General features: G+C 67.3%; 55 protein-coding genes (2 of these 55 running past the window's edge). 25 read left to right on the forward strand and 30 right to left on the reverse strand.

Annotated features, from left to right (window positions below; genetic code table 11):
• A protein-coding gene (locus AC5P7I_RS05900; RefSeq protein ID WP_262088369.1) for a GGDEF domain-containing protein crosses the window boundary here: on the forward strand, positions 1-435 show its final stretch. It extends 1,308 nt beyond the left edge of the window; the window shows 435 of its 1,743 coding nt (coding positions 1,309-1,743); its start codon lies beyond the left edge, outside the window; the stop codon is at positions 433-435.
• Positions 436-444: 9 nt separating this feature from the next.
• On the opposite strand, the gene AC5P7I_RS05905 is transcribed toward AC5P7I_RS05900, so the two are convergent.
• The gene (locus AC5P7I_RS05905) at positions 445-951 is read right to left on the reverse strand and encodes a PaaI family thioesterase (protein ID WP_046429424.1); all 507 of its coding nucleotides are present in this window, start codon (positions 949-951) and stop codon (positions 445-447) included.
• 36 nt (positions 952-987) lie between these two features.
• The gene (locus AC5P7I_RS05910; protein ID WP_046429425.1) at positions 988-1,425 is read right to left on the reverse strand and encodes a hypothetical protein; all 438 of its coding nucleotides are present in this window, start codon (positions 1,423-1,425) and stop codon (positions 988-990) included.
• A gap of 285 nt (positions 1,426-1,710) precedes the next feature.
• Between AC5P7I_RS05910 and AC5P7I_RS05915 the strand changes: the two genes are divergently transcribed.
• The gene (locus AC5P7I_RS05915; protein ID WP_262088370.1) at positions 1,711-2,142 is read left to right on the forward strand and encodes a pyridoxamine 5'-phosphate oxidase family protein; all 432 of its coding nucleotides are present in this window, start codon (positions 1,711-1,713) and stop codon (positions 2,140-2,142) included.
• Between the two features lie 38 nt (positions 2,143-2,180).
• Here AC5P7I_RS05915 and AC5P7I_RS05920 read toward each other — a convergent pair whose 3' ends face one another.
• The gene (locus AC5P7I_RS05920) at positions 2,181-3,575 is read right to left on the reverse strand and encodes a DUF2867 domain-containing protein (RefSeq protein WP_111205841.1); all 1,395 of its coding nucleotides are present in this window, start codon (positions 3,573-3,575) and stop codon (positions 2,181-2,183) included.
• Positions 3,576-3,599: 24 nt separating this feature from the next.
• Entirely contained in the window at positions 3,600-3,911 is a 312-nt protein-coding gene (locus AC5P7I_RS05925; protein ID WP_004147836.1) for a metalloregulator ArsR/SmtB family transcription factor, read from the reverse strand.
• A gap of 130 nt (positions 3,912-4,041) precedes the next feature.
• Here AC5P7I_RS05925 and AC5P7I_RS05930 point away from each other — a divergent pair, with 130 nt between their 5' ends.
• The 5 genes from AC5P7I_RS05930 to AC5P7I_RS05950 all read left to right on the forward strand — a co-directional run bounded on the left by AC5P7I_RS05930 (position 4,042) and on the right by AC5P7I_RS05950 (position 8,366).
• The gene (locus AC5P7I_RS05930; RefSeq protein WP_014646315.1) at positions 4,042-4,623 is read left to right on the forward strand and encodes an NMCC_0638 family (lipo)protein; all 582 of its coding nucleotides are present in this window, start codon (positions 4,042-4,044) and stop codon (positions 4,621-4,623) included.
• A 209-nt stretch (positions 4,624-4,832) separates the two neighbouring features.
• Entirely contained in the window at positions 4,833-5,300 is a 468-nt protein-coding gene (locus AC5P7I_RS05935) for a DUF2975 domain-containing protein (RefSeq protein ID WP_041864087.1), read from the forward strand.
• On the forward strand, positions 5,300-5,524 hold the full coding sequence (locus AC5P7I_RS05940) for a helix-turn-helix domain-containing protein (RefSeq protein WP_012479411.1): 225 nt from the start codon (positions 5,300-5,302) through the stop codon (positions 5,522-5,524). The genes AC5P7I_RS05935 and AC5P7I_RS05940 overlap by 1 nt, the downstream gene beginning before the upstream one ends.
• A gap of 43 nt (positions 5,525-5,567) precedes the next feature.
• A complete protein-coding gene (locus tag AC5P7I_RS05945) occupies positions 5,568-7,109 on the forward strand; it encodes a TerC family protein (RefSeq protein ID WP_262088371.1) in 1,542 nt (513 codons plus the stop codon).
• Positions 7,110-7,229: 120 nt separating this feature from the next.
• Complete coding sequence (locus AC5P7I_RS05950; protein WP_049441145.1) at positions 7,230-8,366, forward strand: metallophosphoesterase; 1,137 nt, start codon at positions 7,230-7,232, stop codon at positions 8,364-8,366.
• Between the two features lie 55 nt (positions 8,367-8,421).
• Here AC5P7I_RS05950 and AC5P7I_RS05955 read toward each other — a convergent pair whose 3' ends face one another.
• The 5 genes from AC5P7I_RS05955 to AC5P7I_RS05975 all read right to left on the reverse strand — a co-directional run bounded on the left by AC5P7I_RS05955 (position 8,422) and on the right by AC5P7I_RS05975 (position 11,987).
• Positions 8,422-9,060 carry a ferric reductase-like transmembrane domain-containing protein gene (locus AC5P7I_RS05955; protein WP_014646319.1) on the reverse strand — a complete coding sequence of 213 codons (639 nt, stop codon included), beginning with the start codon at positions 9,058-9,060 and terminating at the stop codon, positions 8,422-8,424.
• 83 nt (positions 9,061-9,143) lie between these two features.
• Positions 9,144-9,878 carry an HvfC family RiPP maturation protein gene (locus AC5P7I_RS05960; protein WP_262088372.1) on the reverse strand — a complete coding sequence of 245 codons (735 nt, stop codon included), beginning with the start codon at positions 9,876-9,878 and terminating at the stop codon, positions 9,144-9,146.
• Complete coding sequence (locus AC5P7I_RS05965) at positions 9,871-10,716, reverse strand: HvfB family MNIO-type RiPP peptide maturase (RefSeq protein WP_262088373.1); 846 nt, start codon at positions 10,714-10,716, stop codon at positions 9,871-9,873. The genes AC5P7I_RS05960 and AC5P7I_RS05965 overlap by 8 nt, the downstream gene beginning before the upstream one ends.
• A gap of 54 nt (positions 10,717-10,770) precedes the next feature.
• Positions 10,771-11,247: an HvfA family oxazolone/thioamide-modified RiPP metallophore gene (locus AC5P7I_RS05970; RefSeq protein ID WP_014646322.1), complete on the reverse strand. Its 477-nt coding sequence runs from the start codon at positions 11,245-11,247 to the stop codon at positions 10,771-10,773.
• 95 nt (positions 11,248-11,342) lie between these two features.
• Positions 11,343-11,987 carry an HvfX family Cu-binding RiPP maturation protein gene (locus tag AC5P7I_RS05975; RefSeq protein WP_262088374.1) on the reverse strand — a complete coding sequence of 215 codons (645 nt, stop codon included), beginning with the start codon at positions 11,985-11,987 and terminating at the stop codon, positions 11,343-11,345.
• Positions 11,988-12,328: 341 nt separating this feature from the next.
• On the opposite strand from AC5P7I_RS05975, the gene AC5P7I_RS05980 reads away from it, so the two are divergent.
• From AC5P7I_RS05980 to AC5P7I_RS06005, 6 genes are all read left to right on the forward strand, one after another.
• Entirely contained in the window at positions 12,329-13,120 is a 792-nt protein-coding gene (locus AC5P7I_RS05980; RefSeq protein WP_014646324.1) for an alpha/beta fold hydrolase, read from the forward strand.
• A 3-nt stretch (positions 13,121-13,123) separates the two neighbouring features.
• A complete protein-coding gene (locus AC5P7I_RS05985; protein ID WP_262088375.1) occupies positions 13,124-13,669 on the forward strand; it encodes a redoxin family protein in 546 nt (181 codons plus the stop codon).
• Positions 13,670-13,726: 57 nt separating this feature from the next.
• Entirely contained in the window at positions 13,727-14,467 is a 741-nt protein-coding gene (locus tag AC5P7I_RS05990) for a response regulator (RefSeq protein WP_032960784.1), read from the forward strand.
• A complete protein-coding gene (locus tag AC5P7I_RS05995) occupies positions 14,464-15,777 on the forward strand; it encodes a sensor histidine kinase (RefSeq protein ID WP_197621325.1) in 1,314 nt (437 codons plus the stop codon). Before AC5P7I_RS05990 ends, AC5P7I_RS05995 begins: the two co-directional genes overlap by 4 nt.
• A 124-nt stretch (positions 15,778-15,901) precedes the next feature.
• Positions 15,902-16,915 carry a hypothetical protein gene (locus tag AC5P7I_RS06000; RefSeq protein WP_197621324.1) on the forward strand — a complete coding sequence of 338 codons (1,014 nt, stop codon included), beginning with the start codon at positions 15,902-15,904 and terminating at the stop codon, positions 16,913-16,915.
• Positions 16,916-16,993: 78 nt separating this feature from the next.
• A complete protein-coding gene (locus tag AC5P7I_RS06005) occupies positions 16,994-18,253 on the forward strand; it encodes an MFS transporter (protein ID WP_262088376.1) in 1,260 nt (419 codons plus the stop codon).
• Between the two features lie 4 nt (positions 18,254-18,257).
• Here AC5P7I_RS06005 and AC5P7I_RS06010 read toward each other — a convergent pair whose 3' ends face one another.
• Positions 18,258-19,205: a nucleoside hydrolase gene (locus tag AC5P7I_RS06010; protein WP_049441242.1), complete on the reverse strand. Its 948-nt coding sequence runs from the start codon at positions 19,203-19,205 to the stop codon at positions 18,258-18,260.
• Between the two features lie 153 nt (positions 19,206-19,358).
• Between AC5P7I_RS06010 and AC5P7I_RS06015 the strand changes: the two genes are divergently transcribed.
• Entirely contained in the window at positions 19,359-19,679 is a 321-nt protein-coding gene (locus AC5P7I_RS06015) for a hypothetical protein (RefSeq protein WP_032960776.1), read from the forward strand.
• 126 nt (positions 19,680-19,805) lie between these two features.
• On the opposite strand, the gene AC5P7I_RS06020 is transcribed toward AC5P7I_RS06015, so the two are convergent.
• From AC5P7I_RS06020 to AC5P7I_RS06035, 4 genes are all read right to left on the reverse strand, one after another.
• Positions 19,806-21,998 carry a TonB-dependent siderophore receptor gene (locus AC5P7I_RS06020; RefSeq protein WP_049406405.1) on the reverse strand — a complete coding sequence of 731 codons (2,193 nt, stop codon included), beginning with the start codon at positions 21,996-21,998 and terminating at the stop codon, positions 19,806-19,808.
• A 326-nt stretch (positions 21,999-22,324) separates the two neighbouring features.
• On the reverse strand, positions 22,325-24,013 hold the full coding sequence (gene mqo, locus AC5P7I_RS06025; protein ID WP_164077052.1) for a malate dehydrogenase (quinone): 1,689 nt from the start codon (positions 24,011-24,013) through the stop codon (positions 22,325-22,327).
• Between the two features lie 191 nt (positions 24,014-24,204).
• A complete protein-coding gene (locus tag AC5P7I_RS06030; protein ID WP_075076126.1) occupies positions 24,205-24,651 on the reverse strand; it encodes a GNAT family N-acetyltransferase in 447 nt (148 codons plus the stop codon).
• A gap of 185 nt (positions 24,652-24,836) precedes the next feature.
• Positions 24,837-25,742: an ArgP/LysG family DNA-binding transcriptional regulator gene (locus AC5P7I_RS06035; RefSeq protein WP_164077053.1), complete on the reverse strand. Its 906-nt coding sequence runs from the start codon at positions 25,740-25,742 to the stop codon at positions 24,837-24,839.
• 137 nt (positions 25,743-25,879) lie between these two features.
• Between AC5P7I_RS06035 and AC5P7I_RS06040 the strand changes: the two genes are divergently transcribed.
• Together AC5P7I_RS06040 and AC5P7I_RS06045 are read left to right on the forward strand one after the other, a co-directional pair.
• Positions 25,880-26,515: a LysE/ArgO family amino acid transporter gene (locus tag AC5P7I_RS06040; RefSeq protein WP_005415673.1), complete on the forward strand. Its 636-nt coding sequence runs from the start codon at positions 25,880-25,882 to the stop codon at positions 26,513-26,515.
• A gap of 163 nt (positions 26,516-26,678) precedes the next feature.
• Positions 26,679-28,667, forward strand: coding sequence for an alpha/beta hydrolase family protein (locus AC5P7I_RS06045; RefSeq protein WP_134966952.1), 1,989 nt, complete (start codon positions 26,679-26,681; stop codon positions 28,665-28,667).
• Between the two features lie 54 nt (positions 28,668-28,721).
• Here AC5P7I_RS06045 and AC5P7I_RS06050 read toward each other — a convergent pair whose 3' ends face one another.
• Both AC5P7I_RS06050 and AC5P7I_RS06055 read right to left on the reverse strand, forming a co-directional pair.
• Positions 28,722-30,476: a peptide MFS transporter gene (locus AC5P7I_RS06050; protein ID WP_014646346.1), complete on the reverse strand. Its 1,755-nt coding sequence runs from the start codon at positions 30,474-30,476 to the stop codon at positions 28,722-28,724.
• Positions 30,477-30,585: 109 nt separating this feature from the next.
• Entirely contained in the window at positions 30,586-31,734 is a 1,149-nt protein-coding gene (locus tag AC5P7I_RS06055; protein ID WP_111205854.1) for an acetyltransferase domain-containing protein, read from the reverse strand.
• 200 nt (positions 31,735-31,934) lie between these two features.
• On the opposite strand from AC5P7I_RS06055, the gene AC5P7I_RS06060 reads away from it, so the two are divergent.
• From AC5P7I_RS06060 to AC5P7I_RS06070, 3 genes are all read left to right on the forward strand, one after another.
• On the forward strand, positions 31,935-33,899 hold the full coding sequence (locus tag AC5P7I_RS06060; RefSeq protein ID WP_014646348.1) for an OPT family oligopeptide transporter: 1,965 nt from the start codon (positions 31,935-31,937) through the stop codon (positions 33,897-33,899).
• 256 nt (positions 33,900-34,155) lie between these two features.
• Complete coding sequence (locus AC5P7I_RS06065) at positions 34,156-36,234, forward strand: prolyl oligopeptidase family serine peptidase (RefSeq protein ID WP_164077054.1); 2,079 nt, start codon at positions 34,156-34,158, stop codon at positions 36,232-36,234.
• A gap of 140 nt (positions 36,235-36,374) precedes the next feature.
• Positions 36,375-37,619 carry a DUF819 family protein gene (locus AC5P7I_RS06070; RefSeq protein ID WP_032961385.1) on the forward strand — a complete coding sequence of 415 codons (1,245 nt, stop codon included), beginning with the start codon at positions 36,375-36,377 and terminating at the stop codon, positions 37,617-37,619.
• 71 nt (positions 37,620-37,690) lie between these two features.
• Here AC5P7I_RS06070 and AC5P7I_RS06075 read toward each other — a convergent pair whose 3' ends face one another.
• Genes AC5P7I_RS06075 through AC5P7I_RS06095 form a run of 5 tightly spaced genes read right to left on the reverse strand, consistent with a single transcriptional unit; the run spans position 37,691 to position 40,714 of the window.
• A complete protein-coding gene (locus AC5P7I_RS06075; RefSeq protein WP_014646351.1) occupies positions 37,691-38,170 on the reverse strand; it encodes a hypothetical protein in 480 nt (159 codons plus the stop codon).
• 46 nt (positions 38,171-38,216) lie between these two features.
• Complete coding sequence (gene minE, locus AC5P7I_RS06080; RefSeq protein ID WP_005408532.1) at positions 38,217-38,477, reverse strand: cell division topological specificity factor MinE; 261 nt, start codon at positions 38,475-38,477, stop codon at positions 38,217-38,219.
• Between the two features lie 2 nt (positions 38,478-38,479).
• A complete protein-coding gene (gene minD, locus AC5P7I_RS06085; protein WP_005415682.1) occupies positions 38,480-39,289 on the reverse strand; it encodes a septum site-determining protein MinD in 810 nt (269 codons plus the stop codon).
• 37 nt (positions 39,290-39,326) lie between these two features.
• On the reverse strand, positions 39,327-40,172 hold the full coding sequence (gene minC, locus AC5P7I_RS06090) for a septum site-determining protein MinC (protein WP_164077055.1): 846 nt from the start codon (positions 40,170-40,172) through the stop codon (positions 39,327-39,329).
• A complete protein-coding gene (locus tag AC5P7I_RS06095) occupies positions 40,118-40,714 on the reverse strand; it encodes a GNAT family N-acetyltransferase (RefSeq protein WP_014036357.1) in 597 nt (198 codons plus the stop codon). The genes minC and AC5P7I_RS06095 overlap by 55 nt, the downstream gene beginning before the upstream one ends.
• Before the next feature lie 150 nt (positions 40,715-40,864).
• Between AC5P7I_RS06095 and AC5P7I_RS06100 the strand changes: the two genes are divergently transcribed.
• From AC5P7I_RS06100 to AC5P7I_RS06115, 4 genes are all read left to right on the forward strand, one after another.
• Positions 40,865-42,061 (forward strand): sensor histidine kinase, encoded by a 1,197-nt coding sequence (locus tag AC5P7I_RS06100; RefSeq protein ID WP_032961359.1) that lies wholly within the window; start codon positions 40,865-40,867, stop codon positions 42,059-42,061.
• Positions 42,061-42,702, forward strand: coding sequence for a response regulator (locus AC5P7I_RS06105; RefSeq protein WP_006424175.1), 642 nt, complete (start codon positions 42,061-42,063; stop codon positions 42,700-42,702). Before AC5P7I_RS06100 ends, AC5P7I_RS06105 begins: the two co-directional genes overlap by 1 nt.
• A gap of 234 nt (positions 42,703-42,936) precedes the next feature.
• On the forward strand, positions 42,937-44,010 hold the full coding sequence (locus AC5P7I_RS06110; RefSeq protein WP_014646355.1) for a polyketide cyclase: 1,074 nt from the start codon (positions 42,937-42,939) through the stop codon (positions 44,008-44,010).
• 104 nt (positions 44,011-44,114) lie between these two features.
• A complete protein-coding gene (locus tag AC5P7I_RS06115; protein ID WP_014646356.1) occupies positions 44,115-44,486 on the forward strand; it encodes a DUF423 domain-containing protein in 372 nt (123 codons plus the stop codon).
• A 154-nt stretch (positions 44,487-44,640) separates the two neighbouring features.
• Here the strand turns inward: AC5P7I_RS06115 and AC5P7I_RS06120 are convergent, their stop codons facing one another.
• From AC5P7I_RS06120 to AC5P7I_RS06140, 5 genes are read right to left on the reverse strand one after another with little or no spacing between them, the layout of a single operon-like run.
• Positions 44,641-45,450: a D-alanyl-D-alanine carboxypeptidase family protein gene (locus tag AC5P7I_RS06120; protein WP_164077056.1), complete on the reverse strand. Its 810-nt coding sequence runs from the start codon at positions 45,448-45,450 to the stop codon at positions 44,641-44,643.
• Between the two features lie 9 nt (positions 45,451-45,459).
• The gene (locus tag AC5P7I_RS06125; RefSeq protein WP_262088378.1) at positions 45,460-46,053 is read right to left on the reverse strand and encodes a PH domain-containing protein; all 594 of its coding nucleotides are present in this window, start codon (positions 46,051-46,053) and stop codon (positions 45,460-45,462) included.
• A 3-nt stretch (positions 46,054-46,056) separates the two neighbouring features.
• Positions 46,057-46,236, reverse strand: coding sequence for a DUF4177 domain-containing protein (locus AC5P7I_RS06130; protein ID WP_014646359.1), 180 nt, complete (start codon positions 46,234-46,236; stop codon positions 46,057-46,059).
• Positions 46,233-46,412 (reverse strand): type II toxin-antitoxin system antitoxin, encoded by a 180-nt coding sequence (locus AC5P7I_RS06135; RefSeq protein WP_014646360.1) that lies wholly within the window; start codon positions 46,410-46,412, stop codon positions 46,233-46,235. The genes AC5P7I_RS06130 and AC5P7I_RS06135 overlap by 4 nt, the downstream gene beginning before the upstream one ends.
• 45 nt (positions 46,413-46,457) lie before the next feature.
• Positions 46,458-47,339, reverse strand: coding sequence for an SPFH domain-containing protein (locus tag AC5P7I_RS06140; protein WP_164077057.1), 882 nt, complete (start codon positions 47,337-47,339; stop codon positions 46,458-46,460).
• Positions 47,340-47,476: 137 nt separating this feature from the next.
• On the opposite strand from AC5P7I_RS06140, the gene purT reads away from it, so the two are divergent.
• Positions 47,477-48,664, forward strand: a complete 1,188-nt coding sequence (gene purT / locus AC5P7I_RS06145) for a formate-dependent phosphoribosylglycinamide formyltransferase (protein ID WP_014646362.1) — start codon at positions 47,477-47,479, stop codon at positions 48,662-48,664.
• Between the two features lie 83 nt (positions 48,665-48,747).
• Here the strand turns inward: purT and AC5P7I_RS06150 are convergent, their stop codons facing one another.
• Both AC5P7I_RS06150 and AC5P7I_RS06155 read right to left on the reverse strand, forming a co-directional pair.
• Positions 48,748-49,962, reverse strand: a complete 1,215-nt coding sequence (locus tag AC5P7I_RS06150; RefSeq protein WP_164077058.1) for an endonuclease/exonuclease/phosphatase family protein — start codon at positions 49,960-49,962, stop codon at positions 48,748-48,750.
• A gap of 38 nt (positions 49,963-50,000) precedes the next feature.
• Positions 50,001-50,756 (reverse strand): arginyltransferase, encoded by a 756-nt coding sequence (locus AC5P7I_RS06155; RefSeq protein WP_032961379.1) that lies wholly within the window; start codon positions 50,754-50,756, stop codon positions 50,001-50,003.
• A gap of 156 nt (positions 50,757-50,912) precedes the next feature.
• Here AC5P7I_RS06155 and AC5P7I_RS06160 point away from each other — a divergent pair, with 156 nt between their 5' ends.
• Positions 50,913-51,473 carry an EF-hand domain-containing protein gene (locus tag AC5P7I_RS06160; protein ID WP_164077059.1) on the forward strand — a complete coding sequence of 187 codons (561 nt, stop codon included), beginning with the start codon at positions 50,913-50,915 and terminating at the stop codon, positions 51,471-51,473.
• A 51-nt stretch (positions 51,474-51,524) separates the two neighbouring features.
• Here AC5P7I_RS06160 and AC5P7I_RS06165 read toward each other — a convergent pair whose 3' ends face one another.
• Together AC5P7I_RS06165 and AC5P7I_RS06170 are read right to left on the reverse strand one after the other, a co-directional pair.
• Positions 51,525-52,742: a sigma-70 family RNA polymerase sigma factor gene (locus AC5P7I_RS06165; RefSeq protein WP_164077060.1), complete on the reverse strand. Its 1,218-nt coding sequence runs from the start codon at positions 52,740-52,742 to the stop codon at positions 51,525-51,527.
• 178 nt (positions 52,743-52,920) lie between these two features.
• Positions 52,921-53,386, reverse strand: partial view of a pathogenicity-like protein gene (locus AC5P7I_RS06170; protein WP_053494920.1) — the 3' portion only. It continues 44 nt past the right edge of the window; the window shows 466 of its 510 coding nt (coding positions 45-510); its start codon lies beyond the right edge, outside the window; its stop codon occupies positions 52,921-52,923.

A 53,386-nucleotide genomic window follows, 5' to 3' on the forward strand; every position in this document is an offset into this window, starting at 1 on the left:
GCCGACGGCGGCAACAGCGCGGTGGTGATCCTGCTGGACGTGGACCGCTTCAAGGCGATCAACGATGGGCACGGGCATGACGCCGGTGACGAGGTGCTGGTGCAGGTGGCGCAGCTGCTGCAGCGCCACCTGCGCCGCAGCGACAGCATTGCCCGCTATGGTGGCGAGGAGTTTCTCGTGTTGCTGGCCGACGGGGATCTGGCCGGTGGCCGCCAGCTGGCCGAGTCGCTGCGGGTGGCGCTGCAGCGGCTGGACATCGCCCTGGTCGGTGGCAAGGTGCTGCGCGTCACCGCCAGCTTCGGTGTGGCCGAGGGCGGCACCGACGCGCTGGGCTGGCGCACCCTGCTGCGTGCCGCCGACGCGGCCATGTACCAGGCCAAGGCGCAGGGCCGCGACCGCGTGCACGTGGCCGGCGGCGGCCGCAACGCACGTTGACGGCACCCATCAGCCGATCTGCGCATGCACGCGCCGCAGCGTGCGCGCAATCATCCGGCGCGCGATGGGACGCGGCACCGAGAGTCCACGCCAGCGCAGCGCACCCACGCGGAAGGTGGCGCTGGCAGTGGCCAGCACCTTGCCGGCCGGGTCGGTCAGCCAGCCGCGGGTGAAGGCGATGCTGCCCTTGCTGTGCTCGACTTCGCCCCAGCCGATGATCCGCCCGGGCCGTGCGGGGCTGACGAAACTGGTCTTGGATTCGACCGTGACCGCGATGCGGTTGGCAGGCAGGGTGGCGTAGATCGCTGGCCCCATGCAGTCGTCCAGCATCGCTGACAGGAAACCGCCCTGCACGTTGCCCATCGGGTTGGTGAGCACCGGCCCGGCCTCGAACTCGACCTGGATGCGGCGCAGTGCATCGTCGTAACCGACGAAGCGCCAGCCGAGCAGGGTGCCGGCCTGGGAGCGTGGAAGATCACCGTTGACCACGCTGTAGAAGATCGATTCGGGATTCATCGTGGAGCCTCGCGGGGGAGAGGGGAGAAAAAGAACTCACTGCGGTAGCGACAACAGGGCCAGCACGAATCCGATGACCGACAGCAGCACCACCGCGGCGCCGGCGGGCACCGGTGTACGCGCACCGGTGCGTCGCCGCACGCCGGAAGCGACCAGGACCGGCGGCAGGGTGGCGACCAGGCAGAACAGCTGGAACGCCAGCAGCTGCGGCAGTGCGAAGTGACCTCCGAAGAAGATCAACCAGGCCAGCATCACGCCGGCACCGGCCAGTGCGATCCAGGCAGCGCCGACCACGCGGATGAGTGCCATCAGCAGCACCTGCATGCGGGGGTCGATCTGTGCCCACGGCCTGTCCACGGCCTGGCCGTGGTAGGGCATGAAGTCGGAGCGTTTCAGATAGGCCGCAGCAAACAGGCAGACAATGAAGAACGCCAACAGGTAGCAGCCGAACGCGAGCCAGGCGGACAGGTCCATGTGGAGGCCATGCGGTTGCGGAGGAAAGGCCGCGTTTGTACCGGCAGCCATGCCGGTCGCGCCACGGGGTTGCGCGATTCTGGGGCAGCACGCCGTTAGGGGCGTGTCGCGGCTTGCAGGGCCGTTCCTCCATCTGCCGTTAACGCCAGTGTGGTGGTGAGGAATGCGTCACGTACGCGCCATGCGCTCTATCTCGTTTCCTGTGAAGAGGCCGCAACTACCCCTCCACGCCCAGGTCACCGCGCTGCGCAGACGCTGGGATTCCATTCCATGAAGGACGACGCCATGACCCAGCTCACCCTGCCCGAACTGGCCAGGAAAATGGCCGGCATTGATTTCAGCCTGCTGCAGACCCACGCCGGTGGAGAGATTGCCGGCCGTCCGATGAGCAACAATGGCGACGTGGACTATGACGGTGACAGCTGGTTCTTCACCACCGAAGACACCGACATGGTGCGCGAGATTGAAGCTGACCCCGCCGTTGCGCTGGGTTTTTCCGGCAGCAAGTCGCTGCTGGGCAAGCCGCCGCTGTTCGTGCACGTGCAGGGCAGGGCTGTGCTGGTGCACGACCGGGCCACGATGAGCCAGCACTGGGTGAAGGACCTGGAGCGCTGGTTCGAACAGGGCGTGGATACACCGGGACTGGTGCTGATTCACGTGCGCGCCAGCCGCATCCACTACTGGGATGGCGAGGACGAGGGCGAAATCGTGATCTGACCGGAACCGCGCAGCGCCCGGCGCATCGCGTTCCACGGTCAGCAGTGCGCAGGGTGTGCTGCCGGATCCTCAAGGTTGGCCAGTTCCGGTGCCAAGGCGTGCTCCACCGCACGCCGCAGCAGTGCCGGTGCGACATAGTGCCGGTGCCCGGCGTCGATCAGGGCCATGTACATGCCGCCGAACGCATTGAGGGTCTGCACGCGTGAGCCCAGGCTGATCTCGACATGTCCATCGCGATGCCGCTGCACGCGCACGCTGCTGCGGAAACGCAGGTGCCGATCGTCGGCGCCGAGCAGGACTTCGGCGTCGTTGTCCTGCGTATCGATGTGCGAATCCAGCACCGGGAATCGACCAGCGAACAACCGGCTGCGATCGGTCGACAGCAATGACGACACCGGGCATCCCAGCGGCGACGTGCGCAACCGCAACGGTGCCACCAGTCGGTTTCGCAGCGCCATCAGCTGGCCTACGCCGCTGGGTGGATTGCGCAGGAAGCCCTCCAGTACGTCGGCCAGCAGCGCCGACGCGGAACGGTGGACCACCTGCGAGGGTTCCAGGCACAGGGTGGTCAGGTCCTGGTAGTGGCTGTGCGGCAGCGCTGTGGTCAGCAGGCCATCGGTGGGCGCGGGCCGCGAATGGATGGGATAGGCCGGTGTGGCACGTTCGACGAACCCGCGCAGCGGCCGCATGGGGATGCGGCGCAGCGGGCCGAGCAGGGCACGGGTACGCGCGCACAGGTGCGCGCACACGCTGGGAGGTGCCGCCTGCAGCGACAGCTGCAACAGCGGTGCCGCCGCAAGCGAGGTGCACGAAGGCCAGTACGATTCCGGAAGCACCTCGGTCAGGCTGGGGATATCGGCGGCATTGCGCTCCACCTGCGCACGGGTCTGCTCGCTCATTCGGCCTGCCAGTTCATCGCTGTGGCAGGACAGCGCAAACAGCGCCGGATGTGCAGGATGGTTCGACGCGAACTGGTGCCAGGTGCCGCCGCCGAAGCGCACGGTAAACAGGCAGTCCGGTGGGATGCGGACGCGCCGAAGCGTGCGCGCGAAGGCACCAGGACCTGCTGCCAGCTGCGCGTCGGAGGCGGTAGCGAAACGCAGCTCGGCTCCCGCGCTGCCGGCGATGGCGGTGAACATGCGCGGGCCTGCATGGCGATGAAACGGGTGGCCACCGGCACCGACGGTGAAGCTGTACAGCGAGGAGGCATCCCCGTGCTGCAGGTGCATGCCACCCAGTCGCGCCGAAGGTTCATCCAACGCATCGATGAAGGCCGGGTGGTGGCGCTGACGCTGGCCGGCGTCACTCACCAGCGCGTCACCCGCACCGATGCCGAGCTGCGCGATCAGGGTGACTTCGGTCGGACTGCCGCCGTCCTGTGCCGGAAGCTGCACTGCTGGAAACGAACGGCGATCGCGGGTCGAACCAGGCATGGTCATGCTCCTTGGCGGGGCGGATCAGCGGGCGGGGGACTTGCGGCGGGCGCGGGCTTCACGCTTGAGCGGGCCGCCGACCGGGCAGACTTCGGCCGCCCACGAGAACAACGTGTTGGCCAAACGGTCGGGTACCTGCCTGAAGTACACGAACTGGCCGCGTTTCTCGCGTTCGATCAGTCCGGCTTCCTCGAGGATGCGCAGGTGGCTGGACAACGCCGGCTTGCTGAAGTCGAAGCGCTCGGCCAGCTCGCCCGCGCTGAGCTCGCCGGCGCTGAGATAGGCCAGGATCTGCCGGCGGGCGGTGGAGGCAAGGGCTTCGAAGATGCGGTCCATTGAGAGCTAGTTAACTAATTCGTTAATTCATGTTGCTCCCGCCGCTTAGGACTGTCAAGCCATGAACCCATTGCGCGGCGCGCCCGGGCTTTGCCATCCTCCCTGCTGTTTTCCGTAGCGTGGAATCCCGATGCGTCCTGCGTTCTGGCTGGCTTTGGCCCTGCTGCCCACCCTGGCGGTGGCGCAACCCGCGCGTACTCCCAAGGCCAAGGCCCCGGCGCAGGATCCCTTCAGCGAGTTGTTCGATACCGCCTGCATGCAGCACATCGGTGCGCCGGCGCGGTTGCAGTCGCTGATGGAATCCAACGGGCTGTCACCGCTGCAGCCTGCCGAAGCGGCAACGTTGCTGCAGGGGCAGTCGGGCGTGGCCTGGATGGTGCCGCTGGCCAGCGGCCGCTATGCGGTCAGCTGGGCCGACGATGGCACCTGCTCGGTGTATGCGGAGAAGGCCGATGCGGCGGTGGTGCAGAAGGGCTTCGCACGGCTGGTGCAGGCGGCACCGAAGCCATTGCAGGCGCGCTCGCTGCCGGGCCGTGGTCCGCTGTCGGCCGACCAGGTGGCGATCCAATACGGCTGGGCCACGCCGGGGCAGGCCAAGCTGCAGGTGCGCTTCCGGCTGGTGACGCGGCAGGCGGCCGAGGCCGGCGTACAGGCGATGGCCTCGGTGACGCCGGGGGACGCGATGCTCGAACCCGCGGCTCCCACCCGATAACGCCTGCCGGGGCCCGCGCCCAGCCGGTGGACCATGCTCGCGATTCAGCCTTTCACGCAGGATGTGGTATATCGTTTATCGATAAATCCACCCTGGGGCGGCGAGGCCACCCCAATGCCGGAGGCCGCTTGACCGCTCGTCCCGCCCGCGCCAGACCCGCGCGAGGCTTGTTCACCCTGGCCCAGGCCGCCGTACAGGCCGTCCGGGCGATGTGCTGGCTGGGCATCCTGGCCGCACTGCTGGCGGTGCCACTGGTCGCCCATGACCGCCGCTGGCTGCTCGACAGCGTGCATGACGCCGAGGCCGCCGCCGCGCATGGCAATGACCTGTTCCTGCACTTCTGCCTGGGCCTGGGCGCGATCGTCGCGCTGCTGGTGCTGTGCCTGCTGTTCCTGCGCCATCTGCTGAGGCTGCTGAAGTCGGCGGCGCGCGAGCGGCCGTTCACCCATGCCAATGCACAGCGCCTGCAGCGCATGGCCTGGCTGATGCTGGCAATGGAACTGCTGTCGATCCTGATCGGTGCCTACGCGGCCTGGATGGGCCCGGATTTCACCTGGATGGAGGTGGGCGGCGGCATGTCGATCACCGGGCTGGTGGCGGTGCTGATGCTGTTCGTGCTCGCACGCGTGTTCGCCGTGGGCGCGGCGATGCGCGATGACCTTGATGGTGTCATCTGATGGCGATCGTCATCACCCTGGACCGCATGCTGCAGGCACGGGGCATGACCCTGTCCGAGCTGGCCGGGCGCATCGACATCACCCTGGCGAACCTGTCGATCCTGAAGACCGGCAAGGCGCGAGCCATCCGCTTTTCCACGCTGGATGCGATCTGCCGCGAACTGCAGTGCACGCCCGGCGACCTGCTTGGGCATGACCCGGCGCAGGCGCAGGATGCCGACTGAGTGGACGCCCTCTTCCCTTACCCACTGACGAAACGGACCTGAAATGGAATGGTTGGCTGACCCCTCGATATGGATGGGCCTTGCAACCCTGGTCGTGCTGGAGATCGTTCTCGGCATCGACAACCTGGTGTTCATTGCGATCCTTGCCGACAAGCTGCCGCCGCACCAGCGCGACCGCGCGCGGGTGATCGGCCTGGCGCTGGCACTGCTGATGCGGCTGGTGCTGCTGGCGGCGCTGGCCTGGATCATGAAGTTGACCGAGCCGCTGGTGACCTTGTTCGACCACAGCTTCTCCGGGCGCGACCTGATCCTGCTGGGCGGTGGCCTGTTCCTGCTGTTCAAGGGCACCATGGAACTGCACGAACGGCTGGAAGGCCGCGAGCATCACGAGGATGGCAAGAAGGTCTATGCCAGCTTCGCGATGGTGGTGGCACAGATCGTGGTGCTCGACGCGGTGTTCTCGCTGGACTCGGTGATCACCGCCGTCGGCATGGTCGACAACCTGGGCGTGATGTATGCGGCCGTGACCATCGCCATGGCGCTGATGCTGCTGGCCAGCAAGCCGCTGACCCGCTTCGTCAACAAGCATCCCACCGTGGTGGTGCTGTGCCTGGGCTTCCTGCTGATGATCGGCTTCAGCCTGGTGGCTGAAGGCCTGGGCTACAAGATCCCGAAGGGCTACCTGTACGCAGCGATCGCTTTCTCGATCCTGGTCGAGGCGTTCAACCAGTGGGTGCGTTTCAACCGTGAGCGCAACGAGCGCCGCCAGCCGTTCCGCCAGCGCACCGCCGATGCCGTGCTGAGGATGCTGGGCGCGCGTCCAGCGAACGGCAACGACGACGAAGGCGTGGACGAGCAGGTGGACGCCGACGAGCGCCTGCAGCCGGCGGAGCACGAAATGATCCGCAGCGTGCTGGGCCTGGCCGATCGTCCGGTGTCGAGCGTGATGACTGTGCGTGCCGACGTGCAATGGATCGACCTGGCGCGTGGTCAGGAGGATGTGGTGGCGCGCCTGGTGGCCTCGCCGCATACGCGCCTGCTGGTCGGCGACGGTGACCTGGACAGCCTGCGTGGCGTGGTGCAGAGCCGGGACGTGCTGGCCGACCTGCTGCAGGGCAAGCCACTGCAGCTGGAGGGCAACCTGCGCGAACCGCAGTACGTTCTGTCCACTGCCAGTGCGCTGCAGGCGCTGGAACTGATCCGCCAGCATCCGGTGCCGCTGGCGGTGGCGGTGGACGAGTACGGCAGCGTGGAGGGCCTGGTGACCGCCAACGACCTGCTGGCTGCGATTGCCGGTGACCTGGTCGATACCCAGGACGAGCGCTATGGCGTGGTGGCGCAGGGCGAGGATCAATGGGAGGCCGATGGTGCGCTGACCCTGGACGACCTGCAGCGTTTGGCGGGCGTGTCGCTGCCCCGCAGTGCCGACTACATGACCATCTCGGGTCTGGTGCTGGAGCAGCTGGGCCGCCTGCCGGACGTCGGCGACGCGGTGGAGGTGGCCGGCGTGCGCATCACCGTGCTGGCAATGGAGAAGCGCCGTATCGCCCGCCTGCGGGTGGAGCGCCTCGACGGAATGGCCTGACCGCCTGTTGTTGTAGAGCCGGGCCCATGCCCGGCTGCGTGTCGAGAAGCCGAGCATGGGCGCGGCTCTACACAACACGACCCGCAGCCGTCACCATGGCGGGCCCGCTTTCTGTCATGGATGGTTGCAGTGCTGAGTACGATCGGTTTGTTGATGGGCCTGTATGTGGCCTGGCGCCTGTTCTGGCCGCTGCGCATGCCCATCGGGTTGAAGGTCGTGCTCTCGCTGCTGGTGGTGGCCATGGCCGTGCAGCTGCGCATCGTGGCCACCTTCTGGGGCACGATGGCATCACCGGAAATCCCGAGGATGGCCATCGCCGTCCTGGCCACCGGCTCCACGGCGGTGCTGCTGCTGGCGTTGCTGATGCTGGTGCTGGATGTGGGCCTGCTGCTTTCGCGCCTGCTGCGTTGGCCGCGCATCGTATCGGCCCTGCGCGCCTCGAAGCTGCGGCCGTTGGCTGGCCTGCTGGCGCTGCTTGTGAGTGGCTATGGCGTCAGCCAGGGCATGGCCGTGCCCCAGCCCAGGCAGATCGACGTGGCGATCAAGGATCTGCCTGCTGCGTTCGACGGCTATCGCGTGCTGCAGCTGACCGACATCCACGCCAGCCGCCTGCTGACCGGCGACTGGGTGCGCAGGGTGGTGGACGAGAGCAACGCGCTGAAGCCGGACCTGATCGTGATCACTGGCGACCTGATCGACGGCAGCGTCGAGGCCCGCCGTGACGACGCGCGCCCGTTGGCCGATCTGCAGGCGCCGGACGGCGTCATTGCCATCACCGGCAACCATGAGTACTACGCGCAGTATCAGCAATGGATGCAGGCGTTCCGCGCGCTGCGCATGCAGGTGCTTGAGAACAGCCACCTGCAGGTGCGGCGCGGCGACGCGGCGCTGACCATCGCCGGTGTCACCGATCCGGTGGCCGCACGCTACGGCCTGCCGCTGCCGGATCTGGACGCTGCACTGGCCGGTGCCGATCCCTCTGCACCGGTGATCCTGCTTGACCACCGCCCGCGCAATGCGCGCGAGGCGGCGGCGCGCGGGGTAAAGCTGCAATTGTCCGGGCATACCCACGGCGGGCAGATCATCGGCATGGACCAGCTGGTGAAGCGGGCCAATGGTGGCTTTGTCTCCGGCCGCTACGACGTGGAGGGGATGACGCTGTACGTGGGCAACGGCGCGGGCCTCTGGGCCGGTTTCCCGGCGCGCATCGGCGTGCCTTCGGAGATCACCCTGATCACGCTGCGCCGCGCGCCTTGACCTGATGTGGGGTCAGATCCCTTTGCCTTTGGCAAAGGGATCTGACCCCGGCCCGTCAGGCCGCCCGCAGCGGCGGCCGCGCATGCGCACTTCGACGCAGGGCCTGCGCCCGCTTGGCGATCCAGCGCACCACGAAGGCGGTGAACAGCAGCGCCGACGGCACCGCATACCAGAAGTTGCCGGGCACGCGCTTGAAGTACGAGTAGGTGAACACCGCCGCGATGATCCACATGCCGGTGACGTGCAAGCGACGCCAGGCGGTGGGTCCCATGCGCCGGGCGAGCCCCCGGTGCGAGGTGATGGCCAGCGCCAGGATGGCGATGTAGCCCACCGTGCCCGGGAGGTTGGCCAGCGCGGAGCGTGCTGGCCAGAACGCCGGGTTGAGGATGCCGAAACTGGTGATGGCGACTGCGTGCAGCAGGTGCGAGAACGCGAAGGACAGACCGATGATGCGCCGTTCACGCAGCAGGAACCGGGTGAACGGGCCGGGCAGCAGGGTGGCGAAGGAGGATGCCGTGAATGCCGCCAGGAACAGCAGGAACGATGTGCGGGCGGTGAGCCGGATCGCCGCGCGGCTGCCTTCGGCTGCATCGGGATACAGGGCGAAGGCGGTCAGTGCGAACGCGATCAGGACCACGGCGATGGCTACGAACAGACGCCAGCCGTGCAGGAAGGAAATGTTGGAAGCAGCCATGATGAGACCTCGAAGTAGGGGGCGGGTAGTGCCGGCCGCTTGCCGGTCAATGAACGGGTAGTGCCGGCCGCTGGCCGGCAACCTCAGAAAGCAGGCAATGCAACCAGCACCCCCGCCGTGCACAGCTCGCCCAGAACGGGCACGCAGGCAGCACGCAATGCGTCCGTTGCCACGTCATGTGTTTCGGACAGCGCCTGCAGTGCCTCATCCACACGCGCGCCGTCGTCACCGAAGACCGAAAGCAGCGCGTAGGCCAGCGGTGACGGTTGCTCGACCTTCAGGCTGAAATCGGCGCGGCGCTGGATCACCAGCAGCGTGGGAGCTGCGCCCAACACCGGTTCCAGCCCCTCGTCCTCATGCACTGGCCACCGGTACCCAAGCACCCGCACCAGCGGCGAAACCGCCAGCACATCACTGTCCTCGGGTAAGCGCTGCAGCAGACACCCAGCGCCACGCGCTTCAATGTGCAGCGACTGCTGCGTGCTCTCGTAGTGCGCCAGTTCCGCCGCCCAGTCCGGCAGTGCCAGCGTGTCCTGCACTGCCAGCCAGGCCGCGAACTCGCCGGCGATCCGTGGGAACAACGGGGTCTGGCAGGCGTGGTGGGCGTAGTAGTGCGCCACGGTGTCGCGCCAGCGCGACGTGCCCAACTGCTGTTGCAGTCGCGGCAGGCTGCCGGCCAGCAGGGTGTCCAGGCTGTCGATGCACAGGCGGCGGTATATCGCCAGCCTGCGCGCCTCCACGCCATCGGGTGCGGTCTTTGCAGGGTCCCGCACATGATCGGCCCAGCGCCGTTGCAGGGTAGCCAGCGACTCAGCCATGGGCCGCCTCCGGCCAACGTGCCTCAGCCTGTGCCTGGCGGATCTGCGCGACCTCGGCCAGCAACCCGGCCAGCGGCGGGAAGTTGAAGTCGCGCTCGAGCAGCGTGGGACGCACGCCCACCCGCATGTAGGCCTCGCGCAACAGCGCCCAGACCACGCCTTTCACCGGCGCACCATGGGTATCGATCTTGAAGCCGTCGTCTTCATCGAAGTGGCCCGCTACGTGCAGCGAGGCGACACGGTGGGACGGCACGTGGGCCAGGAATTCGAAGGCGTCGTAACCGTTGTTGCAGGCATTGACGAAGACGTTGTTGACGTCCAGCAGCAGGTCGCAGTCGGCTTCGGCGAGCACGGCGTTGATGAAGTCGATCTCGCTCATGTCCGCGCCGGCAACGGCGTAGTAGGAAATGTTCTCCACGGCGATGCGCCGGCCCAGCATGTCCTGCACCTGGGCGATACGGCCGGCGACATGGTGAACGGCCTCGGTGGTGAACGGCAGTGGCAGCAGGTCGTAGACATGGCCACCGGCGGCGCAGTAGCTCAGGTGTTCGCTGTACAGCTGCACCTGGTGCAGGTCGAGGAAGGCACGGGTCTGTGCCAGCAGGGTGCGGTCCAGCGGATCAGGACCGCCAAGCGACAGCGACAGGCCGTGGCAGGTCAAGGGGTGGCGCTCGCTGAGTTGGCGCAGCGCGTCGCCGTGTGTACCGCCGACGCCGATCCAGTTGTCGGGGGATACTTCGAGGAAGTCGATGGCACCGGCCGGCATGGCCAGCAGTTCGTCGATCAGGCCACGGCGCAGGCCAAGACCGGCGGCATGGGTGGGCAGGGGCAGGGACATGGCGGATGCTCCACAGAGAGCGCCGCCTTGAAGGCGGCGCCGGGTGAACGTCGATCAATCGGCAACGCGGGAGAACAGGCCCTTCGGCATCGGCTTGCCGTTGGCGGTGTAGACGCTGCGCAGGTAGTCGTGCGCTTCCTGCTCGCTGATGTAACCGTCGTGGTCGGTGTCGATGCGGTCGAACTCGGCGGCACGCTTGGCGGCCACAGCGTTGAATTCGGCACGCGAGACCTTGCCGTCGTGGTCGCGATCAGTGCGGGCAAACGAGGCGTCGCCGCACTTGCCTTCGCCACACTGGCCCTCGGCCACCTTGGCCTTGCCGGCGGGCTTGCCGGTGGTGGCCTTGTTGGCCCCGCACTTGCCTTCACCGCACTTGCCTTCGGCGGCGGCGCTCATGGCCACCGCGCTGATCGCCAGCGGCTGGATCGCCGCGGCCTGGCCGGCCAGCAGCAGGCCACCGGCCAGGGCGATGCCGATGGCACCGATGCGCGGCAGGCGGGAGGAAGAGGTGTTCTTGGTCGAGATGGACATGGTGGTGACTCCTTGGGAAAGCACGCGGGGCGTGCGGGATGGACGCCGCCGAAGAGGCGACGGAAAGCGAAACGCGCGGGAACAGGGGAGTCGGCTCAGGCGGCGCGGCGACGGCGCAGCAGATGGCCCAGCACCAGCACACCGCCGAGCAGGGCACCGCCGAAGCCGATGCCGGGCAACAGCGCGGCAACCGGCAGCAGCAGGGCGATCAGGCTGACGCCCCAACCCAGGCCGTCATTGCGTGCCGTGGTACGGCCGGACCCGGCCAGCAGCCGGTCCACGCTGAGTGCGCCACCGCCGTTGAGGATCAGTGGCAGCAGCATGGCCAGGAACAGCAACGGCAGCTTGAAGTTGCCGTAGCCCTGGTCGGTGATCGCATAGCCCTGCCAGAGTTCACCCAGGCCGTTCCATTGGTCGGGCCAGTGCACGGCGGCGATGGCAACGATGGTGAGTACCCAGAAGACGTAGGCCACCGAGCGCGTGGCCAGGCCGAGCAGCAGCATCACCGCACCCACCAGTTCCAGCCATGTGGCCAGCTGCCAGTTCAGCGACGCGGGCAGTGTGGAGAACGGGAACGGGAAGCGGCCTTCCAGGTCGGCGAACCAGTTCTGGCCGCCCAGCTTCTCGCGGCCGGATTCAAAGAACTCCCAGGCCAGCAGGGTGCGCAGCGCCAACGGCGAGAGCCAGCGGCCGACGGCGTCCAGGCGGGGCGTATACACGGAAGAAGCGGTGCTGATCATGGTGGTGTCCTGCGGGCCAGTGGTCGATGGAAGCCATTCCAGGCGGCGCAGGTATCGGCAACGTGTGCCGTTGCCCGGGGTTTTGTCAGCGACTGTGGCCGCGGCCGGGGTTTCGTACAGTCAGATACAAAGACGATGCGCGGATGCGCATCGGGGCGTTGCGCGCCCGCGTGCGGACAGCGATATCCACCCGAAAGCGCCCGGCCAGGACCGGCGCGCGAATGTATCCCACTGTAGAAACCCGCCTGCGCCCTACAGTCCGGTACAACTCCGCGCTGCGGAGAAACAGCGCCGATACACCGGCAGGCGGAAATGGCCACTCCCAACTCCGGAGTGCCCCCATGATCCGTACCTGCTTGCTGGCCGCCGCTCTCGCCCTTGCCGCCGCCGCCCCTGCCTTCGCTGCCCGGGCCGATACCGCTGCACCGCCCACCGTCATCCTGGTGCACGGCGCGTTCGCTGATGGCTCCAGCTGGAGCAAGGTCATCAGCACCCTGCATGACTGGAAGCTGCCGGCGGTGGCCGTCCAGAATCCGCTCACCTCGTTGGCCGACGACGTCGCCGCCACCCGTCGTGCGATTGCCGCTGCGCCTGGCAAGGTGGTGCTGGTCGGCCACAGCTGGGGTGGCACGGTCATCACCGAAGCGGGCAATGACCCGAAGGTGCAGGCGCTGGTGTATGTGGCGGCGTTCGCACCGGATGCAGGGCAATCATCGGCGCAACAGGGCGAAGGCTTCCCGGTCGGTCCGGGCCTGGCCCGCCTGCAGGAAAGGGACGGCTACCTGACGTTGCCGGCTGACGCTGTCGCCCAGGACTTCGCGCCGGACGTGATGAAGAAGTCGGCCGCACTGCTGTACAGCACGCAGGTCCCGTTGAAGGCCAGCGCGCTGGGCGAAGTAGTGAACGTTGCGGCGTGGCGCAGCAAGCCGAGCTGGTACGTGCTCAGCCGTGACGATCGCATGCTGTCGCCGCAGCTGCAGGCCGCCACCGCAAAGCGCATTGGCGCGCAGCTGCAATCGATCGGCAGCAGCCATGTGTCGCTGCTTTCGCATCCGGCGCAGGTGGCCGACAGTATCCTCGAAGCGGCGGGGGTGAAGCCGGCGGAACTGCCACTGGCCGAGCAGGGGGGCTGAGCGATGGCCGGCCTGCGTGCGTACGTGCTGCCGTTGCTGATGGGCGTGCTGGGTGGGGCTGCGCTGTTGATGGCCTGGCCCAGCCCGGAGGCCGATGCGCAGCCGGCACAGGCCGTTCCCGCCGCCGGGTTCGACGGTGGCGGGCCCTGGCACAACAGCCCGCCGCTCACACTGGAGCAGTTGCGGGGGAAGGTGGTGCTGGTCGAGTTCTGGACCTACACCTGCAGCAACTGCCTCAACGTGGCGCCGTATGTCCACCAGTGGCATGCGCGCTACGCGTCGCAGGGCCTGAGGGTGATCGGCGTGCATACGCCGGAGTTCGCCTATGAAGGGCTGCCTGGCAACGTGCGCAAGGCCACCGCACGGTTGGACATCGCCTGGCCGGTGGTGCAGGACAACCAGTACCGGATCTGGAACGCCTGGGGCAACCGCTTCTGGCCCGCACTGTACCTGCTCGACCGGCAGGGGCGGGTGGTCTACCGCCATTACGGCGAGGGCGACTACGCACGTACCGAAAGCGAGATCCAGCGCCTGCTGGCCAACCCCTGAGCCGCGCTACCATGGCCGCACCGCGCGGCCTTGACCTTCGTCCTCATCGAGAACGCAATGAACCACGTACCGCACATCCTGGTCGTCGACGATGACAGCGAGATCCGCCAGATGCTGGCCGATTACCTGCAACGCAACGGCCTGCGCGTGAGCCAGGCCGACGGTGGCCGGGCCATGCGCGCGCTGATGGATACCCATGCCGTGGATCTGGTCGTGCTGGACGTGATGATGCCGGGCGAGGACGGACTGAGCCTGTGCCGCAACCTGCGCGCCGGCAAGCATCGTGCGGTGCCGGTGGTGCTGCTGACCGCCCGCGACGACGAAACCGACCGCATCATCGGCCTGGAAATGGGTGCTGATGACTACGTGACCAAGCCCTTCTCTTCGCGCGAACTGCTGGCACGCATCAATGCGGTGATCCGCCGCACCCGGATGTTGCCGCCGAACCTGCAGGTGAGCGAAGCCGGTCGCCAGCTGGCCTTCGGCGAGTGGCGCCTGGACACCACCGCACGCCATCTGCTGGATGCACAGGACACCGCGTATCCACTCAGTGGCGCCGAATTCCGCCTGTTGCGCGTATTCCTCGATCACGCCAATCGGGTGCTCAGCCGCGACCAGCTGCTCAGCCTCACGCAGGGCCGCGATGCCGAACTGTTTGACCGCTCGATCGACCTGCTGGTCAGCCGCGTGCGGCAGCGCCTGGGTGACGACGCACGCGAGCCGACCTACATCAAGACCGTGCGCAGCGAAGGCTATGTGTTCAGCGTGCCGGTGCAGTTGCTGGGGCCGGACGAATGAACGCCACCGCACGCCGCCCACGCTGGCCGCGCACGCTGTCGGCGCGGCTGCTGCTGGTGCTGCTGGGCGGACTGGCGCTGGCCCACGCACTGTCCTTCGGCCTGCTGTTCTTCGAACGCTACCAGTCCACCCGCAGCATGATGCTGCGCAACCTGGACGAAGACGTGGCCGTGAGTGTCGCGCTGCTGGAGCACCTGCCCGCGGACCAGCGCGATGCCTGGGTGCCGCGGCTGGAGCGGCGCACCTACCGTTACCTGCTGCGCCCGGCCGCGGCCGGACCGGGGCTGCAGACCGATCGTGCACGCCAGGTCACGGCGATCATCGATGACAGCCTGCAGCACCGCTATCCGTTGCAGGCGCGCCAGGTGGCTCGCCTGCCGGAGCGGTTCGAGGTGGAACTGCGCCTGCACGACGGCACTCCCTTGACCATTGAAGTCACCCCGTCGGGCCTGCCGCTGGCGCGCTGGCTGCCCGCCGTGCTGCTGGTGCAGCTGGCGCTGCTGCTGGTGTGCGCGTGGCTGGCGGTGCGCCTGGCCATGCGCCCGCTGCAGCAGTTGTCGCATGCGGTGGAGCATCTGCAGCCGGGCAAGGACGGGCCTGCACTGCCTGAAGATGGCCCGGCGGAAGTAGGCGGCGCAGCAGCCGCACTCAACGCACTGCAGGCACGCATTCGTGGCCATGTCAGTGAACGCCTGCAGATCCTGGCCGCGATCTCGCATGACCTGCAGACCCCCATCACGCGCATGAAGCTCCGGGTGGAGACCCTGCCTGAAGACAGCACCCAGCAGCGGCTGCTGGCCGACCTCGATCACCTTGGGCAACTGGTGCGCGAGGGTGTGGCCTATGCGCGCAGCAGCCACGTCGCCAGTGGCGCGCCGGTGTCGATGGACCTGGGCGCGTTCCTGGCCAGTGTGGTCGGCGATTACGAGGACATGGGCAAGCCGGTCAGTGGCGGTGCGCCCGCTGGACTGGTCGTGCAGACCTGGCCGCAGCTGCTGCGACGGGTGGTCGGCAATCTGGTCGACAATGCACTCCGCTACGCCGGCGCTGCCGAGATCGAGGCCGGCCGTGACGAGGCCGGAAGGGTATGGATCGGAATTTCCGACCGTGGCCCGGGCATCCCCGAGGACCAGCTGCAGGCAGTGCTGGCGCCGTTCCATCGGCTGGAAAGCTCGCGCAATCGCGATACCGGTGGCACTGGCCTGGGACTGGCCATCGCGGTGCAACTGGCGCAGTCGCTGGGCGGCTCGCTGCGGTTGCGCAACCGCGAGGGTGGCGGGCTGAGGGCTGAGCTGCGGCTGCCGGGGTAACGGGCGGGGTCGGATCCCTTGCGGGAGCGAAGGGCTCTGACCCCGATGTGGGATCTGTGACGTTCCTGCACGGCCTTGGGATCGGCGATCATCTGCAGGGAGTGTCGAAACCAGGAAGCACGCAATGCAGGGAACGCAGCATTCAATCCAGCGCCCGCGCCACGTCGCGCTGCTGGTCGGTCTGCTCGCGCTGGCGGCCTGCCATCGCACACCGGACGCACCGACCGACGCACCCGCAGCGGGCACACCGCCTGCCGCCCCGGCCACCGCAACAGATCTCTCTCCGCTGCTCGACGCCTTGCCGACCTGCGCGCTGGACGGCTGGTACATCGATCAGCAGACCGGGCGCCCGGCCCATCCCTGGTTGGCGGCGAACGCGCCGAAGCCCTGCAAGGAAGACGTGGAGAACGAGATCGCCACGTTCTGCGTGCAGGGGCAGTGGAAGGGGCTGCCGGTGGAAGAGGTGATCCTGCCGACGATGACATTCGTTTCGTTCCGTGGGGCCAGGATCGGCCTGCCGCTGGAGAAGGCACGTCCCATCGTCCGCCAGCGTTTCCGCCAGGACTTCCCGGGTGATGCGGCTTACGACGAGGGCCGCGAGCCGAAGCTGATGGCCGATCCCGAAGATGCGCAGCGTTCGTGGCTGCTGTGCAGCACCCCGGAACTGGGCCACGACGTGGACAGCGAGGGAAACATCAGCTATTCCGGCATGAACCTGCCCTACGACCACGACGGTTGCAGTTACCGCTACAGCCCGGTCGACTTCTGCGATGCGCGGCACCGCGCAGCCATCGAAGATGCCCTCCAGCATCAGAAACCCAATTTCAACCGGCACTACCTGCTGGTACAGGTCGATGATCGTCCGGAGTATTTCCAGCGCACGCTGGTGCTGGTCGATACCCGCACGGGCAGGGCGACGCCACTGCCGTTCGATGCCTTCACCGGGCCGGCGGGAAAGGGCGGTGATGCTACCGGCTACGGGACACTGGAGACGGGCGTGGACCGGCAGCAGTTCTGCCTCGATGGCGCGTTGCTGGTCTACCGCGTGTTCGAGGAAGGGCGCTTCTGCTTCGGTTTTGACGGTGAGCGCTTCACCGGCCATGAAACCCAGTACATGCAGGCAGCGGATGGCCGATGACCGGTATTTCACCCGGGCCATGACATCCTGCCCCGAACCTGCGCAACCGGGACCGAGGCTGTTGAAGGCGAACACGCAATGACCGCGGCGCGGCAGCGCTCGATGTGGGTGGCGGGCCTGTCCACGGTAGTGGAGTGGTACGACTTCACCCTGTACCTGTATTTCGCCACGGTGTTGTCGCGGGTGTTCTTCGGCGGCGGCGAACAGGCGCTGCTGGTCACCCTGGCCGGCTTCGCGGTGTCCTACCTGATGCGCCCGCTGGGCGCGCTGTGCTTCGGCCACCTGGGCGACCGCCTGGGCCGGCGCTGGATGCTGCTGGCTTCGATGGCGTTGATGGCGGCGGCGATGCTGGCCACTGCGTTGCTGCCAACCGCGGCCACCGCAGGTACCACGGCGGGCGTGCTACTGCTGGTATTGCGCTGCGTGATGGCGTTTTCGGTGGGCGGTGAGTACACCGGCGTGGTGGCGTACCTGCTGGAAAGCGCACCGGCGCGGCGGCGTGGCCTGGTGACCTCGCTGGCCTCGGCCGCCAGTGAAGTAGGCGCACTGCTGGCGGTCGCGATCTCGGCGGTCACCGTGGCGCTGCTCGCGCCCGCGCAGCTGGACAGCTGGGGCTGGCGTATTCCGTTCTTCGTCGGCGCTGCGCTGGCACTGGTGATCCTGGTCGCGCGCTCGGGCATGCACGAATCGCCTGAGTTCGAGCGCCAGCGCCGCGAAGGCAGCATTCCTGCCACGCCGCTGCGGCATGTGCTGCAGCACCACCCGCTGGCGGTGGCGCGCACCTTCGCGATCTCGGCCTTGGGATCGATCACCTACTACGTGGGCATCACCTATGTGCCTGCGTTCCTGCACGCGCAGGGCCACGATGAGGGCGATGCACTGTGGCTTTCGACAATTGCGGCGGTCGCAGTGATTGCGATCACGCCGCTGTGTGGCGCATTGTCCGACCGCGTCGGGCGGCGGCCGATGCTGCTGGGCCTGACCCTGCTGGCAGCGTTGTTGCCGCTGTCCCTGTTCGCCTGGATGGCACAGGCGCCGCCGTTGGGCATTGCGCTGGCGGCGGTGCTGCTGGCCTGCGTGGCCGGCGGCGTGAGCGCGGTCGCGGCCCCGGCCACGGCCGAGCAGTTCCCCGGCGAAGGGCGGGTGAGTGGGCTGGCACTGGGGGTGACCATGGCCACGGCCTTCTTCGGCGGGGCAACGCCATGGCTGGCGCAATGGTGGGTGGAGCGCAGCGGCTGGGGAGCAGCGCCAGGCGCGATGATCGCGCTGGTGGCGGTGCTGGTGCTGCCGGTGCTGTGGACCCTGCCCGAGACGGTCCCGGGCAGGGCCAAGCGCTAGCGGGTCAGACCTTGAGGGTCTGCTCGATGTCGGCCAGTACCGCGGCCGCATCCACGCCGATGGCGATCGACTGCACCACGTGGCCGTCCCACACGCTGGGACCGAACGCCAGGCCTTCCGGCTTGGGGATGGTCATGCCGCGGGCAACACCGTCGGTGGCCACGCGCACGCTGGCGCGCTCGAACTGGAACAGCTCCGGACGGGTCAGCGCGATGCAGGCGCAGCAGTCGTGCACGACCATGCCCTTGTGGCCGGCCTGCAGGTAGAAGTCCACGTAATCCTGCGACAGCGCACGCACCAGTTCGGCATCGGCACCGCCGATGGCGGCCAGCTTGTCCAGACCGTCACGGTCCATTTCCACGCGGGTGGTCACGTCCAGGCCGATGGCGGTGACCGGCCAGCTGGCGGTGAACACCACGTCGGCCGCTTCGGCATCGCCCCAGATGTTGGCCTCGGCGGCCGGGGTGATGTTGCCGTTGACGTGGAACGCGCCGCCCATGATCACCACGCCGCGCACCAGGCCGGCGATGTCCGGGGCCTGCTGCAGGGCCAGCGCGAGGTTGGTCATGCGGCCGACCGCGACCAGGGTCACTTCGCCCGGATGGGCGCGGACCAGGTCGATGATCAGCTGGTGAGCGGGGCGCGCGTCGGCGGCCACGTCCAGTTCGGTCGGCACCGGGTGGTTGCCCAGGCCGTTGTGGCCGTGGATGTGCACCGGCCAGGCTTCCGGGGTGGCTTCCGGCTGCAGCGGGCCACCGGCACCGCGCGCGACCGGGGCGGCGAAGCCCCAGGCCTGCTTCAGGTACAGCGCGTTGTGCGTGGTCGACTCCACCGAGGCATTGCCGAAGGTGGTGGTGACGCCGATCAGGTCAATCTGGGCGTGCTTGTGCAGGTACAGCAGGGCCAGGGCGTCGTCGACGCCCGGGTCGGTATCGAAAATGACTTTCAGCATGTTGTTGTTCTTCTTCTTCCGTGTGGTGCGGGGGGCGCCGGCGGCCTGGAAGCAGGCCGGCGCGCCCTGCATTGTCCCATCTTCATGACGGGCAGGGCCATTGCCGGGCTGGCAGGCCCATAATGCCCTCCAGTCCAGGCATGGAGCCGCCGAATGTTGATCGTTGCCCTTCTGCTGGTCCTGCTGGTGCTGGGCCTGAACGTGGCGGCTACCGTGGTGATCGTCAGGCGTGATGGCCTGTCGGCGGGTGGCCGCGCGGTGCAGCTGCTGCTGGTCTGGCTGCTGCCGCTGGTCGGCGCCATCCTGTGCCTGGCAGTGGCCACGGCCGATGGCTCAGGCAGCCGGGGGGATGGCGGTGCAAGCCATGACACCTCCGTTGGCTATTCCGGTGACAGCCACAGCCATCACAGCTACAGCAGCTCCGACTGCAGCAGTGATGGTGGTGGGGGGGACGGCGGCAGCTGCGGCGATTGAGGTCCCTGTAGCGTCGAGCCATGCTCGACTGCCCTTCGTTCCACAGCCGCGACGCCTGATCGAAAAGCAGTCGAGCATGGCTCGACGCTACAAGGTGCCGGGCATAGCCCGGCAACCCCGCCTGCCTCAGAATTTCCAGCGCAGGCTGGCCGACACGAAGCGCGGCTCGCCGAAGTTGTTGTAGTCCAGGTTGGCCCAGTAGGTCTTGTCCAGCGCGTTGCGCACGCTCAGCGTGGCGGTCCAGTTGTCGCTGATGCGGTAGTTGGCGTTGAACTGCACCAGCGAATACGCCGGCTGGTTCACCGTCACCGTGCCGCCGAGCGGGTAGGCGATGTTGTAGCCCTGCACCCGGCTCTGCCACTGCAGACCACCGCCGATGCTCAGTCGCTCCAGTGCGCCACGCAGCTGCAGCTGGGTGTTGAGCTGCAGCAGGTCCTTGGGCGGATTGGCGTACAGCAGGTCGGTGGCGGCGCGGGTCACCTTGACGCGGGTGTAGCCGGCATTGACCGTCCAGCCCGGCAGGATCTCGCCGTTGACGTCCATCTCCCAACCGCGCGCCTTGGTGCCGTTGATGCCGATATAGGCCGAGCTGCCGTCGCTCAGCGTACCTTCCGGCACGCTCATGTCACGCACCGCGTAGTTGTCCTGCTTGGCCTCGAACACCGCCGCATTGGCGGTCAGGCGGCCATCGAACCACTGCGTCTTGATGCCCGCTTCCAGGTTCGAGCCCTGCACCGGTGCCAGCAGGTTCTCGTTGCGGTCCTTGTAGTTTTGCGGATTGAAGATCTCGGTGTAGCTGGCATAGGCCGACACGTTCGGGGTGATCTCGTAGACCAGGCCCACGTACGGAGTGACCTCATCGCTCACCTTGTATGCACCGCTGGTGCCGGTATAGGCGCCGGCAGCGTTGTACGAGCGGCTGAGCGTTTCCCAGCGGCTCAGGCGCGCACCGGCAATCAGCGACAGCGGCTCGGCCAGGCGCAGGCGGGTGGCCAGGTAGACGCCGCTCTGCGTGGTCTTGGCCACGCGGCGTGCACCGGTGCGGGTGTAGGTCACTTCGGAGATGTCGCCGTTCCAGTTGAACACGTTGGGGATGTAGTAGCAGCGCTCACGCCCGCAGGTCGCCCAGTCGCCCGGGAAGTTCAGCGCCACGGTATTGGTGGTGCCTTCCAGGTCCGACCACTGCGCGCCGACGGTGAGGTCGTGGTCGCGGCCGAACAGCGGGAAGCTGCCGGTCAGGTAGGCATCGACATTGCGGCGGGTGTCCTTCGAATCACCGGCGGCCGCGCGCAGGTAGATGCCCGCGCCGGTCACCGGGTCCGGGTTGCCGGTGCCGTACAGGCGCACGTTCTGCACGTTGCCGCGGGTGTAGGCGGTGTTGATCTTCAGCAGCCAGTGGTCGCCGAAACGCTGTTCCAGGTTGGCGAAGGCGGTATTGCTTTCGCGCTTCCAGTAGCTCCACTTCGGCGACAGGTTGGTCGAGCGCGCCAGATGGGCGAAGTTGCCCTGGTTGTCGAAGAACGCCACGGTGCCCCAGGTCGAACCGGTCGGGTTGTTGTCCTGGGTCTGGTAGCCGACGGTAACCGTGGTGCTGTCGGTGACATCGCCTTCCAGCACCGCCATGCCGGCCATCTTGTTTTCCTTGTAGCGGTCGTAATACAGGCCACGATCGGTGTAGGCGGCGACCACGCGGCTGCGGAAGCGGCCGTCGGCGGTCAGCGGCGCGGTTACGTCGGCTTCCATGCGGCGGTAGTCCCAGCTACCGGCGCTGACCGCGAACGACGCGTCGAATTCCTTGCCGGGGCGCTTGCGCAGCAGGTTGACCGTGGCCGACGGCACGCCGGCGCCGCTGAGCAGGCCGTTGGCACCGCGGATCACTTCGATGCGGTCGTAGAAGGCGGTGTCGTACTCCTGGTTGGTCGAGCCGCTGTAGGTGGGAATGCCGTCGACCTGGAAGTCGGTGATGGCGAAGCCGCGCGCGTAGTACAGCGGGCGTTGCGTGTCATAGAAGGACACGCTGACGCCGGTCACGTTGCGCATCACATCGTTGATGCTGAACAGCGATTCGTCCTGCAGGCGCTGCAGGCTGATCGCGGTGGCCGACTGCGGGGTTTCCTGCAGGGTGATCGGCAGGCGCGTGGTACTGGCCGGCGGCGCCGACTGTTCGGCACGCACGCTCACCCGGTCCAGGGTCTTGGCGTCGGCTGCGCCATCAGTGGCGGCGAACGCGCTGGGCGTGGCCAGCAGGGTCAACGACGAGAGCAGGGCGGCCGGCAGCAGCGCGCGGCGGGGCAGGCGGTTATCGAAGGTCAGGCACATGGTGGGCTCGAAGCGTGGAGGCGGGGAGGGGCGGCAACAGTCGTCCAGCACCCGGGGCGGCGGCTTCGGGCACGGTCAGGTCCGTCTGGGGGCGAGGCGCGGTCACTGCGCAGGACGCAAATGTAAATAATTCTTAACAACATTACAATTCGCGTCATTGTGCGCAGGGTTCCCGGCACGGGGCATCGCTTTCTGTAGAGCCGAGCGATGCTCGGCTGCTTTTTGCCGGAGCCGAGCATGGGCTCGGCTCTACAGGCGTAGCCTGCACAAACGCAAACGGCCACCCGAAGGTGGCCGTCCGTCTGCATCGAAAGGAACCTGCGGGCTTACAGCGCCTGCAGTTCCTCGTTGGCGTTGCGCTTTTCCTTGGCCGGCGCCGGAACCGCCGCCGGAGCGGGCGATGCCGCGTTCGCGTCCACCGGCACCTCCAGGTAGGGCAGCTGCAGGGTCTGGCTGGTCAGCGTGCGGATCTCGTTGACCAGCGCGGCGCTGTCGTTGAGCTTGCGCCCGTACGACGGCACGATCTCGCGCAGGCGGGTTTCCCAGCCGGCCTTCATCTGCTCCGGGAAGGCCTTGGCCATCAGGTCAAGCATGATCGGCGGCGAGGTCGACGCGCCCGGCGACGCGCCGAGCAGGGCGGCGAGGGTGTGGTCCTTGTCGGTCACGATCTCGGTACCGAACTGCAGCACCGGGCCCTTCAGCGGATCGCGCTTGATGATCTGCACGCGCTGGCCGGCGGTGACCAGCTTCCAGTCACCCGGCTTGGCATTGGGGAAGTACTTGACCAGTTCGGCCTGGCGGTCGGCATCGTTCAGGCGCGCCTGTCCCATCAGGTACTGCACCAGGTCCAGGTTGTCCTTGCCCACTTCCAGCATCGGGCCGACGTTGTTGTGGTTCACCGACGAGTAAAGGTCCCACCACGAGCCGTGCTTGAGGAACTTGGTGCTGTACAGCGCGAACGGCCCGAACAGGACCACCGGCTTGCCGTCCAGCTTGCGCGCATCCAGGTGCGGCACCGACATCGGCGGCGAGCCGGTCTCAGCCATGCCGTAAGCCTTCACCCCATGGCGCGAGGTCACGTCCTGGCCCTGGAAAGCGAGGAACTGGCCGCCGACCGGGAAGCCGGCGTAGTCCTTCGATTCCGGAATGCCCGACATCTGCAGCAGCTTCAGTGCGGCGCCACCGGCACCGATGAACACGAAGCGGGCGTGGGTGGTGGATTCGGTGCCGGCCTTGAGGTCCTTCACCGTCACGTTCCAGCTCTTGTCGGCGTTCTGCCGCAGCGCGCTCACTTCATGGTTCAGGTGCAGGCTGAAGTTCGGGCTGCGCTGCAGGCCGGCGGTCAGCTGGCGGGTGATCACGCCGAAGTTGACGTCGGTGCCCAGCGGCATCCAGGTTGCGGCAACCTTCTGCTTCGGGTCACGGCCTTCCATCAGCAGCGGGGCCCACTGCTTGATCTGGGCCGGATCCTCGGAGTACTGCATGCCGTAGAACAGCGGGTTCTTGACCAGGGCCTGCTGGCGCTTGTGCAGGTAGGCGATGTTGTCATCGCCCCAGACGAAGCTCATGTGCGGGGTCGGGTTGATGAAGTCGCTGGGCTGGCTCAGCCGGCCCTCCTTCACCTGGTGCGACCAGAACTGGCGCGAGACCTCGAACGATTCGGCGATGCCGACCGCGCGCTTGGTCTCGATGCTGCCGTCGGGCAGTTCCGGGGTGTAGTTCAGTTCGGCGAACGCCGAGTGGCCGGTGCCGGCGTTGTTCCAGCCATCGGAGCTTTCACCGGCGACGCCGTCGAGGCGTTCGTAGACCTGGATGTTCCAGTCCGGCTGCAGTTCCTGCAGGTAGGTGGCCAGGGTGATGCTCATGATGCCGGCGCCGACCAGCACAACATCGACGGGCTTGTCGTTGCTGGCGGCGGGCACCGAGCGCTGGGTCAGCGGCCAGTACAGGAACAGCGCGGCGGCCAGCAACAGCAGCACGAGCAGGGCGAGAAGAGCCTTGCCAAATTTCTTCATGGGGGCGGGATCGTTGGCGGAGGGGAAGAGGTCAGGATGCGCGTGGGGCAGGGAAAGGGCGTGAAGAAACAACGCCTTGCATCATCCACCGGTGATTCTAACCGGATCCGGTCCTTTTTTGATGCAACGCAGCATCCGACGTTTCGCGGTGCTGCCACATGGGCGGCAGGCGATGCCCGGCGACGGTGGGATCAGACCAGCTCAAGGATCTCGTCGCCAGCCTCATCGACCCCGCCGGTCGGGCGCCAGCCCAGGCGGCGGTAGAAGCCGTGCGAGCGCGAACGCGGGTCGGCCGAGCAGGCCAGGAACAGCCGCCGGTGGCCGGCATCGCGGGTCAGGCTGACCACTTCCTGCAGCAGCTGGCGGCCGATGCCGCGGCCCTCGTAGTCCGGCAGCAGGGCCAGCACCAGCACCTCGCCGCTGTCGCGGTCGGCGAAGCAGTAGCCGGCCATGCGCTCGCCCTCCCAGGCGACGCGGCCGATCGAATCGCCTTGGGCGATGCCGGCCGCCCAGCTGTCCACAGTGATGCCCAGCTGGGCCAGCTGCTCGGCGCTGAAGGCGTTCTCGCGGGTGCGCCCACGCAGGTCGACGCAGGCAGCGGCATCCTCGGGGCGGGCATCGCGCAGGTACACGGGCATGCCGGACATCCTTGTAATGGTCGGCCCGCCAGTATCCGCATCGCGCATGGACCCGGTGTGTAGGCTTGATGGAGATCCGATGGAGCCCCGAAAAAGGGGACGGAGGGGATTAAGCCGTATTTGCCTTGGATGTCGTATTGGCCTTAAGCGACTTAATCCCCTCCGTCCCCTTTTTGCGCTGTGCGTCAGCGCTTGCGCCGGATCAATGCCGAGGATGCATCCAGCACGGCGCGGGTCAGCAGGGCCATGGTCTGCACGTCGCCCTTCCAGTGCTGCCAGTACAGCGGCACGTCTTCCCACGCGCGCTGGCGTACGTAGACCAGGCGGCCGGCGTCCAGGTGCCGCTTGACCAGCGGCAGCGGATTCATCGTCCAGCCCATGCCGCCCAGGTTGGCCTGCACAAAGGCGCGGGTGGAGGGAATCCACCAGGTCGGTGCGGTGCTGGGCAGGTCATCGCCGGCCATGCGCCGGGCAAAGCGCGACTGCATGTCGTCCTTGCGGTTGAACACCAGAACCGGTGCCTGCGCCAGTGCCTGCGCGGTCACGCCCTTGGCGAAGTAGCGTTCGCGGAACTCGGGGGTGCAGGTCGCCGCGTAACGGATGCTGCCCAGCGCGTGGATCTGGCAGCCCTGCACCGGCTCGTCCAGCGTGGTCACCGCACCCAGCACCGTGCCCTGGCGCAGCAGTTCGGCGGTGTGGTCCTGGTCCTCCACGCGCAGGTCCAGGGTGGTCCCGGTGCCCTGCGCGAACTGCGCCGCGGCCTGCGGGAACCAGGTTTCCAGGCTGTCGTGGTTCACTGCCACCGGGATGCTGGCCTGGGGCAGGTCCTCATCCGCCAGGCCCATGCGGTGCAGCGCATCGTGTTCCAGCAGGGCGGTCTGCTCGGCCAGCTGCACCAGCAGCTGGCCTTCGGCGGTCGCGGTGGCCGGGGTGCCACGCTTGACCAGCAGGCGGCCGATCCGGTCCTCCAGTGCCTTGACCCGCTGCGAGATGGCCGAGGGCGTGACATTCAGCGATTGCGCGGCGCGGTCGAAGCTGCCTTCGCGGATCACCGCGGCCAGGGCGCGCAGCTGGGCGTGATCGATGCGCATCGAATTAAGCTCCGCTAATGTTGGTTTAGGAAGTTTAGCTCGTCTTTTCCATGTTGCGGCGCGACAATGGCGCCCGTTCCGGTGCTGTCCGCCTTCGCGAGGTACCGTCCCCCAAGCAATACAAGGCAGTGAATCCCATGTTCTCGGTCATCTCCGCCAGCACCGGCCTCGGTGCCTGGTTCTCTGGTGCAGCCACCGGCATCGGCCTGTTCGCCGTGGTCGGGGCCCAGAGCGCCTTCATTCTGCGCCAGGGCATCCTGCGCAAGCACATCGTGCCGGTGGTCGCCACCTGCGCGGCCATCGATGCCATCTTCATCTTTGCCAGCGTGGCCGGCCTGCGCACGCTCACTTCAGCGCTGCCGTGGCTGACCACCGCCGTGCTGTGGACCGGTGTCGCGTTCCTGGCCTGGTATGCGATGAAGTCGGCACGCCGTGCGATCGCCGGCGGCGGTGGCATGGGCGAGGCCGACAGCGACGACGGCAGCCGCCGCGCGGTGCTGATGGCCGCGGTCGGCTTCTCGCTGATCAACCCGCACTTCTGGCTGGACATGATGGTGATCGGCTCCATCGCCGAGAACTTCGGCAACGCCCGCATGGCCTTCGCTGCGGGCGTGGTCACGGCCAGCTGCCTGTGGCTGACCGCGCAGGGCCTCGGTGCACGCCTGCTGGCGCCGCTGTTCACCAAGCCCAGCACCTGGCGCGTGCTCGACGGCACCATCGCCGTGATCCTCAGCATCCTGGCCCTCATGTTGGCGGTGCGCGGAGTCCACTGACCCGGCGCACGCCCCCCGAACCCACGTCCTGACTCTCTCTCCAAGGTAGTGGCAACGACGGCACCGGCAACGGTGCCGTCGTCTTTTCCGGCTCTGGCGGGAAACCCATTGCCCTGCCTAGAATCGGAGACCAGGACAAGGTGTCCACAGGAGCAGGGGAAGGATGCACAGGACGATTCTGGCGGCCGCACTGGCCGTCATCGGGGGCGTTGCCGCAGGCAGCGCGGGGGCGGTGGAGCTGACGCAGTACCTGCGCCGGGAGACCTTCACCGACATCAAGATCTCGCCGGGGGGCGAGTACGTAGCGGCAACGGTGCCGAGGGAGGACAGCACCGCGATCGCGATCCTGCGCCTGAAGGACAAGGAGGTGGTCGGCAGTTTCTGGCCGCCCAGCCGCAACCACGCGCAGGAATTCGATTGGGTCAGCAACGAGCGCCTGTTGATCGGCCTGGCCCAGAAGTGGGGCTCGCTCGACCAACCCAATCCCACCGGCGAACTCTATGCCATCGACGCCAACGGCAACCGCGGCGAACTGCTGGTCGGCTATCGCGTCGAAAGCAAGGGCCCGGGGACCCGCATCCAGCCGAAGAAGGTCGAAGCAGTGGCCGCCTTCCTGGCCGACGACCTGCCGGGCGACGAGCGCAACGTGCTGGTGACCGTATGGCCGCTGGCCGAGGATCCGTACACCCGCGTAGATCGCATGGATGTGACTACGGGTCGTCGCTCGCGGGTGGCGTCCTCGCCGGTACGGCGCGGCGAGTTCACCACCGACGGCGCCGGCGAAGTGCGCTTCGTGCATGGCTCGGGCAGCGACAACATCAACAAGCTGTACTTCCGCGAACGCAGTGGCGACAGCTGGAAGCTGATCAACGACGAGGCCGTCAGCAAGCGCATCGAAACCGCCCTCGGCTTCTCGGCCGATGACAGCCTGGCCTACCTCAACGTCGAGCAGACCCAGGGCCCGGACGCGATCGTCAGCTGGAACCCGCAGACCGGCGAGCGTGCCACGCTGCTGCGCGACGAGGTGGTCAATCCGTATCGCATCATCCATCGGCCCGGCACCCACGTGCCGGTGGGCGCGCTCTATCTGGGCGACACGCCGCGTACCCGGTTCTTCGACGAGAAGTCGCCGGAGGCGCGCCTGTACCGCAGCCTGGAAGCCGCCTTCGGAGGGCCGGTCTACATCACCTCCAGCACCCGCGATGGCCGTGTTGTGCTGGTGGAAACCTGGTCGGGCTCGAACCCGGGCGATTTCTACGTCTACGACACGGTGGCGCGCAAGGCTGACCACCTGATCAGCCGCAGCGACTGGATTGACGTGGACCGCAGTGCCAGCGTGAAGCCGATTGCACTGAAGGCGCGGGACGGGCTGCCGTTGCATGGCTTCCTGACCCTGCCGGCCGGCAGCAACGGCCGCAACCTGCCGATGGTGGTGATGCCGCATGGCGGTCCGTTCGACATCTTCGATTCCGGCCAGTACGACCGCGAAACCCAGATGCTGGCCGCCGCCGGGTATGCGGTGCTGCAGGTCAACTTCCGTGGGTCGGGCAATTACGGCCGGGCCCACACCCAGGCCGGTGCGCAGCAGTGGGGCGCGGCGATGCAGGACGATGTCACCGATGCCACCCGCTGGGCAATCAGCGAAGGCATCGCCGATGCTCGTCGCATCTGCATCTATGGCGCCAGCTACGGGGCCTACTCGGCGATGATGGGGGCGGCCCGCGAACCCGGGCTGTATCAGTGCGCGGCCGGCTATGTGGGGGTCTACGACCTGCCGATGATGTACACCCGTGGCGATATCCAGGACCGCGGCTCAGGCGTGACCTACCTGCGCGAATGGCTGGGTGATCCGGCCAAGCTGGGCGCGGTGTCGCCGGTGAACCTGGCCGAACGGATCAAGGTGCCGGTGTTCCTCGCCGCCGGTGGCGAAGACAAGCGTGCGCCGATCCAGCATACCGAGCGCATGGAAGCGGCGCTCAAGCGCGCCGGCACACCGGTGGAAAGCCTGTACTACAAGACCGAAGGCCACGGCTTCTACACCGAGGCGCATCGCAGCGAGTACTACGACAAGCTGCTGGCGTTCCTGGCGCGCAGCCTGGGGGGCAAGACCGCGACGACCGCGCCCGTGGCCGGCAAGGACAAGGCGCCCTGAGCTGACAGGGCGGCGGATGAATTTTCCGCCGCCCTGGTCTTCGGCACGCGGGACTTACTTCACCCCGTGCATCATCTTCTTCAGCAGCGGCGCGGCGATGAAGGCCGCCAACGCGCAACCCAGGCCGATCCACATCAGCAGCCAGAACAGGTGCGCGTAGGCACCTGCGGCAGCCACCATGTCCAGCGATTCGCCTTCCGGCACCTCGATCGCGGCCAGCTTGCCGAACAGCGCGGCCAGCGTTTCCGAGAATGCGGTGGCCAGGAACCAGGTGCCCATCATCAGGCTCATCACCCGCGGCACGGCCAGCTGGGTCACCGCCGACAGGCCGACCGGCGAGAGGCACATCTCGCCGCTGGCCAGCAGGAAGTAGGCCAGCACCAGCCACCACACGCTGGCCATCTCGCCGGTGGCGCCCACCTGCTGTGCGGCCAGCGCCAGCGGCACGAACGACAGCGCGCCGATCACCAGGCCCCAGGCCGACTTCACCGGCTTGCCCGGTTCCCAGCCGCGGCGGTCCATCCACGTCCACAGCGCGGCGAAGGCCGGAGCGAGCAGCACCAGGAACAGGCCGCCGAGGTAGGTCAGCGAGCCGGCGGTCTGCGGAATCACCAGGCAGTCGCGCACCAGCAGCACCAGCATCAGTACGACGATGGCGGCGAAGAACGTGCGCGGCGCGGCCGAGCCCGGGCGCCGTTCCGACAGGCGCGCGCTGACCACGAAGCCGAGCGGTGCCAGCAGCAGCGAGAGGATCGACCACGGCAGCGGCGTGCCGCCGGTGATCACCAGCGAGGGCACGATGTCCTTGGTCAGCAGGCGGTCGGTGAAGGTCACCCACGAGCCGTAGGACTGCTCGTACATCGTGAAGAACACCAGCGCCATGAAGATCAGCACCATCAGCGCGATCATCTGCTGGCGCTGCACCGGCGTGCATTTCGTGCCGGTGAACCAGGCGAACCAGACCAGCACGCCGCCCAGCACCACCAGCATCAGCATCAGCGCCAGGCTGATTTCACCGCCCAGCGCGAACGCGCCGTTGCCGGCGGCCCACATCAGCCATGCCACCGGCAGCACGCCGAGCACCGCGCACAGATAGATGAGCCATTCGCGTGGCAGGCCCAGCACCTTCTGCTTCAGCGCCGCCGGTTGCGGCGGTTCGGCATGGCCCTGCAGGTACTTCTGGCCCCACAGGAACATCGCCAGGCCGGCCAGCATGCCGATGCCGGCCGCACCGAAACCGTACTTCCAGCCGTAGGCCTCACCGAGGAAGCCACACACCAGGGACGAGAACAGCGCGCCGAGGTTGATGCCGGCGTAGAACAGCGAAAAGCCCGAGTCGCGACGCGGGTCGTCCTTGGCGTACAGCTTGCCGACAATGGTGGAGATGTTCGGCTTCAGGAAGCCGACGCCCATGATGATCAGCGCCAGCGACAGGTAGGTCACCGCCAGCGCCGAGGTGTCGCGCACCACTTCGCCGTTCACCCGGTACGCGGCGTGGCCCTCGAAGGCCATGCCGAGGTGGCCGAGTACCAGCAGGATGCCGCCGAACAGCACTGCCCGGCGCATGCCCAGCCAGCGGTCGGCCAGCATGCCGCCGAACACCGGGATGCAGTACACCAGGCCACCGTAGGCACCGAGCAGGTCCAGGCCGGCCTTGTCGCCGAACAGGTGGTATTTGGTCAGGTACAGCAGCAACAGCGCCTTCATGCCGTAGAAGGAGAAGCGCTCCCACATTTCAGTGAAGAAGCAGACGTAGACGCCCTTGGGGTGGCCCAGGAAGTCGTCGGAAGCAGAGGCGGCAACGGTCATCGACGGCGGGGACAGCGGAAAGGGCGCGATTATAGGCCTCTGGGCCTGGGCAGGCAGCCGCCGGTGGATCCACGCCATGCAGGGATGGCGCTCCCCCGGCGGCCACCGCTCACAGGTATCGCAACCAAGGCAGATCGCGCCTTCGCGCTTTGAACCGCGCGAAGGCCCGCGTCGGCGGGTACAGCACCACCGCCAGCGCACAGGCCACCAGCAGCAGGCCGCTGACCGAATCCAGGGCATACAGTTCGCCATGGGTCGGCCCCCAGGCCGCCAACGCGGCCAGGTACAGCCCTTTCAGCACGTACAGGTGCAGCAGGTAGAAGAACATCGGCGCGGCGCCGATATCGGACAGCGGGCGCAGCGCACGCGCGAGGGGCGGCCATTCGTACAAGCGCAGCAGCAACAGCCCCACGCCCAGGGTCAGCAACAGGAACTGCAATGACGGCGGGTACTTGGTGACGTTGAAGATGCTCAACCACGTGCGCAGCGTAGTGGTCTGGTACGACCAGGGAGCATCCCCATACTGGTTGGCGAACCGCAGCAGCGCGAACAGGGCCAGCGCGCCGACGCCTGCCCACAGCAGCCAGCGCTGGCGCTGCTCCGGCGCGCGCGCGCGGCCGAACCAGGGCCCCATCAGATAACCCAGCGCAATCACCCCGATCCACGGCAGTACCGGATAGGAGGTGCGCAGGCGCAGCGCGCCGGCCTCGATCCAGTCGCGCTGGTGCAGCACTTTCCACAGCACCGCCAGCAGGCCGTTTCCTTGCACCCGAAGGCCGTCGAACAGGTTGTGCCCGGCCACCACCGCGATTGCCAGCATCAGCAGGGCCGGGCGTGGCAGCCATAGCAGCCCGGCCAGCGCGATCATGCTCAGCCCGATGGCCCAGATCACCTGCAGGTACAGCGTTTCCGGCGGCAGCTGGAAGGTCCAGGCGAAATTCACCAGGGTCAGTTCCAGCACCACCAGGAACAGCCCGCGCTTGAGCAGGAACGCAGCTGTGGCCCCGCGCGGATCCGCCTGGCGCTGGCCGTACAGCCAGGCCGACAGCCCGGTCAGCAGCACGAACACGGGGGCGCACAGGTGGGCCAGCAGACGGCAGGCGAACAGCGCAGGGGAGACCGTCGCTGCGTCCATCGGGTCGCTCACCTGGTGCTGCAGGAAGAAGGTCTCACGCACGTGGTCCAGCAGCATCAACAGCATCACGGTGCCGCGCAGCTGGTCGATGGAGGCCAGGCGGGGGGAGGGGGAAGGGGGCATGCGATGCAGTAACAACAAGGTATCATTAAGATATAACATATCATTTGCGGCGTGCCCAGCCGGACTTTGCCGGGTCGGTCGATTGCCGGTCCACGTGCCGGCCCATTGCGCCGCAGCACACGCCCCCATCCTTTGGCACGCTGGACTTGATCTGCCCTGAACGCTAGCGTGGCAGGGATTTTTTGCCAGCAGGGGCTTCCATGAACCACGACGCTGCGCCCAAGCAGCTCACCTTCCGCGCAGTGGCCCTGGCCATCGTGCTGGCGGTGGTGCTGTCGGCCGCAAACGCCTACCTCGGTCTGTTCGCAGGCCTGACCATCGCCACCGCCATTCCCGCCGCGGTGATTTCCATGGGCGTGCTGCGCCTGCTGGGCGGTGGCTCCATCCTCGAGAACAACATCGTGCAGACCGGCGCCTCGGCCGGTTCATCGATCGCCGCCGGTGTGATCTTCACCATCCCGGCGCTGGTGATCATGGGCTACTGGCCGGACTTCAAGTACTGGTGGGTGCTGGGCATCGCCGGCCTCGGTGGCCTGTTGGGCGTGCTGTTCTCGGTGCCGCTGCGCCGTTCGATGATTGTCGAAGACCCGCTGCCGTTCCCGGAAGGCAAGGCTGCGGCCGAAGTGCTCAAGGCCGGTGAGAACCCGGGCCCGGGCCTGAAGATCCTCGGCCTGTCGGCGGTGATCGGTGCCTTCGTCAAGCTGGCCGCGGAAAGCGGCATGCGCCTGATTCCCGATGCCTGGGCCACCTCGGCCTACGTCGGCAGTTCCAAGGTCACCGCCTTCATCGGCACCAACCTGTCGCCGGCACTGCTGGGCGTGGGCTACATCGTCGGCCTCAACGTCGGCATCGTGGTGGTGTCCGGCTCGATCCTGACCTGGCACATCGCCATTCCGATCTACCAGGCGTTCTTCATGAACACCGATCCGGCACTGGCCGCGTCGGTTGCCGCGGCCTCGTCCACCGAGGCAGCGTTCGCCATCTGGGGCGCGAAGATGCGCTACCTGGGCGTCGGTGCGATGCTGATCGGTGGCATCTGGACCCTGATCTCGCTGCGCAAGTCGCTGCTCAACGGTGTCAAGAGCGGCTTTGCCGCCGCCCGCAAGAGCGGTGGCCCGGTGCTGGCGCACACCGAGCGCGACCTGCCGATGAAGTGGATGCTGGTCGCCCTGGTGGTGTTCGTGCTGCCGCTGCTGGCCCTGTACCAGGCCATCGTCGGCCAGTGGCACGTGTCCATCCCGATGACCCTCATCATGATCGTCGCCGGCTTCCTGTTCGTTTCGGTCTCGGCCTACCTGGCTGGCCTGATCGGCTCGTCCAACAACCCGGTTTCGGGCATCACCATCTCCACCATCCTGTTCGCTTCGGCCGTGCTGGTGGTGCTGCTGGGCAAGGATGGCCTGCAGCCGGTCGGCGCCTTCGGCGCGCCGCTGGGCGCGGTGGCCGCGATCATGATCGGCGCGGTGGTGTGCTGTGCTGCAGCGGTCGGCGGTGACAACCTGCAGGACCTCAAGGCCGGTTACATCGTCGGTGCCACCCCGTGGAAGCAGCAGCTGATGCTGGGCATCGGTGCGTTCTCGTGCGCGCTGATCATGGCCCCGGTGCTGAACCTGCTGGCCACCGCCTACGGCATCGGCGTGAAGTCGGAGCTGCACCCGAACGCGCTGGCCGCGCCGCAGGCCAACCTGATGGCCTCGGTGGCCAAGGGCCTGTTCGGTGGTGAACTGCCGTGGACCTTCATCGGCATCGGTGCCGTGGTCGGTGCCGCCATCATCGCGTTCGACAGCTGGCTGAAGTCGCGCAACGCCCGCTTCCGCGTGCCGGTGCTGGCCGCCGCCATCGGCATCTACCTGCCGCTGGAACTGATGGTGCCGATCTTCCTCGGCGGCCTGATCGCCTACCTCGTCGAGCGCTTCCACAAGGTGCGTGCCGATGACGAAGAAGGTCGCGACCGCGTGCACAAGCCGGGCGTGCTGTTCGCCGCCGGCCTGATCACCGGTGAGGCACTGATGGGCATCGCCATCGCGATTCCGATCGTGGTGAGCAGTCGCGCCGACGTGCTGGCCGTGCCGTTCCACCTGCCGGGCGCACAGTGGATCGGCCTGGCCGTGCTGTTCCTGGTCGGCTGGCTGATCTACCGCACCGGCAAGCGCGCCATGGCGTAAGGGTTGGGGTCGTGATGCATGGGGTCGGATCCCTTCCCGCCGGGAAGGGCTCTGACCCCGGGTTGACAGCGTCTGGGGTCAGAGCCGATTCCGTCGGAATCGAATCCGACCCCGGTGTCCCCACAAACCGCGCCACGGCGCGGTTTGCTTTTTCTGGCGGCGGGGCCGCGCCCCACCGGCAGCCATGACCGATGGCCTTGGCAGCCCCGGCCGCACGGGCCTACCATCGGTTTTTTGCCGTCCTGCGGAGACCCCGATGAAACTGCGTCATGCCCTGCTGCCACTGAGCCTGCTGGCCGCCCTGCCCAGCGTCGCCGCTGCCCGTGGCCTGGAAGTCCGCGACATGGTGGCCATGGACCGCGTCTCCGCACCGGTACTGACCGCTGACGGCGGCACCGTGGTGTTCGCCAAGCGCAGCGTGGATGCCAACCTGAAGGCCTCCACCGCGCTGTTCGCGCGCAACCTGCGTACCCGCGATGCAGCACCGCCGAAGCAGATCACCCCGGCCGGCTGGAACGTCAATTCCGCTTCGCTGTCGGCCGATGGCCAGACCGTGTATTTCCTCAGCGCCAGGAGCGGCAGCCAGCAGTTGTACGCGCAGCCGCTCAGCGGCGGCGCCCCGCGCCAGCTGACCGACTTCCCGGTCGACGTGGACAGCTACCACGTGTCGCCGCAGGACGACCGCGTGCTGTTCAGCGCCGGCGTGTTCCAGGCCTGTGCCTCGGACCTGACCTGCACCGAGAAGAAGCTCAAGGACGTCGCCGGCGCCAAGGCCAGTGGCAAGGTCTTCGATTCGCTGTTCGTGCGCCACTGGGATACCTGGAACGACGGCCGCCGCAACACCCTGTTCGTCGCGCCGCTGCCGGCAGCCAAGGCCGGTCCGGTCAAGGGCGCTTCCGCGCTGAGCGCCACCATCGACGGTGATGCCCCGTCCAAGCCGTTCGGCGGCAATGATGATTTCGCCTGGTCGCCGGATGGCGCCAGCGTGGTCGCCAGCATCCGCGTGGCCGGCAAGCAGGAGCCGTGGTCGACCAACTTCGACCTGTACCGCTTCGACGCGGCGGGCAAGCAGGCGCCGGTCAACCTGACCGCCTCCAACCCGGCCTGGGATGCCGGCCCGGTGTTCAGTGCCGACGGCAAGACCCTGTTCTACCGCGCGATGAAGCGCCCGGGCTTCGAGGCTGACCGCTTCGGCCTGATGGCGATGGACCTGGCCAGTGGCAAGACCCGCGAGATCGCCCCGCAGTGGGATCGTTCGGCTGGCGGCATCACCCTGTCCGCCGACGGCGCCAGCATCTACACCACTGCCGATGACCTCGGCGAACACCCGCTGTTCCAGATCGACGTGGCCAGCGGCAAGGCCACCAAGCTGATCGGCGACGGCAGCGTGACCTCGGTCGATGTGGCCGGCAACAGCGTGGCGATCACCCGCAACAGCCTGAAGAGCAACGACCAGGTGCTGGTTGGCTTGCTGCCGGCCGCGGGCGAAGCCATCGGCGAGCTGCGCGCGCTGACCCCGGCCGCTGGTGAGGTGCTCAAGGATGTCAGCTTCGGCGACTACGAACAGTTCGAGTTCAAGGGCTGGAACAACGACACCGTGCATGGCTACGTGGTCAAGCCGCACAACTACCAGGAAGGCAAGTCGTACCCGGTCGCGTTCCTGATCCACGGCGGCCCGCAGGGCAGCTTCGGCAATGGCTGGAGCTACCGCTGGAATCCGCAGACCTACGCGGGCCAGGGCTATGCGGTGGTGATGATCGACTTCCACGGCTCCACCGGCTACGGCCAGGCGTTCACCGATGCGATCAGCCAGCACTGGGGCGACCGCCCGCTGGAAGACCTGCAGAAGGGCTGGGATGCGGCGCTGAAGAAGTATTCCTTCCTCAATGGTGACAAGGCCTGTGCGCTGGGCGCCAGCTACGGCGGCTTCATGGTCAACTGGATTGCCGGCAACTGGAACAGCCCGTTCAAGTGCCTGGTCAACCATGACGGCGTGTTCGACCAGCGCATGATGGGCTACGCCACCGAAGAACTGTGGTTCACCGAGTGGGAGCAGGGCGGTACGCCGTACCAGAAGGCGGCGAACTACGAGAAGTTCAACCCGGTCAACCACGTGGCGGACTGGAAGAAGCCGATCCTGGTCATCCACGGCCAGCAGGACTTCCGCATCCCGGTCGAGCAGGGCCTGGCCGCGTTCACCGCTGCCCAGCGCCAGGGCATCGAATCGAAGTTCCTGTACTTCCCGGATGAAAACCACTGGGTGCTGAAGCCGAACAACAGCATCCTGTGGCATGACACCGTCAATGCCTGGCTGAAGCAGCACATCGGCAACTGATGGTTGCGGCGCCGCCCTCCGGGGCGGCGCTTCTGTTTCACCATCTGCTTTACCGGTGGGTGCCGACCGTTGGTCGGCACACCTTCCTGATCTGCCGCCACCAGCAGCCGGCCAGCGGCCGGCTCTACCAGAGCGCCTGCATGCCTTCGACTGCCCTGATCCAGAACGACATCGTCGTCTTCGGTTTGATCGCCGCCACTCTTGGCGCCGTGTTCTGGACCGCCTCGCGCGAGCAGGGGCTGTGGAAGCGCTTCTATACGTTCGTGCCAGCGCTGCTGCTGTGCTACCTGATTCCCGGCATCTACAACACCGTCGGCCTGATCGACGGCCAGAACACCAAGCTCTACAACCCGATCGCGCGCGACATCCTGTTGCCGGCGGCGCTGATCCTGCTGACCCTGGCAGTGGATATCAAGGGCATCCTGCGGCTCGGCCCGAAGCTGGTACTGATGTACCTGGGCGCCTCGGCCAGCATCATGCTCGGTGCGGTGGTGGCGTTCCTGGTGATGCGCGCGATCCATCCCGACACCGTAGCCGGCGATACCTGGGCCGGCATGGCGGCACTGGCCGGCAGCTGGATCGGTGGTGGTGCCAACATGCTGGCGATGCGCGAAGTGTTCGACGTCAACGCGACCACCTTTGGCCAGTTCGCGGTGGTCGATGTCGGTGTCGGTTACGTGTGGATGGCCGCGCTGATCTTCCTGGCAGGACGTGCAGCGAAGATCGATGCACGCAGTGGCGCTGATACCTCGGCCATCGATGAACTGAAGGAACGCATCGCGCGCTTCCAGGCCGAGCACGAACGCATTCCCAGCCTGACCGATCTGATGCTGATCGTGGCGGTGGCCTTCGGCGGCGTCGGCCTGTCGCATGCGATCGGTGCGCCGCTGGCGGCCTGGTTCAAGGCCAACGTCAGCTGGGCGTCGCAGTTCAGCCTGGACGCGCCGTTCGTGTGGGTGGTGGTGCTGTCGACCACGCTGGGCCTGAGCCTGAGTTTCACCCGCGCACGCAACCTGGAAGGGGCGGGTGCATCGCGGCTGGGTTCGTTGCTGCTGTACTTCCTGATCGCCTGCATCGGCATGCAGATGGATCTGCTGGCGCTGCTGGATCGCCCGTGGCTGTTCCTGCTTGGCCTGATCTGGATTGCCGTGCACATCGTGCTGCTGTGGTGCCTGGGCAAGCTGCTGAAGGTGCCGTTCTTCTATTTCGCCATCGGTTCGCAGTCGAACATCGGTGGCCCGGCCTCGGCGCCGGTGGTGGCGGCCGCGTTCCATCCGGCCCTTGCGCCGGTGGGCGTGCTGCTGGGCACGATGGGCTATGCCACCGGCACCTACCTGGCCTACATCGTCGGCATCACCCTGCGCGCACTGGCCGGGCAGGGCTGATACGGCGACGGGGTGATGGGGTCAGATCCCTTTTGCGACGCAAAAGGGATCTGACCCCGGTTCCCGGTGAATCACGCCACCGGCAACCCGCGTTCGATCAACCATGCCTTCGCGTCTTCGGCGTCCTGCTCGAACCACGCTTTCGTAGATCCCAGCCGATACGTATACCCCCAGGCATCCATGTCGGCCATCAGCCGCTGGCTGCCGACGCCGGGCAGCTGCCCGGCCAGCACGATCTGCAGGTAGCAGGTCGCGTCTTCCTCGGCCACCGAGTCGGTGGCATCGGTATGCACCTGCGCCCGCCGCTCCGGCGGCAGTACGATCAGGTGGCAGGCCTCATGCAGCATCGAGTGCACGGGCGTGTCATCGCGCACGTAGACGTTGCTGGCGATGATGCCCGCCTCGGGCTCGCCCCAGTAGCTGCCGGGAATCGGCTCGCCGGCCGCCACGTGGTGCAGCCGCAGGCCATGCGCGGCGAGCAGGCACTGCGCATCGGCGAAGGCGATGTCGCCCACGCAGGTGATGTCCACGGCGGTTGTCGTATCGGTCATGCGGGTCAGGCAGCCCCGCCCATGCAGGCACGGGCGGGGCAGGGGATCAGGGTTTGTCCGGGCCTTCCGGCAGCGCCACGGAGATGTCCAGCACATCGTGCTGGCCATCCTTCACCAGGTCGACCTTCACCGCATCGACGTCGATGTTCACGTACTTCTTGATCACTTCCAGCAGCTCGCGCTGCAGCAGCGGCAGGTAGTCCGGGCCACCACGGTGGCTGCGTTCCTGCGCGATGATGATCTGCAGGCGGTTCTTGGCGGTTTCGGCGGTGGTCTTCTTCGCTTTGAGGAAATCAAACAGGCCCATGCTTACCCTCCGAACAGCTTGCTGAAGAAGCCCTTCTTCTCGACGTTGGTGAAGCGCATCGGGCGTTCTTCGCCGAGGATGCGCGCGACGGCGTCTTCATAGGCCTGGCCGGCAGCGGATTCGACATCCAGGATGACCGGCTCGCCCTTGTTGGAGGCGTTGAGCACGTCGCCCGATTCCGGAATCACGCCGATCGCCTTCAGGCCGAGGACTTCCTCGACGTCGGCGATGCTCAGCATCTCGCCGCTTTCCACGCGCAGCGGGGTGTAGCGCGTCAGCAGCAGGAAGGCCGGCACGTCCTGGCCGGATTCGGCCTTGTGGGTCTTCGAATCGAGCAGGCCGATGATGCGGTCGGAGTCGCGCACCGACGACACTTCCGGGTTCACCACCACCACCGCGCGGTCGGCGAAGTACATCGCCAGGAAGGCGCCCTTCTCGATGCCGGCCGGGGAGTCGCAGATGATGTAGTCGAAGCCGTCGGCGGCCAGGTCCTTCAGGACCTTGCCCACGCCTTCCTGGGTCAGTGCGTCCTTGTCGCGGGTCTGCGAGGCCGCCAGCACGTACAGGTTGTCGAAGCGCTTGTCCTTGATCAGGGCCTGCTTGAGGGTGGCTTCGCCGTGCACGACGTTGACGAAGTCGTACACCACGCGGCGTTCGCAGCCCATGATCAGGTCGAGGTTGCGCAGGCCGACGTCGAAGTCGATCACCGCCACCTTCTTGCCGCGCCGCGCCAGGCCGCAGGCCAGGCTCGCGCTGGAAGTGGTCTTGCCGACGCCGCCCTTGCCGGAGGTGACTACGATGATTTCAGCCAAAGGACTTCTCCTGGTTCTGCATGAGTTTGGTGCTGCGTCAGTCCAGCGCAGCGATCTTGATCTGGTCCTGTTCCAGCCACACCTGGACGGCCTTGCCGCGCAGGTTGTCCGGAACATCGTCCAGTACCTTGTAGTGGCCGGCAATGGCCACCAGTTCCGCATGGAAATCACGGCAGAAGATGCGTGCCGCGGTGTTGCCCTGGGCCCCTGCCAGCGCGCGGCCGCGCAGGGTGCCGTAGATATGGATGCTGCCATCGGCGATGACCTCGGCGCCGGCGCCGACAGTGGCCATCACGGTCAGGTCGCAGTTTTCCGCGTACAGCTGCTGGCCCGAACGCACGTTGCCCAGCTGCATGCGGCCCGGCTGCGGTGCAGCGGCGTCGGCCACCTTGGCCACCGGCGTCGCCGGAGCTGGCTTCGGTTCGGCACGGGCTGCCCGGCGCGGTTCCTGTGCGGGCGGCGGCGGGGCCGGTTCGCCCTCGGCACGCTCGTACTGCGCGCGGAACTTGGCCAGCAGCGGCAGGCCGAGCTGCTGGGAGAGCAGGTCGACCGCGCTGGTGCCGTAGGCCAGCGCCACCGGCAGCACCCCGGCGCTGCGCAGGCCGTCGACCAGCGCCTGCGCGGTGGCCACGTCCGGCACCTGGCTCAGGCCGCCGAAGTCGAGGATCACCGCGGCGCGGCCGAACAGCTTCGGGGCGCGGGTCACGCGCTCGCGCATTTCCTGCACGAGACGTTCGACATCAAGGGTACGGATGCGCAGGTTGGCGATGCCCACCTGGCCGATCTTCAGTTCACCGGCCTGTTCGTAATCGAAATTCACCGCCACGCTCAGGTCCCCGTCGGCCGCTGTGCCTGCGCCGGCAGCTGCCGGGCGCGTGTCCATGCCACATCCGGCAGCTTGTCGCCGTAGGTCTCCTGGACCCACGGGTAGCTGCACAGTTCCTTGGCCAGCATGCTGGCGCGCACATCGACCTGCGGCATGGTGTTCTGGCCCAGCTCGCGGAAGCCGAAGCTGCCGTGGAAGAGCAGGGCGGCATCGGCGCCATGGTCGAGGAAGACCTCGCAGGTCATCTGCGGGTAGCGCAGCTCGGCGAAGCTCTGCGCGTCGGCGTAGAACGCACGCCCGACGCCACCGCCACGACGGCGGCTGGCGACCACGATGCGGTCGATATAGAAGAACGGGGTGTCCAGCTGCTGCTTGAACCAGGCGAAATTGCTGCTGTCGTGCTGGCTGTCGCTGCCGAAGCCGATCAGGAAGCCGGCCAGGTTGCCGTCGCGCTCGGCGACGCGGAAATACTCAGCGGTTTCATAGAACAGGCGCAGGCGGGCCGCATCCAGGGGAAGGATGGCCAGGCCAGCGTTGTTGTTCAAAGCCAGGACGGAATCGAGCTCGTGCTCGCGCACGTCGCGGATGACAATCGACATTGTGACTCCGTGGGGTAACGCGGTTGGTCCATCAAGGGACCCTGCGCACGATTATTGCATGCCCGGGGTGGGCTGCGGCATGAACAGGCGACCGGGCGGGCATGACTTCCGTGGGGTGCGGTGCGCAGGCGCGGCCCGTAGAGTGCTGGCATGTTGGGAGTCCTCAGCCATACCCGCGTCCTCCGCCTGGCCGGCCTGTTCACCTGGGTCATGGTCGGCCTGCCCCTGGCGTACTCGCAGTTCGAGAACCTGCACAGCCGCGGTGACATGGGCGGCTGGGCGATCCTGTTGTTCGTCGCCTACCTGTCCTTCGGCACGGCCTACTACTGGTTGACCCGCATCCTGCGCAGCGACAGCCACACCAGCTGGCTGGACCGCGGCCTGCTGCTGTTGCTGACGGTCTCGGCGCTGGGGGTCAGTTTCCTCAGCGGTTCGGGCCTGGGCAGCATCCTGATGATGGTCGCCGCCGGGGTCATTCCGTGGATGCTGTCGGTACGGCTGGGGGTGCTGTGGCTGCTGGTCAGCCAGCTGGCGGTGGCGCCGGTCTATTACCTGCTGCTGCGCTTCCCGCTGTTCGAAGCGGTGATGCAGTCGCTGCTGTATGGCGGCTTCTCCATGTTCATCTTCGTGACCAGCCTGGTTGCACGGCAGCAGACCGAGGCCCGCGACGAGCAGCGCCGGCTCAATTCGGAGCTGCGTGCCACCCGCGCCCTGCTGGCCGAGAGCGCGCGGGTCAACGAGCGCACCCGCATTTCGCGCGAGCTGCACGACCTGCTGGGCCACCAGCTGACCGCGCTGACCCTGAACCTGGAGGTCGCCGGCCACCTGGCCGAGGGCCAGGCGCTGGACCACGTGAAGCGCTCGCACGCGCTGGCCAAGCTGCTGCTGGGCAATGTGCGCGAGGTGGTCAGCCAGCTGCGCGAGACCGGCGCGATCGATCTGGCCGCGGCGCTGCGCCCGCTGACCGAGAACGTGCCCTCGCTGGATATCCAGCTGGAGATCGAGGATCCGTTGAACGTGGAAGACCCGCAGCGGGCCCACGTGCTGCTGCGCTGTACCCAGGAAATCATTACCAACGCGGTGCGCCACGCCGGCGCCCGCCACCTGTGGATCAAGGTGTACCGTGAAGCCCCCGACCGGGTGGTGGTGGAGGCCCGCGACGACGGCGTCGGCGCGGATATGGTCAATGTAGGCAATGGCTTGCGCGGCATGCGCGAGCGCCTGCAACAATGTGGTGGCCAGCTGCAGATCGAAACCCGTCCCGGAGAAGGCTTCCGGCTGCGGGCGACGGTGCCGGCAACGGTGCTGGTGGCGGCCCTTACCAAGGTTCCTGAAGGAGTGCGTTGATGATTCGCGTCTGCCTGGTCGACGACCAAACCCTGGTGCGGCAGGGAATCCGCTCCCTGCTGGCGCTCGACGACGGCATCGAGGTGGTGGCCGAGGCCGGCGACGGCCGGCAGGCGGTCGAGCTGATACCGCAGGTGCGCCCCGACGTGGTGCTGATGGACATGCGCATGCCGGTGATGTCCGGTCTGGAGGCACTGCAGGTGCTGTCGCGGCAGGAACAGCTGCCGCCGACCATCATCCTCACCACGTTCGACGATGACCAGCTGGTGCTGGCCGGGCTCAAGGCCGGTGCCAAGGGCTACCTGCTCAAGGATGTCACCCTGGCGCAGCTGGTCGGTGCCATCCGTACCGTGGCCGACGGCGGTTCGCTGGTGCAGCCGGCGGTGACCCAGCGCCTGCTGTCCGGCCTGGAGCACATGCGCAACGAGTTCGTCAGCCTGGACCGCCCGGACCCGCTGACCGACCGCGAGACCGAGATCCTGCGGCTGATGGCCAGCGGCTTCTCCAACAAGGAGATCGCCAATTCGCTGGGCGTGGCCGAAGGCACCATCAAGAACCACGTGTCCAACATCCTGTCCAAGCTGGGCGTGCGCGACCGTACGCGTGCCGTACTGAAGGCGTTCGAACTCCAGCTGGTCTGAAGAAAATCGTTCAAGTACAAAGACTTGGGTCGTAGTTACGGGTTCCTGCCAAGGTTGCCCCCTACTTGCCGGGTAGCGGTATGCGTTACCCTTCGAATTCTTTGTCCATACAAATACGCAGCCGGCAGGGAAACCGGTGCGCCAATCCCGATAAACAATGCCCGCGAAGCCTGCTAGGATTGGCGCTTCGCTTCAATCAACCCGGCCGTGGGATCGGCCCCGGAGACTCTCTGAATGACCCGTATTATCGAGTTCCTGATCGCCTTGGGGATCGTGGCTGGCCTGTTCGTCATCATTGGCGTATGTCTGCCGGGCGAGCGTCACATCACCGAAAGCATCGAGACCAACCGCAAGATGACGATCGTGTACGACACGGTCAGCAGCCTGCGCCGCTTCAAGGACTGGAACCCGCTGGTACTGCGCGATCCCGCCGTTGAACTGAAGCTGTCCGGCCCGGCCTCCGGTACCGGTGCCACCCTCGACTTCACCTCCAAGGACCTGGGCACCGGTTCCTGGAAGATCACCGAAGCCGAAGAGAACAAGCGTGTTGTGATCGCCATCGAAGACGCCACCAAGGGTCACGACAAGGTCACCACCTTCAACCTGGAGCCGACCGGCAAGGGCGGTCGCAACGTCAAGATCACCCAGGACTACTCGGTGAAGTACGGCTTCGACCTGTTCGGCCGTTACGCCGGCCTGTATGTCAGCCGCCAGATCGGCGACGACATCAAGCTGGGCCTGTCGCGCATCGCCAACATGCTCGCAACCGTGCCGAACGTGGACTACCGCACGCCGGAAGCCCCGCTGACCGACCTGGCCATCGTTGAAGTGCCGGCCGAGAACCTGCTGGTGGTCAACGCCGGCAACGTGGACCGCGGTCAGGACACCATCACCAAGTCCATCAAGGACAACCAGGAGTGGATCAAGCGCGTGATGGAGGCCAATGGCCTTGAAGCCGCCGGCCCGTTCCGCATCATCACCACCGACTTCGGCCAGGAGAAGTACGCCTTCGACATCGCCCAGCCGGTGAAGAAGAAGGGTGCTGAAGGTGCTGCTGCCGACGAGCTGACCGTCAAGATCGACGGCGGCGCTCCGGTCAAGTACGTGCACGTTGCTCCGCACCGTTCGGCGCATGCGGCCTACACCGGCCACATGGCGGGTCTGGACGTGGCCCGCAACGGCCTGCGTGCCTGGGCCGTGACTTCGGGCAACGAAGTCATCGACCGCCCGTACGAAACCTGGAAGGACGGCATCGACAAGTCGTTCACCCCGGAAGCGACCTACGACATCTACTGGGCCGTCAAGTAAGCCTCGGCTGACCCATGTAGTGTTGGACACGAAAACGCGCCGCTCATTGCGGCGCGTTTTTTTTGATCCGGCGCCCGGCAAGGGGCGCTGCGCAAGGAGCCCCCATGTTCAATCTCGAACGTCGTGCACGTAAGCCGTCCCTGCTCGCCTGCCTGGGGGCGCTGCTGGCCGCTGCCTCGATCGGCCTGTCCGCCTACGCCTCGCATGGCGTGGCCGATCCGCTGGCGCAGCAGCACCTGAACATGGCGGCGCTGTACGCGTTCGCGCATGGTGCGGTACTGGTGGCACTGGGGCCACGCGCGCACGGGGCGATCGCACACCTGGCGCTGTACGTGCTGCTGCTGGGTGTGCTGTTGTTTTCAGGCAGCCTGGTGGGCGGGGCGCTGTGGCAGTGGCCGACGCGGATGGCGCCGATCGGTGGCACCAGCATGATGGCCGGCTGGGTGGTGCTGGCGATCAATGCGTTGAGGCGGTGACGGCAATCCGGGTACAGCCGAGCATGGCTCGGCACTACATGGGGGCGTTGCGCGGCAGCTGCTGTAGAGCCGAGCCATGCTCGGCTTCGAGCGAAGCGGCCCGCTTTTGGCTTCGCTCTCTCGTTCCATTCCGCGTGCGGGCGCCACGAGGGGCTCAGCCGTTGGCCGGCCTCCAGCACCAGTGCCAGGGTTCGTAGACGATGCCGTGCGGGTTGTCGCGTGGGTAGCTCAGATGGAAGCCATGCCCGCCGGCATGCACCTGCAGCCAGGCGAACGCGTCGGTGGCTTCAAATGATTCCTCGGCCGGGGCATCGCCCGGTGTGCCGATGTCCAGCGCATGGCCGCTGTGGTGTTCGCTGAACCCCGGCGCTGCATTGACCTTCAGGATCTCCGTCACGCTCAACCCACGTGCCAGCTTCCGCTCGAAGATGCCCAGCTGGTAGGCATGGCTGCGGAAGCCGGAAATTGCGTCGAGCGCGATGCCCTCCCGTGCCGCCTGCAGGCGCATCCGCCGCCAGCCCTGCGCGGCGCCACGGCGCAGCCATAGCGGCCGGGCGAAGCGGTCGCGGCCGGCAAAATGCAGCAGGCACGGTTCGGGCTCCAGCGGCAGGCCGCTGTCGTCGGCGTAGCGCTGCGGGTCCAGGCCCAGTTGCTGCAGGCGTTGCTGCAGCCCGGCCAGCGGCAGCCACTGTTCCTGCAGCGCAGCGCCGAACGGACGTGCCGCCGCTGCATCGAGCAGCGCCAGTGCGTCCTCGGCCCCGGGCTCGCGCGGCAGGCGTGGCACCAGCGAATGCACGCCATGCGTCGTTACCGCCGCCAGGTAGCGGCCATCGCGCTTGCGCCGCAGCACCCACTGTGCCTGCGACAGCAGGCGGGCATCCAGGTTGCTTCGTGCGCGCAGCAGGTGGGCGGGCCACAGCTCGATGGCCTCGGTATTGATCAGCAGGGGGGCGCGTCGTTGCATCGCCGCAGCTTACCGCCGAGGCGCCGGTGCGGCCACCTTGCACAGCGCGTCCAGCAGCACCTGCGGCCGCTCCAGGCTGAGCAGCAGCGTGCTGCCATCGCTGACCGGCAGGGCGAGAACGCGCGTGCGGTCGGTGACCAGCGCGAACCCCTTGCCGCCGCCCTGCAGGCGGAAGTGGCCGGAATAGAAGCCCGGCATCGCATAGCCATTGGTCTTGAAACGAATGCCATAGCGGCGGTCACGCTGCAGGTCGACCACCTCGGCCTGGTCCAGCCGCAGCTGTGCCACCGGAACGCGGCGGCGGTACATCGTCGAGCGCACGTCCAGCACGTCGTCGGCCAGTTCCACCCGGCGGCGGAAGAACGCCGCGCCCAACCCGATGCCGAGCGCGGCGATCACCAGCAGGCTCCAGGCGGCACTGCCGCCCATCCGGAACCAGGGCGGCGACAGCGTTACTTCGATCCAGGGCGCCGTGGCCGGTGCCTTGTACAACTGCGCATACAGGCAGGCCACGAAGGCGGCGAGCAGGGGCAGCACGATCCACAGCACGCGCAACGGCGAACTCTCGGCCACCTCGTACTGCTTTGGATCGCTGGCACCCATGGCTCAGGCCTCCTTCTTGAATACCAGCATCGCCGGGCGCATCGGTGCGGGGATGATGATGTTGACCAGCTCCCAGCCCAGTTGGCCCTGGCGGCTCAGTTCGCTCTGGATGTCCTCGGCCTTGAGCTGGCCCATCATGGACGTCTTGACCTCGATCGTCTGGTAGCTCCAGCGCTTGCTCATTCCTTGTCCCCCGAAGATGGCGTGGGTTTCGGCAGGCGTCCTGCCTTGCGCAGGGCGTCGCGCAGCACGTATTCGATCTGTGCGTTGAGGCTGCGCAGCTCGTCGTCAGCCCAGCGTTGCGCGGCGGCCAGGACGTCGGCATTGATGCGCAGCGGGTAGGCTTTCTTCTCACTCATGCAAGCTCCTGGCGGGGTGGTGGGGCACCCCGTTGCGAGGGTGGTTCAGTACAGCGAACCGGCGTTGACGATCGGCTGGGTACCGCGGTCCGAGCACAGCACGGTCAGCAGGTTGCTGACCATGTGCGCCTTGCGTTCTTCATCCAGCTGCACCACGCCGTTCTTCTGCAGTTCGGCCAGGGCCATTTCAACCATGCCCACCGCACCGGCCACGATGCGCGTGCGTGCGGCGATCACCGCGTTGGCCTGCTGACGCTGCAGCATCGCCTGGGCGATTTCGGCGGCGTAGGCCAAGTGGCTGATGCGTGCGTCGATCACCTGCACGCCGGCGTCGGCCAGGCGTTCGGCCAGCTCGTTCTTCAGGTGCTGGGAGATCTCGCTGGCATGGCTGCGCAGGGCCAGCTGGCCGTCTTCGTGCTGGTCGTAGGGATAGCTGGTGGCCATCGCACGCAGCGCAGATTCGGACTGGATGTGTACGAAGCTCTCGTAGTCGTCCACGTTGTAGACGGCCTCGGAGGCGTCGACCACCTGCCAGACGATCACCGCGGCGATCTCGATCGGGCTGCCGTCCAGCTCGTTGACCTTCAGCTTGCCGCTCTCGAAGTTGCGCACGCGCTGGCTGACCCGGCGCTTGGCAAAGAAGGGGTTGTTCCAGCGCAGGCCGTTGTCCTTCACCGTGCCCACGTACTTGCCGAACAGGCTAAGGACCGCCGCCTGGTTGGGCTGGATGGTGTACAGACCGGCCAGGATGAACACGCCCAGCGCCACCAGCAGGGCGCCCAGCAGCATCAGCAGCAGGCTGGGCGAGCCGGTGCTGGCCTTGGCTGCCACGCCCGCCACGAACAGGGCGGCGCCGGCGAGGCCGACGAGCAGGGCGCCGACCAGCGTGCCGAGGCCGTTGAGGGAAGACAGCGACTTCTCTTTCATGGCGGTACGTCCTTGAGGGTTCAAATTTAAGATATCAAAGTGATATCACCTGTCCACTACCGTTCGTCGGATGCCATGGTCAGGGTGCCCGGCCAGCTAGAATGCCCTCCCGCCTTCACATCGCTGCTGGAACCGCCATGGCCAAGCTTGGAACGCCGTTGTCCCCCTCCGCCACCCGCGTGCTGCTGCTGGGCTCGGGCGAACTCGGCAAGGAGGTGGCCATCGAGCTGCAGCGGCTGGGCGTGGAGGTGATCGCCGCTGATCGCTATGCCGACGCCCCGGCCATGCAGGTCGCGCACCGCTCGCACGTGATCGACATGCTCGATGCGATGGCGCTGCGGGCGCTGATCGCCCAGGAGCAGCCGCACCTGGTGGTGCCGGAAATCGAGGCCATCCACACCGAGACCCTGGTCCAGCTGGAACAGGAGCAGGGCCTGCGGGTGATCCCGACCGCGCGCGCCGCACGCCTGACCATGGATCGCGAAGGCATCCGTCGCCTGGCCGCCGAAACCCTGGGCCTGCCGACCTCGCCGTACCGCTTCGTCGATACCGAGGCCGAATACCGTGCTGCCGTCGCCGCCATCGGCCTGCCGTGCGTGGTCAAGCCGGTGATGTCGTCCTCGGGCAAGGGCCAGAGCACCCTGCGCAGCGAGGCGGACATCGCCCCGGCCTGGGACTACGCGCAGACCGGTGGCCGCGCCGGTGCCGGCCGCTGCATCGTCGAAGGCTTCATCGATTTCGATTACGAGATCACCCTGCTGACCGTGCGCCATGCCGGTGGCACCTCGTTCTGTGCGCCGATCGGCCATCTGCAGAAGGATGGCGACTACCGCGAAAGCTGGCAGCCGCAGCCGATGTCGAGCGCGGCACTGGCACGTGCCGAGGAGATCTCACGTGCGATCACCGACGACCTTGGCGGCTGGGGCCTGTTCGGCGTGGAGCTGTTCGTGAAGGGCGACGAAGTGTGGTTCAGCGAAGTGTCGCCGCGCCCGCACGACACCGGCCTGGTGACGCTGGTATCGCAGGAGTTGAGCGAGTTCGCGCTGCATGCGCGCGCCATCCTCGGCCTGCCGATCCCGGTGATCCGCCAGAGCGGCCCGTCGGCGTCGTGCGCGCTGTTGGCACACGGCGAGGGCGTGCCGTACTTCAACAACGTCGCCGCTGCATTGCAGGTGCCGGATACTGCTGTACGCCTGTTCGGCAAGCCGAGCGTGCATGGCCATCGCCGCGTGGGCGTGACCCTGGCGCGCGCGGAAACCATCGACGAAGCGCGCGCCATCGCGCGAGATGCCGCCGACGCCATCGGCGTCGAGCTGCGCCCGTAAAGCAAAAAGGGGACGGAGGGGATTAAGTCGTTTGTGCCATAAACGACTTAATCCCCTCCGTCCCCTTTTCAGGGCCGTCGACTCTACCGCACGTCCACCCACACCAGGTGGTGGTCGCTGCCATCGGCGATCTTCGCTTCCGGGCTTTCATTGGCCGGCCAGAAGATACCGCTGCCGACGTACTCGAAACCGGTCGAGGGCAGTACGTAGTCCAGGCGCATCGTGCCGGATTTCGGGCCGAAATCGCCGGTGGCATGGAACGGTGCGCCCTTGCGCTCGATGCCCTTGACCGCATAGGCCAGGCTGGTCTGCTCGCCACCGACGCTGCGCGGGGTGGGGTAGCGCAGCACGCGGGCGTTCTCGATCAGTTCGACGATCGCCTCATGGCGGCCATCACCATCGACCGGGTCGTTGTTGAGGTCGCCGAGGATCACGAAGCGCGCATCCTGCGCCAGGCCACCGCAGTGGCCCTTGTCGTCGCACAGCCATGGCTTGTCACCCTTGGACAGGTATTCCTGCCACAGGCGCAGCTCGTCATGGTTGCGCGCCGCGTTGCGCTTTTCCGGGCCGTCGAACACCGGCGGGGTCGGGTGCGACACCAGCGCGTGCACCACGCCGGCCGGGGTCTTCACCGGCACGTCCCAATGCGACTTCGACGACAGGCGCAGCTGCGACCACACATGGTCGTTGTAGAAGCTCTGGCCGGTACGTGGGTCGACCGGGCGGATCGCGCCGGGCATCGCGCTCCACTTCAGTAGCTGGAAGCTGCGCACCCTGGCTTCGTCGATCGGGTAGCGCGACAGCACCAGCATGCCGTACTGGCCCGGGTGCAGGCCGTAGCCCCAGGCATCGTTGCCGCGGCTGCGGCCTTCGCCACCGACCACGCCGTTGTTGTCCAGGTCCAGGCCGCTGGGCACGCCGGTGTTGACCGGTGCCAGATAGCGGTAGGCGAAGTGCAGCGGTTTGCCGCCACCGGGCTGGGCGACCTCCAGGTAGCGCTTCTGGAACAGGTCGGCGGCGCGATGGGCGTCGTCGAAGTCGAATTCGTTCAGCAGCACCAGGTCCGGGCGCACCTGCTGCAGCACTGCGGCGATCTTGCGCGCGTGTTCGCTGTCGCCTTCCAGCTCCTTGATCAGGCCACCGGCGTCATCGGAGTACAGCGAGGTGTTGTAGGTGGCCAGGCGCAGCGCAGCGGACGGCTTTTCGGTCATCGCAGGGGACGTGGCGAAGGCAGGGGCGGTGGCGCCGCAGAGCAGGGCCAGGGCGAGGATCAGGGGATGGCGGCGGGTCATGTTCATGGGCCGTATTGTGCACCCGGCCCGGTGTCAGCGGTTTGTCAGCGCCCGTCCAGATCCTTGTCGAAATCGTGCCAGCGGCGGCCATCGTAGGCTTCCAGCGGATGGAAGCGGCGCTTGTAGTCCATCTTCTGGTGGCCGCGGATCCAGTAGCCCAGATACACGTGCGGCAGGCCCTCGCGGCGCGCCCACTCGATCTGCTGCAGGATCGCGAAGGTGCCCAGCCCGCGCGCGGCGTGGTCCGGGTCGAAGAAGGTGTAGACCGCCGACAGGCCGTGCTCGGTGACGTCGGTCACCGCTACCCCCAGCAGCTGGCTGGGCTGGCCGTCGTGGCCGGGCAGGCGCATCTCCATGAAGCGGGTGTGCGACCAGCTGCCGATCAGGAACTGCTCGAACTCGTGCGGGCCGTGGTCGTCCATGCCGCCGTTGGCATGGCGGTGGGTGAGGTAGCGGTGGTACAGCGCGAACAGGTCATCGCGGGCGGTGGCGGCGGTGATCCGCACCTCCAGGTCGTCATTGCGGGTGGCACAGCGGCGCTGGCTGCGGTCCGGGGCGAAGCGGGCCACCGGGATGCGCACCGCCACGCAGGCCTGGCAGTGCGCGCAATGCGGCCGGTAGACCAGGTCGCCGCTGCGGCGGAAGCCCCAGCTCAGTGCCAGTGGATAGAGCGCGCCGAGGCGGCGGTCGTTCGGGTCCAGTACCAGGTCGCGTGCCACCCGGTCCGACCAGTACCCGCAGGGGTGCTCGCCGGTCTGGAAAAGTCGCAGTTCGTCGTCTCTGTCGCCATGTATCGCCATGGGCACAGCATAGCCCCAGGTTGTCGCAGTGGCGGCGACTGTCCGCCGGATGAATGGAATCGGCAGTAGCGTCAACCGACGTCGCGCCCGGGCGTTGTTGTCCCCCGAGGGTGAAGTGATCACCCCGACGCTGTTCCCATCCCCAGGAGTGACCTCATGATCCGTACCCCCCTGCTGCTGGCCCTGCTGCTCGGCACCTCCGCATCCGGTATCGCGCTGGCGGCCGACACCCCGGCCACGCCGGCACCGCGCCCGGCCAAGCTGGACACCAACGGTGACGGCGTGATCGACCGCAGCGAGGCGGCCGCCAACCCGCGCCTGGCCGCGAAGTTCGACGAGCTGGACAAGAACAAGGACGGCAAGCTCTCGCGCGACGAGCTGCCGCGCTGGCAGCATGGCCGTCGTGGCCACGGCGGTGAGCGCTGGGCCGCGCTTGACGTCAACAAGGATGGCCGCATCAGCCGCGAGGAAGCCAAGGCCGATCCGCGCCTGGCCGCGCGCTTCGACCAGCTTGATCTGAACAGGGACGGCTACCTGGACAAGGCCGACCGCGAGCTGCGCATGAAGCAGCATCGTGATGCCTGGTTCGCCGCCGCCGACACCAACAAGGACGGCCAGCTGAGCAAGGCCGAGTTTGATGCGGCCAAGGGCCAGATGCATGGTGGCCCGCGCCATGGCGGTCCGCGCGACGGCGGCGCACCGAAGCCGCAGCGCTGAGGGTCAATGCAGTGATGACGACAACGCCGGCGGCACTGCCGGCGTTGTCCGTTACAAGCGGCCGCTGCGCATCAGCGAGTACGCCACAAGCGCAATGACCATCAGGTTCATGGCGATGATGGCGGTGCGGCCGTACATCGATTCGAACTTCCAGTTGATGCCGGTTCGCCCGCGCCGCGCCGAATCGCGCGCGATCATCGGCGCCATCACCCGCTGCAGCGTCACCAGGCACTGGTAGTTGACCACGCCCAACCCGACCGCCAGCACCGTCAGCTGCGTCCAGACCGGTGCCTGCAGCACCACAGCCAGCAGGATCGCCAGGCACCAGAACATGCCGGTGGTGATGTTGAGGTAGAGGAAGCGGCGCACATCGGTCCGCTCTGCCGCAGTTTCGGTGTACGACATCAGGAAGCGCCCGCCGAGATAGCTGCCGATCGCGCCACCGGCAACGCCACCAATGACCGCCCCCCAGCTTTCGGCCGGCAACACATGCAGCTGGCCCAGGGTGGCGGTCAACGAGCCCATCGCGGTTCCACCGGCAACGCTGGCGCCGCCGAGGCCGAGCTTGCTGCCGCCGATGCCGACGCCGGTGCCGAGCAGCACCGCTGCACTGGCGGTGCCGGGCGCGGCCACCAGCACCATCGACACCACGGCGGTGGCGAATGCAGCGCTCGGCGCGCTGCTGCGGGCGAATTCACCGAAGCGCTGCAGCAGGCCTTCGCGCACCAGGGCACGTGCACGCGACAGGCGCTTGCGCACGGCTGCATCGCTGAGCCCGAGCAGGTCGGCGACCTGTTGCGAGCGCTGTCCCTCGCGGTAGTACAGCAACAGCACTTCGCGGCTGTCGGCGGGCAGGGTGGAGATGATGTCCTCGGCGGCGATCTCTTCCTCCACCCGCTGCAGGCGGTCAGCCGCGCCCGGCGACGGGTCGGCGGCCATGCCCATCGCTACCTCGGCCGCCTCGCCGGTCAGCGGCCGCCCACGCTGGGCGCGCAGCCAGTCGCGGGCCAGGTTGCGGGTGATCTGCCGCAGCCAGGGCAGGAAGCTGGTCGCGCTGCGCAGCTGGTGCAGCTGCTGCCAGCCCTTCACGAAGGCCTCCTGGGCGATGTCCTCGCTGGCCTGGCGGTCGCGGGTGATGGCCAGGGCGATGGCGGTGACCGTGTTCTGGCAGGCCAGCACGATACGGCCGTAGGCGTGCTGGCAACCGCTGGCGGCGGCGGGCAGTTCGCGTTCCAGGGTCTGGTCGATCGATGCGGCGAACGTCGTCATGGCGGCGGCTCTCCTGCTGGGATTGTGTCCCATGACGGAGCCGCGCGCCCAATGTGACCGACTTTCTGTGCTGACAAAAAAGGGGACGGAGGGGATTAAGTCGTTTGTGCCACAAACGACTTAATCCCCTCCGTCCCCTTTTTGCAGTTGCCGGCCAGCGGCGGGTACGACCCGTGGGTTATTTCGATGGCTGGATGCGGACCCGGACTTCTTCCTCTTCCGGTGCGGCCTGCGGGGCCGGTTGCGCCTGCTGCGGCTGGGCCTGCGGGGCAGGGGCCGGTGCTGCCGGGGCCGGGGCACCGCGATGGCGCAGGCCGATCACCAGCGCCACGCCGGCGATCACCACCAGCAGGGCGATGCGGATGCGCCAGGCCCAGCTGCGGCCGCCGCTGCCCTGTTCCGGCGTGTCGCGGAAGGCGAACTCGGCGGTCGGATGGTCGCGGCGGGTGGTGTCGAGCAGGCGCGCCTCACGCAGGATCTCGCGTGCACGCGGCTGGTCGTCGGCGCGCACGATCCATACCGCCGGGTAGGCGTTGGCGTTGCCGAGGTCGGTATAGCTGAACTGGCCGCGGCGACGGGTCTTGTACGAGCGCCCGTTGGTCACCTTGACGTCGATGCCATGCCCGCGCAGGAGCTCGGCCACG

Source organism: Stenotrophomonas sp. YJH_SMC_138, assembly GCF_059369855.1.

What these genes read in the sequence shown, in the direction of transcription:
- AC5P7I_RS05905 (WP_046429424.1), bottom strand. Translation starts at nt 951, where the DNA reads ATGAATCCCGAATCGATCTTCTACAGCGTGGTCAACGGTGATCTTCCA.
- AC5P7I_RS05910 (WP_046429425.1), bottom strand. Translation starts at nt 1,425, where the DNA reads ATGGACCTGTCCGCCTGGCTCGCGTTCGGCTGCTACCTGTTGGCGTTC.
- AC5P7I_RS05915 (WP_262088370.1), top strand. Translation starts at nt 1,711, where the DNA reads ATGACCCAGCTCACCCTGCCCGAACTGGCCAGGAAAATGGCCGGCATT.
- AC5P7I_RS05920 (WP_111205841.1), bottom strand. Translation starts at nt 3,575, where the DNA reads ATGCCTGGTTCGACCCGCGATCGCCGTTCGTTTCCAGCAGTGCAGCTT.
- AC5P7I_RS05925 (WP_004147836.1), bottom strand. Translation starts at nt 3,911, where the DNA reads ATGGACCGCATCTTCGAAGCCCTTGCCTCCACCGCCCGCCGGCAGATC.
- AC5P7I_RS05930 (WP_014646315.1), top strand. Translation starts at nt 4,042, where the DNA reads ATGCGTCCTGCGTTCTGGCTGGCTTTGGCCCTGCTGCCCACCCTGGCG.
- AC5P7I_RS05935 (WP_041864087.1), top strand. Translation starts at nt 4,833, where the DNA reads ATGTGCTGGCTGGGCATCCTGGCCGCACTGCTGGCGGTGCCACTGGTC.
- AC5P7I_RS05940 (WP_012479411.1), top strand. Translation starts at nt 5,300, where the DNA reads ATGGCGATCGTCATCACCCTGGACCGCATGCTGCAGGCACGGGGCATG.
- AC5P7I_RS05945 (WP_262088371.1), top strand. Translation starts at nt 5,568, where the DNA reads ATGGAATGGTTGGCTGACCCCTCGATATGGATGGGCCTTGCAACCCTG.
- AC5P7I_RS05950 (WP_049441145.1), top strand. Translation starts at nt 7,230, where the DNA reads ATGGTTGCAGTGCTGAGTACGATCGGTTTGTTGATGGGCCTGTATGTG.
- AC5P7I_RS05955 (WP_014646319.1), bottom strand. Translation starts at nt 9,060, where the DNA reads ATGGCTGCTTCCAACATTTCCTTCCTGCACGGCTGGCGTCTGTTCGTA.
- AC5P7I_RS05960 (WP_262088372.1), bottom strand. Translation starts at nt 9,878, where the DNA reads ATGGCTGAGTCGCTGGCTACCCTGCAACGGCGCTGGGCCGATCATGTG.
- AC5P7I_RS05965 (WP_262088373.1), bottom strand. Translation starts at nt 10,716, where the DNA reads ATGTCCCTGCCCCTGCCCACCCATGCCGCCGGTCTTGGCCTGCGCCGT.
- AC5P7I_RS05970 (WP_014646322.1), bottom strand. Translation starts at nt 11,247, where the DNA reads ATGTCCATCTCGACCAAGAACACCTCTTCCTCCCGCCTGCCGCGCATC.
- AC5P7I_RS05975 (WP_262088374.1), bottom strand. Translation starts at nt 11,987, where the DNA reads ATGATCAGCACCGCTTCTTCCGTGTATACGCCCCGCCTGGACGCCGTC.
- AC5P7I_RS05980 (WP_014646324.1), top strand. Translation starts at nt 12,329, where the DNA reads ATGATCCGTACCTGCTTGCTGGCCGCCGCTCTCGCCCTTGCCGCCGCC.
- AC5P7I_RS05985 (WP_262088375.1), top strand. Translation starts at nt 13,124, where the DNA reads ATGGCCGGCCTGCGTGCGTACGTGCTGCCGTTGCTGATGGGCGTGCTG.
- AC5P7I_RS05990 (WP_032960784.1), top strand. Translation starts at nt 13,727, where the DNA reads ATGAACCACGTACCGCACATCCTGGTCGTCGACGATGACAGCGAGATC.
- AC5P7I_RS05995 (WP_197621325.1), top strand. Translation starts at nt 14,464, where the DNA reads ATGAACGCCACCGCACGCCGCCCACGCTGGCCGCGCACGCTGTCGGCG.
- AC5P7I_RS06000 (WP_197621324.1), top strand. Translation starts at nt 15,902, where the DNA reads ATGCAGGGAACGCAGCATTCAATCCAGCGCCCGCGCCACGTCGCGCTG.
- AC5P7I_RS06005 (WP_262088376.1), top strand. Translation starts at nt 16,994, where the DNA reads ATGACCGCGGCGCGGCAGCGCTCGATGTGGGTGGCGGGCCTGTCCACG.
- AC5P7I_RS06010 (WP_049441242.1), bottom strand. Translation starts at nt 19,205, where the DNA reads ATGCTGAAAGTCATTTTCGATACCGACCCGGGCGTCGACGACGCCCTG.
- AC5P7I_RS06015 (WP_032960776.1), top strand. Translation starts at nt 19,359, where the DNA reads ATGTTGATCGTTGCCCTTCTGCTGGTCCTGCTGGTGCTGGGCCTGAAC.
- AC5P7I_RS06020 (WP_049406405.1), bottom strand. Translation starts at nt 21,998, where the DNA reads ATGTGCCTGACCTTCGATAACCGCCTGCCCCGCCGCGCGCTGCTGCCG.
- mqo (WP_164077052.1), bottom strand. Translation starts at nt 24,013, where the DNA reads ATGAAGAAATTTGGCAAGGCTCTTCTCGCCCTGCTCGTGCTGCTGTTG.
- AC5P7I_RS06030 (WP_075076126.1), bottom strand. Translation starts at nt 24,651, where the DNA reads ATGCCCGTGTACCTGCGCGATGCCCGCCCCGAGGATGCCGCTGCCTGC.
- AC5P7I_RS06035 (WP_164077053.1), bottom strand. Translation starts at nt 25,742, where the DNA reads ATGCGCATCGATCACGCCCAGCTGCGCGCCCTGGCCGCGGTGATCCGC.
- AC5P7I_RS06040 (WP_005415673.1), top strand. Translation starts at nt 25,880, where the DNA reads ATGTTCTCGGTCATCTCCGCCAGCACCGGCCTCGGTGCCTGGTTCTCT.
- AC5P7I_RS06045 (WP_134966952.1), top strand. Translation starts at nt 26,679, where the DNA reads ATGCACAGGACGATTCTGGCGGCCGCACTGGCCGTCATCGGGGGCGTT.
- AC5P7I_RS06050 (WP_014646346.1), bottom strand. Translation starts at nt 30,476, where the DNA reads ATGACCGTTGCCGCCTCTGCTTCCGACGACTTCCTGGGCCACCCCAAG.
- AC5P7I_RS06055 (WP_111205854.1), bottom strand. Translation starts at nt 31,734, where the DNA reads ATGCCCCCTTCCCCCTCCCCCCGCCTGGCCTCCATCGACCAGCTGCGC.
- AC5P7I_RS06060 (WP_014646348.1), top strand. Translation starts at nt 31,935, where the DNA reads ATGAACCACGACGCTGCGCCCAAGCAGCTCACCTTCCGCGCAGTGGCC.
- AC5P7I_RS06065 (WP_164077054.1), top strand. Translation starts at nt 34,156, where the DNA reads ATGAAACTGCGTCATGCCCTGCTGCCACTGAGCCTGCTGGCCGCCCTG.
- AC5P7I_RS06070 (WP_032961385.1), top strand. Translation starts at nt 36,375, where the DNA reads ATGCCTTCGACTGCCCTGATCCAGAACGACATCGTCGTCTTCGGTTTG.
- AC5P7I_RS06075 (WP_014646351.1), bottom strand. Translation starts at nt 38,170, where the DNA reads ATGACCGATACGACAACCGCCGTGGACATCACCTGCGTGGGCGACATC.
- minE (WP_005408532.1), bottom strand. Translation starts at nt 38,477, where the DNA reads ATGGGCCTGTTTGATTTCCTCAAAGCGAAGAAGACCACCGCCGAAACC.
- minC (WP_164077055.1), bottom strand. Translation starts at nt 40,172, where the DNA reads ATGGACACGCGCCCGGCAGCTGCCGGCGCAGGCACAGCGGCCGACGGG.
- AC5P7I_RS06095 (WP_014036357.1), bottom strand. Translation starts at nt 40,714, where the DNA reads ATGTCGATTGTCATCCGCGACGTGCGCGAGCACGAGCTCGATTCCGTC.
- AC5P7I_RS06100 (WP_032961359.1), top strand. Translation starts at nt 40,865, where the DNA reads ATGTTGGGAGTCCTCAGCCATACCCGCGTCCTCCGCCTGGCCGGCCTG.
- AC5P7I_RS06105 (WP_006424175.1), top strand. Translation starts at nt 42,061, where the DNA reads ATGATTCGCGTCTGCCTGGTCGACGACCAAACCCTGGTGCGGCAGGGA.
- AC5P7I_RS06110 (WP_014646355.1), top strand. Translation starts at nt 42,937, where the DNA reads ATGACCCGTATTATCGAGTTCCTGATCGCCTTGGGGATCGTGGCTGGC.
- AC5P7I_RS06115 (WP_014646356.1), top strand. Translation starts at nt 44,115, where the DNA reads ATGTTCAATCTCGAACGTCGTGCACGTAAGCCGTCCCTGCTCGCCTGC.
- AC5P7I_RS06120 (WP_164077056.1), bottom strand. Translation starts at nt 45,450, where the DNA reads ATGCAACGACGCGCCCCCCTGCTGATCAATACCGAGGCCATCGAGCTG.
- AC5P7I_RS06125 (WP_262088378.1), bottom strand. Translation starts at nt 46,053, where the DNA reads ATGGGTGCCAGCGATCCAAAGCAGTACGAGGTGGCCGAGAGTTCGCCG.
- AC5P7I_RS06130 (WP_014646359.1), bottom strand. Translation starts at nt 46,236, where the DNA reads ATGAGCAAGCGCTGGAGCTACCAGACGATCGAGGTCAAGACGTCCATG.
- AC5P7I_RS06135 (WP_014646360.1), bottom strand. Translation starts at nt 46,412, where the DNA reads ATGAGTGAGAAGAAAGCCTACCCGCTGCGCATCAATGCCGACGTCCTG.
- AC5P7I_RS06140 (WP_164077057.1), bottom strand. Translation starts at nt 47,339, where the DNA reads ATGAAAGAGAAGTCGCTGTCTTCCCTCAACGGCCTCGGCACGCTGGTC.
- purT (WP_014646362.1), top strand. Translation starts at nt 47,477, where the DNA reads ATGGCCAAGCTTGGAACGCCGTTGTCCCCCTCCGCCACCCGCGTGCTG.
- AC5P7I_RS06150 (WP_164077058.1), bottom strand. Translation starts at nt 49,962, where the DNA reads ATGAACATGACCCGCCGCCATCCCCTGATCCTCGCCCTGGCCCTGCTC.
- AC5P7I_RS06155 (WP_032961379.1), bottom strand. Translation starts at nt 50,756, where the DNA reads ATGGCGATACATGGCGACAGAGACGACGAACTGCGACTTTTCCAGACC.
- AC5P7I_RS06160 (WP_164077059.1), top strand. Translation starts at nt 50,913, where the DNA reads ATGATCCGTACCCCCCTGCTGCTGGCCCTGCTGCTCGGCACCTCCGCA.
- AC5P7I_RS06165 (WP_164077060.1), bottom strand. Translation starts at nt 52,742, where the DNA reads ATGACGACGTTCGCCGCATCGATCGACCAGACCCTGGAACGCGAACTG.